The following is a 44,982-nucleotide window of genomic DNA, read 5'->3' as shown; positions in this document are numbered from 1 at the left end:
CCAGAGCGTAAGGTTTCTCGATAAACTCGAGGAATGCGACCTGACTCTCCAGGTCCTTGATTCGGTGCTATGCCACAACGGGGAGGTGACGGACTGCTGTATTACTCCTGAACGGGATTTTTCCTGGAAGCATTTCGATAAAAAACTGGCGGGCGCCGAGGCAGGGTCCGATCCTTCGCCTGCGACATTCGAAGGCTGCCTCGTCAGGTTCGCCGATACGATCGCATATCTAGGGCGGGACCTGCAGGACGCAATTGAGGTTGGACTTATCGATGAAAGTCTCGACGATCTTCCGGGAGATCTCAGGAAGTTGATGAAAGAAAATGCCTCGTACAGGGATATCAACGGCCTCGTAATCGATTCTTTCTGCAGGGATATTATCGAGACGAGCATTGATTCGGACTGCATCGCGTTTTCGGATGATGTCTATTCTCTTGTATTGGAGCTGAAAGAGTACAATTACAGGAAGATTTACGAGAACCCCCGTCTTCACGAACAGGACTACAAGCTCAAACTGATGTTTGATACGGTGTTCGAATATTATCTCTCCGACCTGGAATCGGAGAACAGATCGTCTTTGATATATAGTGACCTAATAGATTCAGAAGCATTCCAGAGAAGCTATATCGAGAGCCTGAAGCCCCCGGAAATTGTCCGCGATTATATCGCCGGAATGACGAACAGCTACTTTGAGTCTGTCTTCAAGAAGATTGTCCTTCCCGAGAGGAAGTTCAGGGATTTCGGGTAGGTTTTTAGCAATATTCTAAAGGGAGAGGGGGAAGTTTCCCCCTCCCTTTAACCCTCCCCCTCGTCGCGATAGGTCGCCTCCGGGACGGACAAGCGTCCCTCCGGCTCCTGACTTTTTTTTCGATGCAATATTAAAAGATCAAATATTTGATATTGAATTTTGTTTCCTCCCGGCCGAGGCTACCCGGAGGGTAGCGTCCAGGCCGGGCTATCTCGATTAAGCAAATTTCGCAGAAATTTGCGTCCGGGTTGCCCCGTGAGGGGCTTATACCCTTTAGCTAGGATAAAAAAAAGGGTGGGTTTACCGCTCCAGTTTAAACGTAAAAGGCTCGGAAAGAACGAGATCGTGAGTCCTGTATGTCTCGTTGTTGATCGGGCCGTCTTTTAAGAAGAATTTGACAGTCATCGATCTGCCGGTTAGGTCCGTTACAACAGTCCACAGCAGGCGATCCGTTTCATTCTCTCCTGCCAGTATTTCTTCCGGACTGAGATCGGCATTTGCTTCGACCATCTCCATTGCATCCCATGCATCGTCCGTCGTAAATGCCTCTTCATGATCCGAGATATAATCGTGAAGCTTTGCACTTCTCAGGTAATCGTCGTGTGCATTATTAGGATTTTCAGGCGGATATTGACTGATATCGGGCTTGAGATAAACTGCATAATTGGTAAGCGGTACTGCAGTATCCTGGTAATCCGTAAAGATCAATTCATGGGATTCATTATCGTATTCTGCAATTGTTGCAGCTCCAGAATCGTCGCAGATAAGGAAGTGCACGCCCATGAATGGCATTATAACCTGGGATTCGGTCAGCATTTGTTTTGCTTCCTCCACATTGGCGCAATGCTCAAGGATCGATCCGAGCACCTGCATGTAATTCAGTCTTGTAGTGGTGAATCCGGCAAGGTCGGAGAAAGCATCGGTATATGTGTCGCCGTCCTGGAGCGAAGCTACATACAACCCCTTTTCGTTTAACCCGTCGACAACCCCTGTAAGAAGGTCCATGGTTCCTATTACCAGGGTGGCATAACCTTCATCGGGATAGATCTCTGCGACGTGGGCAAGTGTTCCTATCCTATCTGCCAGGAGTTCATCGAATTTTTCGTCATTGATATCCGTATCATTCGTGAACAGACTAAGATCTGTAACATCTGTAAATTCATCATGGTCAGAATTATAGTACCAGTCCATATTCCTGCCTGCAATTGCGTGACCGTCTTCCGTGCTAACAGGAGGGAAGTAAATCGCCGAACATAACGGGATACCTCCGACATATAACGGGAAACTGGCATCGTAACCGTAATCGTCTTCACCGAGCTGATATGCCTGCTTTACTCCCTGAACCCGCCCGTACAGGTCTTCATCATAGCCTTTGATATACTGCTCTTTTTCCTCCCCGTAGACAGGATCGTCGAAAGGCAGAAGAATCGAATTAAACTCTTCGATACCGACTTTCCCCAGCTCATATCCTATCTCCTCTTCTGTTCCTCCCCTGACGACAACATGGATGACTTTCATATATGTTCCGTTCTCCTGGTCCAGCAGAACTTCTGTTGTTGTCTTCGGACCCGTTTCGTATATGTTATATGTCTGAGCAAAACCTGCAATAAGAAGAATAACGACTAAAATAAGCGCCGCAACCAACACGAAACCAGTTCGCTTCATATTAAAAAATATACAGGTGTTTGATAATAATCCTGCTGAATTGAAATGCCTTTATAGATTCTTAATCCTGAAAAAAATGAATATGATTATTTAAAAACTCAAAGCATCCCGATAAAATTCTCAAGGATCTTCAAACCGGTCTCACCGCTTTTTTCCGGGTGAAACTGCGTTCCCCAGGCGTTTTTATTCCGTATTGACGATGAAAAGTTGCAGATATAATCCGTCGAGGTAAGAGTGTATTTCTCCTCTGTTTCGGCATAATACGAGTGGACGAAATAGACATAGCTGTTGTCCGGGATTCCCTCGAAGAGCGGATCGTCGTTCACGATCTTCAGAGTATTCCAGCCCATATGAGGGATTTTGTACCCCTTTCTCTCCGGAAACTGCTTCACCCTTCCGGGAACGAGCCCGAGGCCCTCGTGTATCCCGTACTCTTCGCCTACGTCGAGAAGCATCTGCATCCCGAGGCATATGCCGAGGACAGGGGAGGATTCGACGTAATTCATAAGGGCCTTCTTCATCTCGTTCAGCTTTTCCATTCCCTCGGAAAAGGCGCCGACTCCGGGAAGGACCACACCGTCTGCGGTCGCCATCTCTTCGACATCCGAAGTGATAAAGACCGAAGCTCCTGCTTTTTCGACGCCCTTCTTCACACTTCGCAGGTTGCCCAGACCGTAATCAAGAATAGCTACTTGTGTCATCAATCTCTCCTCTCTTTCTCCATTCGAAATTTACGGCCCATGATTCAGGAAGATCGTTCTTCTCCCTGTAGTCCTCAAGTTTGTTCTCCCATTCCTGCCAGAGATCAGGATAATCTCTCTTTATAGTCTCGAACGTAGCTATATCGCTCGACGGGCACATGAAACATCCGATCCTGTCGATCCTTCTTTCGTATAATTCATTGTATGGCGCTTTTTCCTGAAAAAGATAGAGGAATACGTGCAGGGCGGTCCAGTGCTGGATCGGGGATGCGGACAGCTGGACCTGGACCTTGAAGTTCCTCCAGACCCGCGGGCTCTTCATCCTCGCAAGCGACTCGTACTTCCTCTGGCCGATAAATGAGAGGCATTCGCCCCAGTTCTCTTTTATGAGATCCCTGACCGGGTTCAGTTTGCATACGCTGCAGCACCACCTTGCATCCACCGAAGGCGGCCCCTGGATCTCCATATTATTCCAGAAGGAATCCCCGGCTCCCGTTTTGATTATTTCGAGATCGTACTTCCGGACAACCTCCTCGATATTTTTGTATGTCTCGGGGAACTCCAGTCCCGTATCCGAGAATAATATCGGAACTTTCCCGATCGCCTTCTGAACTATCAGCAGTGTTGCGAGGCTGTCCTTTCCGCCCGAATACGATACCGAAGCGAAGAGATCAGGGTTCTTCGTTTTGACCGATTTGACGAAGTTCACCGCCTCGGTCTCCATATTTTTCAGGACGATTCCGTTCGATTCCACCGCCTTCTTCCACGTGGATTCCTTTGGAATGCAGACTCCCTGTCCGGCCTTTCTCGTCCTTACTACCTGTCCTCTCTCCATCTTCACGGCATCCGCTGCATTTTCACGTGCTCTTCCTGCACCGATGCAGTTTCCCGCCCGGTCGAGTATAAGGACCTCGTCGCCCTCCTTTACATCCGGGTGAATATCGACAAGCCCCGGCGCAAGAAGGCTCGAACCACTCTGAATAGATTCTATCGCACCGTCATCGGCGATGACAAATCCTTTCTCCGGCTTCGAATACAATGCGGCATGCGTCCTCGGAAGGATCTCCCATCTTTTCTCTTCCGGAAGGTACCGGAACGCACATACAACAGCACCGCCCATGACGACCTCCTCCATCCTGTCCTTGTCCGGGATCTTGTTCAGAACAGCGATGTGATTCTCCGGGATCAGATCCGCACCGAAGAAGGATCTGTATAAATTATTAATATGGTCTATATCCGCCTGAAACGCCGGCCTGATATCCCCCGGTGGAGTCACCTGGACCTGGCGTGTTTCGGCGCCGCAGGAGCACTTCTTTCCGAGTACCGGCGTTCCGCACTCGTCGCACCAGTACAGGGTCAGTTTTCCAAGAAACGATTTTGCCATCTGTGATTAATTTTTTCGATTCTAAAAGTAATAAACTGCCGCATCTGTCAATTTATTCCCCCGGAAAATGAGAGATCCGACACTTTCAAAACAGTTATGTCGGAATATATCATTATTAATCATAGCAAATTGCTGGTTCCGGGATCTTTTTTTCCTAATTCCGGGTATTTATGCTGGAAATCTGAAATTGTATCGATTACGGAGAGAGGAGTGATGGAGTTTTGATGCCTTTTATCGTAACTGCAATCCTGTGCTTCATTCTCTACCTGATTATAACATCGGGAAGCGGAGATGTGCTCGGGCTATGGAGTTATGAGGAGATCATCGCAGGGGTATTCGTTTCAGTTGTTGCAGGGGCAATCTCGGGCAGGTTCTTTTGCAGCAGCAAAAATTACAGGATGATAAATCCCCTGAGATGGGTATTGCTGGTAATCTATATCATCCCGTTCTTCATCGAGATGGCGAGGGCGAACCTCGACGTCGCAATGAGGGTGATTACGGGAAGAATAAACCCGGGGATCGTGAGGATCTCGCCCGGGCTGAAGACGGATCTCGGGGTGCTTCTTCTCGCAAACTCGATTACGCTGACTCCCGGCACCTTGTCCGTGGAGGTGGACGAGGAATCGGGAGACCTTTTCGTTCATGTAATAAACGTGAGCGAAGAGCTTGCTGCAAAAGAGATTGCGGATGAAAAAGACCTGTTCCCGATATTCAACCTCGTCGGGTGGATTAGGAGGATCGCCGAATGATCGAGTTCTGGTTCATCGTTGCAGGAATATTATGTCTACTTATCATCATCGCGATGGTGAGACTTGTTAAAGGACCGACCGCACCCGACAGGGTCGTCGCCTTCGACGTAATAAACACCCTGACTGTCGGGCTGTTTATCGTAATCGGAGTAGGTTACGAAGAACTCTTCTTCGTGGAGGTCGCGATCGTCTACGCACTTCTCTCGTTCGTCGGAACGCTCTTCATCGCGAAGTATATCGGGGGTGAACTTTGATGATAGCTGTTACTCTTGTCCTGGTCTTTGTAATAATCGGACTTGTGTTCAATACGCTTGGCGTCATAGGAATCCTGAGATTCCCCGATGTCTACACGAGGCTCCATGCGGAGACGAAGATGACCACATTCGGGACGATCTTCCTCGGGCTCGGGGCCATAGCATACTGTGCCGGCGGATATCTATCATCGAAAGACTCCCAATTCGTCGATCTTTCCGTAAACGTCATCGTAATACTCGTAGCACTCGCGTTCACCAACGCGACAGGATCTCACGCAATCGCGAGGGCGGCGTACAGGTCCGGCCAGAAACCGGTGAAGACTGTCGTCGACAAACTTTCGGAGGCGGAGAAATGATCGATCTTTACCTGATTATACAGATCATCGTGGCTCTCGGCCTTGTGATAAGCGCCGTGGTCATCTATGTCCTGAAAGACCTGCTCTCGGCGGCAATCGGGTTCGGCGTATTCAGCTTCCTGATGTCGCTCGAATTCTACCTGCTCCAGGCGCCGGACGTGGCAATCGCCGAGGCGGCTATCGGAGCGGGACTTACGACCGCGATATTCGTGATCGCAATAAAGGGAACCCGGAAACCGGGTGTCTCCTCCGAGGAGGATGAGTTATGAGCACGAAGGGTATGCTGACCGCTGCAATCATAATAATCCTCACGGCATCGCTGCTTTTCCCGGCGACCGTGATGAATTTCGGGTCCCCGTCGCATGACGAGATGGACAATTATATGATCGACAACGGGCAGGAGCTTTCGGCGGCGAACAACATCGTAACGGCGGTCGTCTTCGACTTCAGGGGATTCGATACACTCGGAGAAGCGACTGTCCTGTTCACAGCCGTTCTCGGTGTGACACTGATGTTCCGGAGAATGAAGGAGGATGAAGAGTATGAATATGAGTAGGATCGTCAGGTCGACGGCGAATATAATATTCCCGTTCATTCTCGTCTTCGGGTTCTATATAATAATTCACGGGCACTTAACACCGGGCGGCGGGTTCCAGGGCGGAGCGGTTGCTGCAACCGGATTCGTCCTGATGCTCGTTGCATTCTCCCCGGAGATCATCAAAAAGAAGTTCTCCGCGAATTCGATGAAGTACACCGAGGCACTCGGTCTCCTGCTGTTCATAGTCACGGCATTCGTCGCAATAGCACTCGGTGCGACATTCTTCTTCAACTGGCTCGCAAACGGCGGAATCATCTTCGGCGAATCGGTTGCATTCGGAGCGAACCCCGGAGTGCTTAACACGGCGGGAACAATCCCGCTGATGAATATTGCAGTCGGAATCGAGGTTATCGGTGCGATGGGGCTGATAATCCTGCACATGCTCTCTGGGATCGAAGAGGTGAAGGCGCAATGATCTACAATCTTCCGTATATCGCGGCAGGCCTGATCATCATTATCGGAATAGTGATGATGGTCACCAAGAGGAACCTCATAAGGATCGTGATGGGCCTTTCGCTCGTCGAAGCCGGCGTAAACCTGTTCCTCGTTGCAACAGGTTATATCAGCGGCGGAATCGCTCCGATCTTCACGAACTCCCCCGGCGGGGAGATGGTCTACCCGACCGTGCAGGCGATGACACTTACGAACATCGTTATCGGGATCGCGACGACCGCACTGCTCCTCTCCTTCGTGATGATAATCTACAAGAAATACGGTACAGTCGATGTCGAGAAGACAGGGAGGCTTAAGGGATGATTACCGGCTGGATAATGGAAAACCTGCCGGCACTTCTGCTGGCCGTCCCGATGCTCGGGGCGTTCCTGACACCGCTAATCGGAAAGTTGTCCGATAAAGCACGGAATGCATGGGTCCTACTCGTAAGCTTCGCGACACTTTGTATCGCAACACTGCTGATGAACGAAGTCCTGTCCTCCGGGACTGTGGTATATACCTTCGGTGCGGGAAGTCCGGCAGCGACTGTTCCGGCGGATTCGGGCGGGTTCCCGTTCAGGATCATATTCACAGTCGATGCGATGAGCGTCTTCATGGCGATCTCGGCGTCGATCGTCGGATTTGCGGTCACGCTCTTCTCGATCGTGAGCCAGTCGAAGATGTCGGGCAAAGACTCGTTCTATGCACTCCTCCTCCTGATGGAGGTAGGAATCCTCGGAATGGTCTGCACCGGCGATATGTTCAACTTCTTCGTCTTCTTAGAGATCAACTCGCTTGCAGGTGCGGCTCTCGTGGCTTCACGGGTCGACAAGGGATACGCGGTCGAGGCCGGTCTGAAGTATGCGGTGCTCTCGACACTCGGCGGACTTCTTGTTCTATTTGCAATCGGGCTCTTCTACGGGCAGTACGATGCACTGAATATGGCGGTCATCGCGGAGAACATGCAGTTCGGCGTTCTCGACAAGATTGCACTTGTTCTTCTGCTTGTAGCGCTCGCGATGAAGTCCGGTGCGGTTCCGATGCACTTCTGGACTCCCGACGCGTACTCTATGGCTCCGTCGTCCGTAACCGCATTCCTTGTAGTCGCAAGCCAGGCGAGCCTTTACGGTGTCTTCAGGGTCGTCTTTACATTATACAACGTAACGCTCGACTACGCGACGATTGGCTGGATTATCATAATAATCGGTGTCCTCTCGATGTTCATCGGCGTCTCGATGGCGATCCCACAGAAGGACGTCAAACGCCTGATGGCCTACCACGCCGTCTCGCAGACCGGCTACATGCTTCTCGGTGTGGGTGTCGGTCTCGCGGTGCTCGGCAACGCGGCGATGATGGAGTCGTTCGGAATGACCGCGATGGAGGGAGGTCTCTTCCATATAATCAACCACGCGATGTACAAGGGTCTGCTCTTCCTTACCGCCGGTGCGATATTCTACCAGGCGGGAACAAGGAACCTGAACAAACTCGGCGGACTCGGCCACGAGATGAAATGGACGATGGTCTTCTTCATGATCGGAGCCCTTGCGATCGCAGGAATTCCTCCCTTCAACGGTTTCGCTTCGAAGCTGATGATCTACGAGTCGGTCTTCATGTTCAGCCCGATCCTGTCGGTCATAGCGATGATCGTATCGATCCTGACCCTTGCGTCCTTCGTGAAGGTCTTCCATTCGATATTCATGGGGCCGAAACTGCCCGAGTATGAAGGGGTCCGCGAGGTTCCCCGCTTCATGCTTGCAGGAATGGGAATCCTTGCAGTGCTCGTGATCCTCTTCGGGGTCTTCCCCGAACAGGTCGTAAATTACCTGATAGAACCCGCGGCGAATGCACTTGTCGACCAGGGAAGTTATATCGCCGCAGTACTGGGAGGTGCCTGATATGGCTGCAATAGAGACGTTATATACGGGATTCGGTTCGTGGAATCCGCTCATCTGGCTTGCGGCATTCATAATCGCGATAATCATCGCGTGGCTCATCTGGAGCAGGGGCGAGTCGGATTACAAGAAGGGCACTGAGCAGACGAAGCCGTTTATCTCCGGAAACGCCGAGCCCGAAAAGAGCGAGGTGCATGTCCGCGGCGGAAACATGTACTGGGGATTTACGAAGGCGCTCGAGGGTTATTACGATAAGATCGTGCCCCTTCATTCCGGAATCCTTACGGATTACATCCTCTGGTTCCTCGGGGTCGTTGCCCTTGTGATGGTTATTGTTCTCGGGGGTGGCGGGCTATGAGACTTTCGAAATCACTGAACCGGTCGCTGTGGGTATTCCACTTCAACTCCGGTTCGTGCAACGGCTGCGATATCGAGATCGTGGCGACACTGATGCCGAGGCATGATCCCGAGAGGTTCGGGATAAAGCTGGTCGGCTCGCCCCGTCATGCGGACGTCCTGCTCGTCACGGGGCCGGTCGTCCACGCGATGAAGGAGAGGCTGATCCGCGTATACGAGCAGATGGCCGACCCGAAGGTCGTAATCTGTGTGGGTACATGCGGGCAGTCGGGCGGGGTTTTCTACGACTCTTACAACCTCGACGGTCCGGTCGGGGAAGTTATCCCGGTGGACGTATTTGTTCCCGGGTGTGCCCCGAGGCCCGAAGCGATAATCAACGGCGTGGTAAAGGCGATTGCAAAACTCGAAAGGCTGCAGGAGGGGAAAAATGACTGATACGGCCAAAAAAGTGATGACGGCCGAAGCGGTCGCGGAGAGGTTCGCCTCGAAGTTCGGGGACCGGATAATCAGCTCCGATGTGAGGCAATGGTGCGAGGGAACCGCGAAGACGCCGATAAACACCATCTGGATGAAGGTCGAGACAGAAATACTCCACGATGCTGTTGCGGAACTGATCTCGATCGACTTCCCGCATCTCGGCGTAATCTCCGCGGTGGATATGATCGAGGAGATCGATGTCCTCTATCATTTCACAATCTTCTTCGGGTCGAAGGGTTCGGAGATAACCGTTACCTTCACGGTATCTGTGCCGAAGGATAATCCGGTCGTCCCGACGATTTCGGATCTGATCCCCGGTGCGGTTTACTCCGAGAGGGAGAAGCAGGAGCTGATGGGCGTGATCGTGGACGGCATCCCCGACCAGAGGGGACTGTTCCTCCCTGACGATTTCCCGGAGGGCATATACCCGTGGAGAAAGGACGATGCCGGTATTCGTGACGATATGGTCAAAGACCTTTGGGCTGTCGGAAGACCCGGGGATCGTCCGAATCCCCCGGTGAAACCGAAGCCAGAGAAGAAAAAGAGCGACGAAGAGCCTGCGAAGAAGGTTGAGAAAAAACCGGAGGTTTCAGAGCTTGCCGGGGATGAACCTGCCAAAGACGAATCCAAAGAGGAGGTGAAGGGCGATGAGTGAGAACAAGTCCAAGAAGGCCCCGTATACGATTCCGATCGGGCCGACACACCCGGCACTGAAGGAGCCGATCCTCTTTACATTCAAGATCAACGGCGAGGCCATAGAAGAGGTGGACTTCGCACCCGGGAAGGCTCACAGGGGTATCGAATGGATGGGGATGAGAAGAAACCCCGTCCAGATCGTGCACCTCACCGACAGGATCTGCGGTATATGCGGGGTTTCGCATACTTTCGCCTTTGCAAAGGCCGTCGAGCAGATCGCCGGGATCGAGGTCCCCGACAGGGCTCATTATATCCGGACGATCCTTGCGGAGTTCGAGAGGATTCAGTCACACCTGCTCTGGGCAGGAGTCGCGGCTCACGAGCTCGGGTTTGACACTCTTTTCAACCTTGCATGGCGTGTCCGCGAGGAGTCGATGGATTTGATCGAGCTTCTCACCGGCAACAGGGTGAATTACGCGATCGTCCAGGTCGGCGGTGTCCGAAGAGACATCGAAGAGGAGAAGTTCGCAAGAATCGAAGAGGGGCTCCAATATTATGAAGGGCTTATCGACAAGCTCCTGAAACTCTTCCTCCATGACAAGACTATAACCATGCGTTGCAGGGATTGCGGTGTCCTGACAAGGGAGGCGTCGCTGAAGCTCTGCACGGTCGGCCCGACTTCCCGTGCCTCGGGTGTCAAGATGGACGTGAGACTCGACTCACCTTATGGTGCTTACGGCGATCTCGATTTCGATTACGTGATGCCCGACCAGTACACCGGCGAGACCCGCGGCGACGTATATGACAGGATTATCGTGAGGCTCCTCGAAGTCGCCCAGTCCGTAGACCTCATCCGCCAGTGCCTGAAACAGATCCCCGAAGGAGAGACTCTCTGGGAGACCAAGATGCCGAAGCTTCTTGCAACGTGCAAGAAGGCCGAAGGAGAGGCCGTCGGAAGAGTCGAGGCTCCCCGCGGCGAGTGCCTGCACTATGTGCGGATGAACAAGTCGGATTCGCCCTACATGTGGAAGGTCAAGGCGTCGACGTATTCGAACCAGCTTTCGTGGCTCGAGATCCTGAAGGGAGAACAGATCGCCGACATCCCGATTATCGTCGCTTCGATCGACCCGTGTATGTCCTGCACCGACAGGGTCGCGGTCGTTAGAGACGGGAAGCCGGATATTTACTCGAAGGAATACCTGCATCGTTTGTCGGTCGAGAGGACGAGGAGGCTGATGAACGATGAGTGACCTGGTTGATCTTATGGTGACCGTCGTCGGGGGAACAGTGGCCCTTGCCGTGATCGGAATAGTCTTCGGGTTGATCCTGCTCGGTATCGACCGGAAGTTCGCTGCCCATATGCAGGCAAGAGTAGGGCCGCCGCTGAGGCAGCCGTTCATCGATGTTGCGAAACTGATGTCCAAGGACAGCATCGTTCCCGAGAATGCGGTCGCTTCTGTCTTCAATGCAGCACCGGTAATCGCCCTTGCATCTGCGATAACTCTGCTCCTCTATATCCCTATTGCAGGACTCAGCCCTGTGCTGGGCGGATTCGGGGATGCGATCCTCGTCATGTATATCCTGACCGTTCCCGCTCTTGCGATGGTAGCGGGCGGTTTTGCATCCGGCTCTCCGTATGCAACGGTCGGCGCCCAGAGGGAGATGGTAACGATGATCGCCTACGAGTTCCCGCTCGCGGTTGCAATCGTCGCGGTGGCCTGGAGATTCGCGATGGCAGGATTTGCCGATCCGTTCTCGCTTGCGACGATGGGCGGTGTAGGAACCGGGATGGTAATCTGGGACGTCGTCGGGCCGGTCGGTATCATCGGCTGCCTGATCCTCCTCGTTGTTCTCGCATGGGTTACACCTGCGGAACTCTCCCGTGTTCCGTGCGACACGCCCGAAGCGGAGACGGAACTCTGCGGCGGAATAGTTGCGGAATATTCAGGAAGAAATCTCGGGTTGTTCTACCTCGCAGGCGGTGTGAAGACCTTCGCGATGATCGCTCTTGCGGTTGCAATATTCCTCCCGTGGAACATCTCGTGGTTTACGGGGATCACCGGGTGGACCGCTCTTGTTGCGGATGTCATCTTCTTCATCCTGAAGGTCATCGTCGTGATGTTCTTCTCGGTGAGCCTGATCCGGGTGTCGATGGCGAGGTTCAGGATAAATCATCTCGTCTCGATCTATTGGGGATACATCGCGGTTGCGGCACTTTTCGGCCTTGTCCTGGTGATCCTTGACGTGCTCATGAAGGGAGGTGTTGTGTTATGAGTTTCCTGCCTACTGTAACCGAGGTCTTAAGGCAGATCCTGAAGAAGCCGGCGACGAATCTTTTCCCGGCAAAGTATCTCCCGAAATCGATCACCGGATTCCTAGGTAAAGTTGCGGAAGGCAAGGCGGAGATCAACCCGCCCGTTCCGACACCCGAGAATTTCAGGGGCAAGATCACATATGACCGGGATATCTGCATCGGCTGCAAGATCTGCACCCGTGTATGCCCCGCGAATGCAATCGAGTTCATCAAGGAGACGAGGACCGTCAGGATCTACGTAACGCAGTGCATCTTCTGTTCGCAGTGCAACGACGCCTGTCCTGTTCACTGCCTGCACATGAGCAGCGATTTCCTGCTCGCGGACGAGGACAGGTATTCCGAGAATCTGATTGTTGAGTGAAGGATATTTTTTTCTTTTATTATACAAGGGAGGGGGAGGATTTCCCCCTCCCTAAACCCTCCCCCTCGTCGCGATAAGTCGCAGTCGGGATGGACGAGCATCCCTCCTGCTCCGTTTCTTTTTTTTAATTGTAACTATATTTTGTAATTCCCCGGCTGAGACAACCGAAAGGCTTTCGCCCTTTCGATACCCAGGGCGACCTTCGGTCACCAATTTGTATTTTAATTTCCCGGCCGAGACTACCCGGAGGGTAGTGTCCAGGCCGGGTTATCTTCATTGCGCAAATTTCAGAGCGACAGCGAAGAAATATTGCGCTTGGGCTGCCCCGTCAGGGGCTTATGCCCCACATAAATTGCAACTAACATACGCACCCCTCCGTGAAACTCTGAAATAAAAAATTCATTTTTTAGTATACAAACGATCGTAATGACCGATGTTCATCAGGATGATATTCCGGGATTCATAATCAACTCCGTAGAAGATAGCATAATGTCCCGCATGGATTCTTCGTGTCCCTTTTATAACACTCTTCATTGCTTTACCCGATTTCGGATTTTCCTGGATGAGGGCGATCTTATTCTCGATCTGGCTGCAGAATCTTTTGTCGTTCCTGCATATCTTACTAAGTTTTAGTTTAAAACCGGTTCCGTAGATAAGGGAAAAAATATTATTCATTTGAAGTTCCTGAAAAGAGATCTTTTGCCGTTTTGCATTTTGAAAAGTGACCAGCTTCGATCTCTCTCCTTATGGCCTCGGTCTCCTCGATGAATTCATCCCTGATGGAGTCCTCCGGCGGATAATAATTCTCATCTATTTTCGATTCTATACGTTCGAGCCTGTTTAAGATCTCACGAAGAGTGTTATCCAGAGTTCCCGTTGAAGCTGAAGATCCTGTCATATCTGATCGGTTCGATATATGCCTGTGAATTTATAAATTTTTTGGATAAAACATGCTTGTCCTGCGAATACGGTATGTTTCTTAAAATGGACGACGACGATCAGGTCTGTGCAACACAGTGCGTCTTTTCTTCGAAGTATAATGGCACCTGCCCTGCAAACCTTCGGTGCACGACCGGAGATTCCCGGGCTGCTCCCGTATTCGGATTAGGACGTGTATGCCGGAAACTGATCCACGGTGAAAACCGGTTAATTTAACCTGAATTACATTATCTGTGGGAAATATTTTCAGGAAATAAAGAACACTTTCAGTTTTTTCATTCCAACAGGAATATATCCGTGTTATTTCAATCTTATTATATGTATAAAAGGATTGGATTTGTGGCAATCGTTATTATGCTGGTATTTGTCTTCCTGGCGGGATGTACTACTACAGATTCCGCAGGGATTCCTATTATAGAGGAGAACGATACACTTTCAGCCGAACAGACGGCAAGTTCGCTGGTCACAGGCGACTGGAGCTCCGGTAATCTGACGAACGGGGCCTCCATAACCTATTCTATAGGTCCGGACGGGATATTAAAAGATACCTGGGTCTTTAACGGAACCTGGACCCTTGGTACATCGGAAAACGGAACCGTAAGTTACCCGGTTACGTATACCGACGGAACAGTATACACGTATTATCTTACGGAAAACGGTACGGTTTTCGATGACGGAACGGGGGATATAAACTATGAGAAACAGAACGGCACTTCCGTAGCAGGCGACGATCCGATTGTCGGTACGTGGGTCTATAAGGGTGGCGACTTTTCCGGTAGCCTTACATTCGATGCAGACGGAAATGTCGATGAATCCTGGACATATTATGGTGAAGTAAAATACGAAGGACTTTCCGAAAATGACGGTTATGTCTTCGATGTCAACTACCCGGATGAAGAATGGGATTTCACATTCGTTCTGTCATCAGACGGGGAGACTATTACCGATTCCGACAACACTACCTTATATAAGGTATAATTTTTATTTTTTTATCCGGGCGGTGAGCGGCACCTGATATGCCCGGAATGCATCCTTTCAGTATTACAGGAAATCTTTCTTCTTCAGGATATAACCGAGGAAGAAGCAGATTATCGCTGCAAACAGTATGATATATACATAAGCAAGCGGATTCTGTTCGAGCGGCAGACCTACGTTCATCCCGAAGAAGCTGGTGACGATGGTCGGTATCGAGAGGATGATAGTGATCGATGCCAGTATTTTGATTATCGCATTCATATTGTTGTTGATGATCGAGGCGAACGCGTCCATGGTTCCCGTGAGGATGGTCGTGTAGATGTTCGCCATCTCGATCGCCTGCTTGTTCTCGATGATGACATCATCAAGGAGTTCGACATCCTCCTCGTAGAACTGAATCGGGCTCGATTTCATGATCTTTTCAAGCACGATCTCGTTAGATTTCAGGGACGTCGAGAAGAATACGAGACTCTTCTGCAGGTTCATAAGGGTGAGCAGGGCCTCGTTGCGGATGGATTTTTTCAGCACCTCTTCGAATTCTGTGCTTTTTCTGTCTATTATCCTGAGATATTTCAGGTATTGTTTTGCGGTGTGGTACAGGATCAAAAATAGGAATCTCGTCTTTTTACTGGTGAAGAACGATTTGATCCTCCCGTCGATGAACTGCCTGATAATGGGGGACTCGGAGAGGCATATTGTGACGATATGGTCCTGCTTTATTATTATCCCGAGAGGGAGCGTGTCATACAGGTACGGCATGTCGCTTTCGGTTTCGCGGGGAATGTCTATCAAAATGAGTGAAACGCCGTCTTCGTATTCGAGGCGAGGTCTTTCCTCTTCATCAAGGGCCGCGGCGAGAAAGTCGGCCGGAATCTGCAGCTCAGAGGCGATCTTCCCTATTTCGTCTCCCGAAGGGTGGGTAAGATTGATCCAGCAGTTCTTTTCGGGCTGATCGATCTTTATGATGGCGGATTCTTCCGGGTTTGATTTGTATATCTCGATCATGCAGGCGCCTCTTTCAGTTTATTAGGAGATTCGGGAGATTTGTTTTGATTATTTTCAACCGGTCAAATGATGTTTAATTCCTGTTAGAAAGAAGAATCTTCCACGAAATATAACTTTCCTGGGTAAAATATGGAGTTATATTGTGAATACGGATTTTAATCCGCAGGATACATACATATTTTATGATTGCCAGGGGAAGGTTTCCGGCATTCCCTGTCCGGCCTTCGTCACTCGTTGATGTAATACCCGAATACGTTTGTCTGGTCGTTCTTCCTGCCGGAACTGCCTGCATCGTAGATATCCGGGACGGTCACGGAAGGAATGTACTCGCTTCTGTCGAATTCCAGCAGAGTCCCGTCTGCTGCCGTCAAATTTTCAGGCAGGACCATGAATACGTCGACATGTACCGATTCGGGCCCGCTCACCTCGAAAAGCGGGGCGAAGATCCTAATCTCCTTTGACGAGTTGTCCGGGAGATTTTCTATTGTGACGTTTTCCGGCCAAAGGCCGGGATCGTACCTGCTGTATGCACCGTATCCGCCGTCGGTGTTCTTCCTGATTGTTACATCGAATAACACGCTGAATGTAACATTCGAGAGGTCGTAGCCGATGTTGTTGTAGACGATGGCGTCGAAGAACACTTTGTCGTCTTTTATCTCCATGTCCGGAGTGTAAACGGGGATTGCGGCTCCCGGCGGAAACATGTAGTCTTCATCCGAAATCCGGTGTCCCCCGTTTATTTCGTTTGCATAGTCTTCCGGAAGAGTCCATTTCTCTCCGTCATATTCTATCTCAGGCTCGCCATAGTAAATGCTGCCGGGGATGTTTCCCGGGGATAGGATGTAAAAAGTGTCAGAGTAGTGAACTTCGACAGCCGGTCCGCAGACATCGGAGCACCCTTCCGGCAGCGTCATAGCGAGAAAAATCGATCCACCTGCGAAGAAGATCACGAGAATCGAAAGAACGATTAACGGGGAGATCGTCTTTCCCGTCATTCTTCCTCACCTCCTGACAGGTATGCAATAAGATATCCGCCGTCTGATGTCTGCATTGTTTTGACTCCTTTTAATTCTCCTTCGAGGAGTTTTATGGGATCCGAGCATGTTTCGTCGAAATCGCATGTTTCCATAACCAGTTCCCTTTCATCTGAGAGCCATTTGTCCCTGACCGAGAAGAGGGTATATCCGGAATTCCCGTCAACAAAAATCTCCGGGAATGAATTGCCGGTCATTACATCGTGATATGTGCCCGAATCCGGGTAATATATATGGAAATATTCCTTATAATCCGCGGGATTGTCCTCCGGGCGGTCGACGTCCCGGACGATTATGATATTGCCGTCACTGCCGCTGTCAATGGAGATGCAGGATGCATGAGAGGTTCCGATTGTCTCTTCTTTTACCGTGTTTAGGTTATCGTCGAGCCATATTGCCTTCAAATCCCCGGATTTATCGTCTTTTATACAGAGAATGTACCCGCCGTTATAGGCAGGAGTCACATCATTTATTGTCATCTTGTAAGGTCGTCCGGTATATCCTTCATATGCAAATGATCTGGTGCCGGAAATATTTCCACTGGAATCCATAAAGGCACAGTCTACCCCCCGGCTGATGAGTAACTTATTTCCATCGACAGGCACAATTTTAACGGAATTTTCGTTTTGTTTTAGAGATTCTGGAATTGAATATTGGCCGGTTATGCTCCCGTTGTAGTCCAGCGCGAGGATATTTTTGCCGTAGTAGGATATCAAAAAGCCGGAGCCGGGAATTTCGACAGGACTGCCTGTTTCTCCGTCGCTCCTGAGGAACGGGATGGGATCGGAGATTGTTCCGTCTTCACTGACATAGGTCAGGGTATTCAGGTTCCCGTGTGTCGAGAATTCATACCCGAAAAGAGCGTAACTCCCGTTTTCCATCTCCAGGACAATGCCGGGTTGAGTGTTTGTTGTTGTTATCGGATCTGTTTCCCAGGTCCTGTTGCCGTATGGATCGATCTTCAGTAAAACGAGATTGTTTGAATTGTATTCCCCGTAACTGATTACTTCAGGCTCCTGGAAGTGTGCGGTGGCAAGACCGAAAAAAAGCGGCACGAATACGATTAGGAGTGCAGTTAATGCAAAGCAGGCAAATTTTTCCTGCAATGCCCTGCCGGGATCTTCTCCGCCGGGGAATCCTTTCTTCAGGAGTGATCCGGCATAGTACGATCCTGCAACTCCTCCGATTAATCCGGATATAACAAAGGGGAAGAAGTTGTTGAAGATATTCGTGAGCGAATGCATCAAACCGGAACTGCTGAAAGATGCGAGGAGAATTATGACTGTCGGAAAGAGGAAGATGTAGACACCGGTAAATAGTCCTCCCAAAAGCCCGTAATAGCTGAATTTCACCTGAAGCGATCCCGGTTCTCCGTCTGCTTCCGGGCATTCTGCATGATCTCTCCTGTAGATGGCGATCTGGGCGAAGAAGCCTGCCGAGAACTGGACGAAGAGGACCATGATATATGTCTGGACAAGACCGATGGAATACAGAATATTCATCATCGAGGCGGCCCAGAAAACGTTCATGATGACGTACAGGACAATTATTGCCGCAAAACCCACGAATCCGTAGGCGAGTGTCGTTTTAATTATGCCTGATAAGGAAATTTCCCTGTTTTCAGTAGATATTTCTTTCATGTTATAATACCTCGTAGCTCCAGTTGCCATCGCGTTCATATGACGATGGAGACTGCCGTTCTTTTATCGAGAAGGAGCGGATTGTTATCGTGATATTTTCTACATCCGCCGGGACGGGGTCGGATTTGACTGAAAACCATATTGCATCGCCGTCCCATTTTCTCCCGTAGATCGATGTGACGTTTTCGGGATTTCTTCCGTTGACAAATATGTCACCATCCAGTGAAAGATCAAGGAGTGGCATTTCAATGTTTTCCGATTCCGACATGTTTTTGATGAACATCGAGTGAGCTATAAAGCAGTACAGTGAGCTTTCGTTTGTGAATTCGGCGTATTCGAGTTTTATGTTCAGGTCGCCGTCCCTTATTGAGGTATCAGGGTAAATTTTCCCGGCAAATGCTCCTTTCTCCGTGATATCTTCCGGGAGCGGGGAGGCATAGTCCTCAGGGTGCGGGGGGGTTTTGACCAATCCGCTGAATACATCGTGCCATATTACCGTCCCGTTTCCGCCGACTGCAACGGTAATAGATCTTCCCGTCCGCCCCGGATCTGGATCGGGATAGAAGACGAATTTGTAGATCGGATCCCCGTCTTCATCTGTTATTATTTTGGTATCGATGATCCCGGGTTCGTCTCCGTTCAACTCCTCTAACAGGAGGCTGTCGTTCAGTGCAACCAAGAGTGCCTCGTCTTCATCCAGGAGGTTACCTGAGTCTTCTGTAGATGTACAGCCTGAAAAAAAAGAAAATAACAGGATAATTACTGTTAAAGATGCAATCGCGTGTTTTAAGTGAATCAAATATTCTCTCCCCCGCTGTTTGATCTTCATTCCGCTCCCCCGGGGACGGAATAAAGGCGAAACAAGATATAATGAATATTATTTACAGGAAGATTTAATCTTCCGGTTATTGTGTTCTTTGGTGTTAATCCCGGAGCTCCGGGACTTTTCCGGGGTCGTCTTCGATGATCTCCAGTATTTTTTTACAGGCGTCTTCGATCTCCGGCGAGAGCTCCTCCCCGAAATCCGTCGTCTTCGGTTCGATTCCGATGATAATGATCCTTCCCGCATATTCTTTCAGGTATGCAGTAAGCTGGGAGAGAGGGAGCTGGTGGGTTCCGAACGAGACATCGGAGATCTTTTCTCCGGGGACCTGTCTGAATTCGCCGGGTGAAAGCCCCATCCTTGCGGCATCGACGACGAGAAGAATCTCCGGTTTTTCCCTCCTGACTACCGATGTGAAATTTTCCGGGGCGGTTCCGCAGTTGTACGAGATCCAGCCGTCCTTTAGAAATGATTCGGCGACAAAGATGCCGGCACCGTCGTCGGAGAGGAGAGTATTACCGACGCCCAGCAAAATATTCATTTATATTGGTTGGGCTCCGAAATATTAAACAGGTGATCCATGTCCAGGATAAAATATGGAATAATTCTCATACTGGTGTTGGTATTCGTTCTTTTGACATCTGGTTGTTCGAACAGTTTTTTTCACTTCAGCGATGCGGATTACCCGTCCATCAATCACGGGGATGCTGCACCGGAATACGTGACGATCGAGGATACGTTCAGTTTCCAGGACAGCGAGATCTCGATAAAATATTCGGTCGACAAGGTCCTGTATGAAGACGCGAAGAATACGGACAAATACGTCTACCTTTACGAAAATATCTCGGACGAAGAATGGACTTCGGAGTATTACAGGTCGTTTGTCTACAGCGAGTACATGGACGAGGTCTACGAGGCGATTCTCGGGTCGCTGAGGAAGGTGAAGGATCAGCTTTCTCTTGACGACGACGAGTACGCGGAGCTGATTTCGGTTTACGTGCAGTCTATCCCGTATCTGACAGACAGGAACGATACGGACCCCAAGTACCCGGTGGAGACCGTTTACGAGGATTCGGGAGACTGCGACGACAAGAGCATTCTTCTCGCCGGGCTTCTTTTAAAGGAGGGCTACGATGTCGCACTTCTCGAATACGATTCCGAGGAGCACATGAACGTGGGGATCAAATCGAACGGGTGCGAGTACAGGGATACAGGATATGCGACTATCGAATCTACGGATGTGAATCTTATCGGGTGGGAGAAGATCGAGATCGGCGAAGGAGAGATGCTGGATTCCGATCCGCTCGTGATTACCTTCGACAACGAAGGCGGACTGTATTATACGGCATGCAGCCAGGTGCAGAAGATCTATAATATTTTTGAAAGGAAAGCCCTGACCTGCGAAGAGCTCTCGTCGCAGATTGAACAGGAGGAGGCGGAGCTTGCAACTCTTAAGAGCGAGATCGATTCCATGTCGAATCAGCTCGACCAGATGAGAAGAAGCGGGGATATTTCAGGTTACAACAAGAATGTTCCTGTCTACAATTCGAAGGTTAATTCATATAACAGCAGATCGCAGAGTCTCCAGTCCGTTGTCGACCGATATAACGAATGCGTCGAAGTCCACAACTGGATCCTCGAGCACCAGTACGACCGGAAAGGGCTGTACCAGTATGTTCTTTATTTGTGATCTTTAGAATCCTATTTTTTTCAAACCGGTTCTTTTCATTCAATTTTGTCATGATATAATTCAATATACTCTAAATTTGGAGATCGATCCTGAACTCCTTTCCGGAAAAACACTTGAGAGAATAGATGAGGCCGTGAAAGAATTTCGCGAAGGCCGGTTTGTCAGCGAAGAGGAGATCGATAAGTTACTGGATCTTTAGATGAGTATGTTTTCTGGATGGGTTTATAATCAAAGCCGGTTTTAAGAGCATAATTTTGAAATTGATCCTATTTTGTCTTTATTGCCTGATTTCAAGTTAAATTTTGTAAATTTTGTCGTGATGATCAAAGTCTAGGAGTCTTACGGCATTTTCCGGCTCGATTATCTCATATATGAGTACAAATGATCTGTTTATGTGGACTCTTCTGATCCCTTTCAGGTCATGTCTTAATGGTTTGAAGTGATATGGATTTTTTTGAATTTCCTTTACTTTCTTTGATATGATTACGAGAGTTTCTTTATCTCCTTTCTTTAGTTTTTCCAGTTTTGCTTCAAGAGTTTCGGAGATGAAAAGGCTGTACAATGGAAACCTCCGAAATTCTTTCAGGAGATCTCAAACTCTTTGTCGAAATCGGAAACCGGTCTGAATCTTTCTTTCCGAAGTTTGTCTATTTTATAAATGTACTCCTCCCTTACTGCAAATTCTTCGTCGAGCTGGAACTTCATGAAATTTTCAATCTGTTTGCTCATATTGAGGCCGAGGCGTTTGCATTCGGACGAATATTTTTCGTATACGTCGTCGGAGATGCTGAAACTTTTTACACTCATGCAGGTGCACCTGTTATTTAATTTTTATTAAAATTATTTAATCATATTTATCGGGGTAGTTGCAGAATATTCTTCCGGGATCTGCCAAGTATTATGGATTCAGTCGTCGGTATCGCCTGAACTTTTTAAAACGAGAAGATTGCGGGCAGGCCGTAACCAGGACCGGCGGCAGCGAGATGGAAAGGTTGGGGGCATAAAACAAGATTATATTTTATTCTTATTTTTCCATTGTTTCCTCTATATTTCACTGGTCCGCCATCGCTGTCATCACAGACACTGCCCGGGGACTTTTTGCCTTTATATGATATATAGGTTACCCGCTGCCGGCAATGTCTAACATGTCGGATTGTGATCCTCTATACGGGATAAACCGGTGATCCGGGGATATGGTCTGTTCTTAATCCTGTTGAAAATACATTAAAATCCATATTGTTGTTCCATTGCCGCCTTAGAACTTCTGAAAGATCGGGTCAGCAAGTTTTTTCAGTTCTTCCCGGTCACGCGACGTTCCCCAGACACCGGCTGCGTTTTGCATAGGGGTGATGATCAGCTCTTCGTATTCCGGATCGAAGAAAAATATCGCCTCATCGATCGTGATCGTCTTGGGTGATCCGTCGACGATGTAGCTGGTCTCAAATGTGGTCGGGGCGGAGAAATTTATCGCGACATAAGTGCCGTTGTTTTTCATGGCATTCAACTCAGCACTGGAAAAACCGGTCTTTATCTGGGAAATGATGCAGCGGATCTGTTCGTAACACTCAGCTTCTATGGCAGGAAATTCAGGGTCTTCCGGGTAGAGTATGATTCTTCCGCCGTCTGCATGGTGGATGTCGATGAAGGTTGTGTTCTCCCTGGTGGTGTTGGGAGTCGGATTGTTTTGACTTTCCGTGCTTTCGGGGATTTTTTCAGCCTGACCCGGGGGAATTTTATCGTCTCCAATTCCAGATACTGTAAACGCAGCTATGACGATCAGCGCAGCCGCAAGGATGCAGGCGATTAATATATGCTTTGTCTTTTTTTTCATGTCTTGCTCAAATCAGTCTGCTAAACCTGAAGAAGTGACATTTAAGTCAAACCATAATGTCGTAATTCCCGAATCAAAAGATCTCTGGACCATGAAATGATAAACATCTTCAGGAGTTTCCTCAGTTGTCGCAAGGATCAGGCTCACATTATAACTTTCTCCGGGGTATGAAATAAATGCAGAAGGCGTACAGGAGATATTCATACCTTCAGGCAAAGGGAGTTTTTCGTCGGAATAAGCCTCATTCACACGGGAGACATTGATCGTTTCATTCATGATCAATTCTTTATTCTTTTCGATCATTAATCTGAAAGTCATATTTTCCCCTGCCTTAATTTCTCCGGATTCGGGGAACAGGTATTCCTCTGATGAACCGAAATGAGATTTTCCGGGAGTTACCAATGTGGGGGGAATTTCGTCTTCATTATTGTCATCGGAAACAGGTTCCACCAGATATACCAAAGTCATGCTAAGAACAATGATTACTGCAATTGCAGCTATTATCATGAGTATTGTTCGTTTATTCATTCAGACACCACTTTTCTGACCTGATCCCGGGGAATTTTATCGTCGCAATTCCGGATGTTGCAAACATGCAGATGATAATGGTATGCTGTGTCTTCGTTTTCATGTTTTATTCCGGGAAATTGATCTGGGGCCAGGGATGATTATCTTACCCTGGGATATTTAATTTACTACAACAGTAAGCCATCTCTCTCCTTCCTCGACACCCTCGAAGTGGTAACCTAAACGAAACAGATACTCGCCCTGTGATAGGTCTGGAGTCGCCGTAACGGTAAGGGTCGATATATAGGTCTCATTCGGGTATGCCATGAAGTCCGAAGGTTCGATACTGATATTCAAACCGTCCGGCCATGAAAGTTCTTCTTTTGGGTAGCCAGCCTTAACACGGGGAGAGACGGAATAGTGAACCATCCCCGGCCCTTCCCCCCTCGTTCCCAGGGTAATGTTCTCCTCTTCCGTCTCGCCTGCTTTCAGCTCGACTGTCGAAGGTTGGAAAAGTTGTGATGAGGGTAGGTGTACTAACCTCTGTGTGTATGAATCTGTTCCTGGGCCTTCGGGGGCTTGTGCAGGTTCGTAAAACCATAAAGCCGCTACCGCTATTAATATTATAACAGTCAGTCCAGTCAGGATCCAGATTAGATGATTCTTTTTCATGGCCTAACCCGAAAGAAAACCGCTAATCCCATACTGAATATTATAATCAATTCAGGCAGCGGCGATTGTTTTGTTTCCGTTGCAGGTGGTGTTTTCTCTTCTGTGTTTGTTGTTTGTAAGTTGTCTTCCGGGACAGCAACAGAATCCTTTAATTCTGCATCGGGATTGTCGAAATAATACAATTCATCAGATGTGATCGCCGCAATTTTCGAGCCGTCGGATGATATGGCCACGCCATAAATTTTTTCATCGAAGGAGAATGATCCTGTTTCGTTTCCTTCGCCGTCAAGGAGGAGCAGGGAATCGTTGGCTGCAACAATCGAATGCCGGCCGTCTTTTGAGAGTAAAAAGATCGGGGCCGATATCGGATGAGTTAGGGATTGCTGATATTCCGTAGTATAATTCCACTTGAGCAATCCCGATCGGTCGTATCCTAAAACGGCTCCGGTTGTTCGTACCACAATTTCATCGCCTTTGTAGGAGATCCCGCTTTTTGCAAACTTTGTTCCCGGCGGCAATGTCTTGTTCCAGAGAGGTGTTCCGGTACTTTCCATGAGGTACATCTTTCTCAGGTATGTTGTAAGACAAACGTAATTCCCGTCGGCGGAGATTTTTATGTCGTAGGGCGACCGGAATTTATTTTCCCATACTACCGATCCGCTTCTGTTCAAACAGAATGCCTTCTGGTTATCCGTTACAGCGACGATATATTCGCAGTTGTCCGGGATATCAAGTGAGAGCACAAGAGCGTCAACCGGGTAAATCCACAGGATCGATCCGTTCCTATCTACGCAAGTGATATTTTCATAATCCCCGAATACGCTGAATAACCCGTCCGACGATACTTTCGAATCGTATACGAATGTCCGGGTCGGATGATTCCACAGTTCCTCGCAGTTTCTGTCCATGAGAGTGATATTTTTCGGGAGATTCAATGGATTCAATGGCGGGCCGGAACTAACACTTGACAGGGCAAGAAAGTTACCGTCGGATGAAAGGCTAAATGAAAGGATTTCAGAGGATTTATTTCCTCCTGTTATATTCCGGAGTACCTCTCCGGTCTCATTCATGAGATATATGCTGCCGTCAAATGATGCCGCGGCAATTGTTTTGCCGTCATCTGAAATTGCCAGGAACAACAGGAAGTGCCGGCCACTTGTATCCTGGATGTCCTGGTCGATCTCTGTCAGGTTTGATACCCACAGGGGAGATAATGCCTGTGCGGGAATGATTATAAACGCTATTAATAATAAAAAAATTAAAAATTTTGGGGAATTAAGGAAATTAATAATCACACCTCCGGTTTTTTCTGTTCTCCCCGATCGTTTGATGTAGTTCATAAACCTAAATGTCATCTCCTGAATAAAACTGCTAATCCCATACTGAATATTATAATCAATACAGGCAACGGCGATTGTTTCGTCTGCGTTGATGAGTCTGTTTTATCATTCGAATTTAAACTTGAATCGGATTTGAAAGTCTCATTATAAGATGTTGAATTATCTACAATAACAAAATGAAAAACCTCTTTGCAGAACGGCCCGATGATAAGAGAATAGTTCCCGGCAACTGCACCTGATTGTAAACCTGTGTCAGTTTTGAATTTTGTTGTATCTACTTCCGCCGACCACGAGTTAATTTCTCCTTCCCCCGCAATAACAGCTGTTGTACCGGTGTACGAGGGGGGTCGAAGTTCAGGGCTTCCCGGCCCAATGTCTGAAACCTGTATCATATAGTTGATTTCCTGGCCGGCCGGGAGGTTGGTTGTCCTGGAAATTATGAAATTTCCACCTGTGTACTGTGTTCCGACAGGGTTCACTTTATACCAGTATGATCCTACGCCGCACTCCACCGCTCTGTCCGGCAAATTTGTTTTTGTGAGATTATCCGAGTCATCTTGGATATAACCATTTACCGGAATTACAAGAGCCGTAACAATTATGATAATTACTACTAATTTTTCTTGAGACTTCATTCGGTTTTCTCTGGAAGCAGCACCGGATTTTTTTTAAAAGGGTTTGATCTGATGATCAGATCCTCCCGGCAACCTTCAGTTGAAAATAGCTCATGTCAATATATATTTTTTCTTGAACGATCGTCTACATATCTGTCAAATCGATCATTTATTTTTCTGCTTAAATTGGTGAAAATCGAAATTATCCCTTTGATCCCTGAGTTAAATAAATACTATCAGAATTCTTTCCATGCGCTTTGAATTTTGTTTTTAAGGTATTTTACTGAAATCCCGGATATCATCACCTTACCATACTTTTTCATGATTCGGCCAGCTCAAAAAAACGGCAATTTAGGCTTATTTTCACGATTTATGCCGTGTTTTGAAACCTGTTTTTAAATATCGCCAATACGCAGTTTTTATGGGGATTAAAGCCCAAATCGCATCGATATGGCGGCACGAGAATGCCCTCTTTTTTCCGGACGATGGTTATATCGAAGGAAGAGGAGATCGTGGATTCTGGGGCTTCTGTGTGGATTGTAAAAATGGCAATTTGGCCGTATTTTCGCACTATTTAAGTTTTACTTAACAATTTACAGGATTTCTGTACAATCATCCTGAAAAAATAGTAATGTCGGGTCATGACAGAATCAAAAAGTGAGAATAAAAAATCAGATCAGATCCGCCAGGAACATGACAATCGCACATATCGTGACGATGTGTAGGGCGAGGAAGATGAGGATGTTTTGCATTTGCGGGATCATTCTTTTTTTATCTATGCAACAATTCAATAGCGTCTTATCGATTGCAAAGACTATATAAGGAACCTAGTCAGGGCCGTTTATCTGGCGTTGTGGAAATGCTGGATACAACCGGATAAAGTCTGATTTAGAGAATTATCAGCATCAGTGATATCCCGGAATGCGGGAGCTTTGCCAGCGCAGGAGAAAAAATTAGCGCCAAAAATCAACATTTTTCTAAAAAAACTTCAAAGCTTTGGTTTTACAAAATCTTAAAAAAATATTATCTTTCAATAAAATAATTCTCTCAACTTTTTAGATGATTGTTCAAGAGCATGGTGAAAAACATTATTATATGACTATACCATATTTTCAACCGGGGGCGGATGAGGAGTACACCTCCACTAAACCCCTTTTAAAAAAATCCAATGAAAAGGTAAGTAAAAGGACCGGATTACAGGCCCTAAAGTTACACACAGACCCGCAGTCTGATCCTTCATTTGCCGACTAACAAGACCGGCATCTCCTATGTCAGCATTATAGCAGATTAAGGTTTGCATGCCGGTAAAAAACTTAACAGAGGTGAAAAGATGAAAATAAAACTCGGTATGCAGGTCCTGGGCCTGCTATTTGTAGTGGCACTCGCCGGTGCGATCTTCGTTCCGGCTGTTAGTGCGGATAATGACAAAAATGCAAACATCATTGGAATTGATGTACCGGCACCAGAAGCAGTTGATTTTTCAATTAGTGAAAGCACTTCAATCAGCAAGGAAAATGACTGTGAAATAATTATTAAAGATCCCATGACTTACCTGAGTTACTGGAATGAGAGGATGGAATGGGGATTATCTGAAGAAGAGTTGGTACAATATTCTCAGATTCTTGAAAAAAAAGTCTTGGATAATTACTATGATAAAGAACATAATTACTATCCTATAACGGACCTCAATGTATTTAGTGAAGAAGTAAGCGAGATCCTTGGATTAAACACTCTTCAAACTGCGAAGTTTATTCAATCACAAAAAGAACAATTAGTTGAGGACTATCAAAATTACCTTTTAGAGAGGTTTGAGGATCCGGCAGAAAGCAAGGATTACATCTCTCCAAGTTCCCGATCCGCGCCGTATGCATGTGGAAAAATGTATTATCTATACATTATCACCGACTTCCAAAATCCAAGCAGTGAAGGTGCATGGACTACAGCGGATAGAACTGACGCAATGAACGATGCATCTATAGGAACGAATTCCATCAGACTACAGGCACCATCGTCTGCCAATGCAGTAAATGACGGCGGATTTTATACAGTAACGGTATCGGGTGCAAATACCGGAGATAATAGTGATGCCTGGGATCCAAATGGCTGGATGGAAGAAGCAGCAGAAAACATAGGGTACACAGATGTTAATAACGATGGGCGTACAACCGATGACCTTGCACGCTCAGTTAAAAGCTGGTCTGGTGCAGATTCGGTTATTTTACTTTATTTTACTCATGATGACTGGGGTGCATACGCCGTCGGACCAGATAAGGGCTATGCAGACAAAACTGCAATTTCATATTGGGGAAGAACAGGTTCCGGAAGTGTACCCTCTGTCCCCGGAAGCTATGAACATGAATCTTTGCATCTCTATGGAGCCCTTGATGAATATGCAGAATCTAGTTATTGCGGACAATCCAGTATACTGGCAGTAAGTCCGATGCATGATATGTATACTAATACTAATCACGTAACATGTCTTTCGTCAACTCCTAGCGTAATGAGAGATCACACGGCAACATCAGTAATAAGTACATCCACCAGATGCTTCATCGGATGGGGAGATTATGACAATGATGGAACAATTGATCCATTTGATTCAACACCTTCGGGCTGAATGAGAGTTCAATTATATGAGGAGAGTAAAATGAAATCAAAACTTCTTTTTTTAGTAATATTATTATTAATCTTTGCAAACCATCCGGTTTCGGCGTTTTCTTCCCCAAGTGAAGATCATCCCATATCGATCATCATCGCCTCTCCGGCTAATGGTTCTAAGTTCCATAGCGACGTCGTTCCCCACCAGGTCAGGGTACTTGCGAACATCTCTTCGACATATAAAATAACGAGAGTCACCCTTGACAGCGGATGGGAAACCGTCGAAGTAGAGGAGCCTTTCAATGAAATCGACGAAGAGATCAGAATCGACAGCAGCGGTGAAAGATCGATAGTAGTTACGGCATGGGACGAAAAAGGCAATTCAGTATCTGAAACTACCGAATTCACTATAATAATCGGGCCTCCGGTAAATCCACGATATTCGATGCAGTTTACAGTCTACGGACAGGTCACGGATTCGAACGGGGAACCTGTAGATAATTGTCAGGTTCAGATAAATTCTTCGTTCTACAAATATCTCGATGTGTATATGGGATCGAGCAACGTTACGGATATTAACGGTAACTACCTGATTGAGGATGTTTACGGTCCTGAACTTATGATTACGGCAGAAAAAGAAGGTTATCAGAAGTATAAAAGTATGGAAAGCTTCGAGAGCACCGATGTGGAGTTCAACATAATCATGACGCCCGAAGAAAAAGAGTCTCCTTTATCATATTTTATTATAATTATAAGTATAGGACTGGCGATACTTTTCAGGATTAAAAGGAATTAAGCCGCCGGAGAATATTTTTACAGTGGTTTTGGAGAGATGGTAAATTATTATAAAATTGCAATATCTGCAATTGTATTCCTTGTAATCTTTGCTATAGCTTGTGTACTGATTATGGGCTTCATAGGATCGAGCGGGTCATGAGATTACACTTAATGAGAGTACTAAAAGCCTGAACATTTCGAAGACGGCTCTTGTTTCTCTCTACCCGGAAAACGTCAATTAGGGCTTATTTTCTCCATTTTCACCCGGTTCTAAAACGCCGTTTCAAAGAACGCCAATACATCGTTTTTACGCCGATCAAAGCCCAAATAGCATCGATATAAAGGCACGAGAATGCCCTCTTTTTTCCGGACGATGATTATATCGAATGAAGAGGAGATCGTGGATTCTGGGGCTTCTGTGTGGATTGGAAAAATGGCAATTTGGCCGTATTTTCGCACTATTTAAGTTTTACTTAACAATTTGCAGGATTTCTATACGATCATTCTGAAAAAAATAGTAATGTCCAGTCATGAGAGAACCAAAAAATGAGAATAAAAAAGTCAGATCAGATCCGCCAGGGACATCACAATGGCACATATCGCGACGATGTGCAGGGCGAGGAAGAGATAGACCAGCTTGAACTTCAGCTTCATCGTCTTGTGCCGGAACATCTTCATCCCGAAGGCCGCCCCGAAAGGCCCGAGGAAAGAGAGAAGCAGAAGTTTCTTTTCAGGCGTCCGCCACTTTCCTTTCGCGGCCTTTCTTTTGTCGAGGGCGAAGGCAAAGAGCGAGATGATATTGAGGAGGATGTAGATTGCGAGAAGGATGAGGATGTTTTGCATTTGGATATTTTTGGATTGGGGAGGGATATGGGTTTGGGTTTTTTTTTGTGGGTGAGCTTTTTGGAGTATATGGATAGGAAATGATTTCTTACTAACTCTTTAAAGATATGGTTCAATATTATATTCTTTTAATTTCTCATTTTTCCAATTCTCTAATAATATCATAATAAATGATTTGGCTTCAGAAATTGTCATTGGATTTTTAGGAGAATAAGCACTTTTATTTGCATGTCTTGATTCTACGCCCAATGCCTCAAAACTACAAGCAGTTCGTTTAAATCTCGCTAAATCCTTTTTTGAACACCAGCCTTTATTTGGAATATTTCCAACAGATTCCTGTATAATTTCGGGGATTTTATATAATGCTCCCCATGACTCAAAGTCATAATTAATTTGATCAAATGCTTGTTTGATTAATGGATCTTTCATCCCTAATTTTAACCAGTCAATAGCAGGGTTGTATGAATTATAGTAATCTGTGGTTCCATTGAGACGAGTTACAATTATTTCGAAAGAATCATTTATTGCGATTTCTTCAGAAGATTCTTCGATATAATGGTTTTTCTTTTTATTTTCATTATCAGAACAAATATTTGCAACAATCTTATTAGAATTGCTCATAGTATTTATCTTACAAGCAGCATTCATTATCTCTAAAAACTCATCAACCGACTTTTTAATCTCATTATATGATGATGATTTTTTAATTTTATCTGATTTTAAAATAAAAGTTTGCTCGTTTTTAGAAATAATAAAATCTCCGAAATCCTCGACTTCGGATAATATATTTAAATAATCATTATTACCTGATAATTCAATAACCCATTCCATTCTTTGATATTTTAATTTAATTCTATATATTTAAGATCTGAAAATTTATTAAATAATTTTCACTCTTTATCGTTACTATAATGATCATTATTGATGATTGAAAGTTGTGGTTTTATTATAATTGTCTACAGGTTGTCTGGATAGTGAAATGCGAAAGAGAAATTATTTAATGCTGTTCAACAGAATGCACTTATTAATATGACGCAAATAAAGCTTATTCCTTATTATATTCGTGTAAAAAAACAAAATTCAAGAGATAATTATCTTTTAGACAGTATTCCTGTAGAATCTATGCCTAAAGATAAAATCCATTCTTTAGGATTAAAAGAGAAAGAAAACCCAGAGACCAAATCTTTAGAAGTTGATTTTTTTGACATTTTAAAGAGTTATATCAAGAAGTATGAATCTATTGAATTTTCTGATAATAAAGGATTTAATTTCGAAAATAGAATTTTCCGAGATGAGGGGAAAAGATATTTTCTTGGAAGATTGTGGTATGGTGAATTCGGTTATTCTGCCGACTTTGTGAATATTGATACAAAAGAAAGGATTTTAGGAGCCAGAACTGAAAAGGATACTGAACAGTATCCTATGTTTTTTCATATTTATTTACCAAAAGGAAAAGCAGAGGGCTATATTATTTTTCAATCCTTTGGAATACATAGTGCTAAAACTTCTTTTGAAAAGACACTGAAAGAGTTCATTAAGGATCTTGAATTGACAGTTGATATAAATGCTATGATTTCTAAGGATCTTTTTAAGGAACTAGAAAACTCAAGGATTTTAGAAGTTTCTCTAATAAAAAAAGTAGTTCCAAAAGATAAAGCAGAAAAAATACATAAAGGAAGTGTAACCGATATTTTTGAAGCAAGAACATTTAGATGTCATAGAAATAAGAGCATCAGATTGCCTGAAGAATTGGTGGATATTTTAAAAAATACAGAATCTGATTACTTTGAATTATTCGATGAACAATATGACGAAATAAAAACAGTTGTAAAGATTAAGGGAAGTAATGTAACTTTGAATCTTGAACCAAGGAATAAAAGGTGCTACGAATCATTAGTTTTGGATAGTATAAGATTGGAACAGGGGCATCCTGTAATTTCTGAATTAAAGGAAAAATCACAAGATTATATGGATTATATAAAGGAAAAACATGGTGAGAAAATAGAGACTTAGATATGATCCCATTAATTAGTATAAAGGAAATTGTTGATGAACATTATACAGCTGTTAGAAAGAATTCTAATTTATTTTGGATTATAGTTTTATTTTTTTTAATACCGTTTATATTTTCGGCAATTTGTATTTTTTTCAATAAATTATTATCAACAACTATAGCTACAGCTTTTATAACCACTTTTGCAATATTTACGGGATTTTTATTAAATATCATTCTCCTTTTATTTTCAATAACAGGCAAATATGAAAAAAATGATCTCAGCATTAAAGAAAAAATCCGGAAAGACCTATTAAGTGAGTTATTTGATCACTCTGTTTATTTATTGGTGGTTTCTTCAATTATTTTAATACTTTTAGTCATTATGATGATTTTCTCATCTTTTCAAGATAGTATAGGAAACAGGTTTTTTTCTTTTATAATATATTTTGGCTTTGCTCATTTTTGTGTCACTTTACTAATGGTTTTTAGGAGATTATTTGCATTACTTCATGAAAGTGCAGATGGAAATAATAAACTCTAACCTAAATCAAAATATTGGAGATTTAAGACTCTATGCAAATGTTGGATCAGATAATTAACATCATCTTTCTGGTCTAATTAAGAGTTTAATAGGGAAGACAAAAAAATACACTAACTCTTTCTTGTAACCTGAAGTTAAGTTTGGTCTGATAATCTATATGAGGAGATGAAAGGACTATTATATATATTACCACATTTTTTAAAGGATCACAATTTTATTATAAAATATGGTAGATCCTGAAAAACAAAGAGCGAGAGGAAGAGCAAAAAAAGGATATCAAAATACCCAGAAAGATTTTGAATTTCATTTAAATGAACAACTACAATGCTTAATAAATTCAGCTAAACTTTTTGATCAAGGATATTTATGTGAAGCAAAAAAGATGGCTACAATTCTTAGATTATTACTGCATGATTCAAAATCGTCAATTTCACTATTCACTCATTTGGGAAAGAAAAATTCATCATTTTACGATTCATCGGAAGGATATGATCCTGAAAATCTTTTACCCACTCTTGGATTATTACAAATTTCCCTGGCTTCTGGAGGAGATTTCCAAGCAAAACTTGGAAAAAAAGAAAGTTTTAAAAAAATTTCTTTTACTGATTGGTGGGAAGAGCCTGTAATGACTGTTTATCGTTCTGATTATCTCTTACCAATAGGAAAAGATGCAATTAATAATGAAAATGCAATGCACAAAATCAGTCGATTCAATTTAGTGTATGATATGTCTAATAAAGATGGGGGAGCTCATGTTGATACGGGTTTAACAGAAGCTTATGCTGATTTGACAAAATATCATGATAAAGGATCAATAGGAACTATTGATGCTCATGGTAAGTCAAAGAAGTTTCCTACACCCATTGAATATTGTGCTATTCGGCAAATCGCTCATGAAGTAATTTTGACCATCAACGATATCTTCCCAGATGCTCCCAATTTACCCAAAGTTCCAAGAACTGAAGGACTAGCCTTTGTCAATATATCAATAACTGATTCTTCTTGAATATGAAGCACGCTATAATATATCAATAATTTATAGAAATTCTTACAAAATCGAAGTGCAACAACCAGCAATTATACTTTAGCTAATTCCCCTGGTGAACCTATTCCTTTTCTCCAAACAAAAAAAAAAGAAATCGTTATGATATCCTACGTAATTTGATATTACATGAAAAAAAGAGTTTGCTTCAAGATACTGTCCCGCCTTTCACTGGTAATTATTGCTATTATTCTGTCAATTGTCCTCCTGTCAGGATCGACGCTGGCGGGAAGCTATGAAATAGATAATAAAGCGCCTGCAAAAGCCGGTGATCAGGTCAGCGTATATTATTCCCTCTCTTTTCCCGGGGGGAGCGTATTCGAATCGAATTATAATGGAACGCCGCTGAATTTCACACTCGGGAGCGGGGCCATGATCCCCGGGTTCGACAAGGCGATCCAGGGAATGGTTCCAGGGGAGACGAAAACAGTCGTTTTAACCCCGGACGAGGGATACGGGGAGAAAAATGAGAGCCTGGTACAGAATATTCCGTTGACCGAGGCAATAGATCTGGTAAACGGCATGGACAAGGAGAATATCACGATATCTTTTATCCCCGGTTATTCCTGCCCGATGATCGAGTACAGGCTCCCGGAAGGAAAATACATGAGATATGTCTTTACTAATGTAACGGAAGATTCGGTAACCGTCGATACGAACAAGCCGCTCGTAGGAAAAGATCTCCAGTTTACAATAATCCTTGATTCCGTTATTAAAAGGGCATAATATTTTCTTCTCAGGTTTATTTTTCCGGACAGAGTTCAATGAATCAGGCAACCCCGGCACCGGCGGCGCCAGACCGCCGGACGGCCCCTGCCCAGGGGCCTTGCCTTAAGATAGCCATCTCATGGCACGCTCAGGGGACCGGCAAGGGTCCCCTAAGCTGTTGAATTTGTTTTTTAATATATCCCATTCCGTAAACGCCATGAATTTACCGCGTTTCGCAGCGACCGCAAATTAAAAGCAACCTTGAAATTAAAATGATATATGGAAAACAATCCAGTTTTTAAGATTTTTGAATCGTTTCCCAGGCAGGGACCGGGAGACGACGAGCACACCGAAAAGGCATTTTCAATCATCGGAGAACCCCCGGAAGGAGGTGGTGAAATCCTTGATGTCGGCTGCGGGAAGGGCGTGCAGACTATGGCCCTTGCCCGCCTGTGCCCGTCATGCAGGATAACGGCGACGGATCTATACCAGCCTTTCCTCGATGCGGTGGATGAAAAAATTGCAACCGGAGGTCTATCCGGGAGAGTCAAAACAGTCCGTGCATCAATGGACGATCTTCCCTTTGAAGAGGAGTCTTTCGACATCATATGGGCCGAAGGATGTTCATTCATTATTGGCTTTGGAAATGCCGTCAATTACTGGAAGAAATTCATGAAACCGGGCGGATACATGATGATATCCGATCTGTTCTGGTTCACCGAAACTCCGTCGGCAGAGACACGGGAGTTCTTCGCAGAGATCGATCCCAACCTGATGATCGACGAGAAGGGATTTGAGATCATCCGGAATGCCGGGCTTGAACTTGTCGGGTCCTTCAGGCTTCCTTCACGAGTCTGGGAAGAGAGCTACTATAGTAAAGTCAGAGAGAATTTAGGAAACCTTAGGGAGAAATTCAAAGACGATGAAACCGCCCTCATGGTTATCGAAGGGCTGAAAAAAGAGATTGAAACATTTGAAAAATACTCGGACGAGTACGGCTACACATATAATGTGATGAGAAAGCCGTTGTGAAGAGTATCAGATTAAGGCACTTCTCTTTTTTTCATTCTAATAAGCATAAAGAGACCGGGACTGGATCTCCTGTGGCGATGCAGTCTCAAAAAAGAGTTCTAAGGCTTCCTGAAGATTTTTGTGAGCTTCTTCTACCGTATTGCTTACATACCTTACTTTACCTTATTCAGGCAACCCCGGCACCGGCGGCCAGGCGCGCCGGACGGCCCCTACCTAGGGGCCTTGCCCTAAGATAGCCCTCCAACGGCACGCTCAGGGGACCGGCAAGGGTCCCCTAAGCTGTTGAATTTTTTTGGCATATCCCCTTCTGTACAACGCCATGAGTTTACCGCGTCTCGCCGCCCAGGGATACTCGTCTATCCCGTGGGCGGCTTATCGCCATTGAGAGGCCCCGAGGTCGGGGCCGATCCGCGAGTCTGCTTTGCGGCTCGCGGCGAGGGGTTGCCAAAATAAGTAAAACTTGATTATACCCACATAGATTAACGAAGAGCCGATTTTTTCAGGCCATTGTTAAATGGCGTATAGCAAAAACCATATTATTCGCATCCCAAATACTTCATCTTCAGCCGGATTATTCTTTCATATGATTCGTTAATCCTCTCCTCCGGGATATCACCATCAAGTACAAGCTCCTTTATGAGCCCTGTCGCGTTCTCTGCGATCCTTTCATCATAGACGATATTGTTTGCGAAGAGAATAATATCGCAGCCGGCATTTATTGAAAGATTCAAGGCTTCCTTCATACCGTAATTGTCGGCAATCGCACCCATATCCATCGCATCGGTAATTACGACACCGTCATAATCCAGCCTGTCCCTGAGAATACCTGTAATTGTTTTTTCCGAGAGAGTCGCGGGATAATCGGGATCGAGGTTCTGGTTATAGATATGTGCGGTCATCACCATATCCGGAACACCCTCGTCTATCAGGATTTCATAGGGTATAAGCTCCTCTTCGCTCCACGTATCCGTCACATCGGTAAAACCCGCATGTGAATCCGCCATCGCACTCCCGTGGCCGGGGAAATGCTTTATCGCCGTAATTATGCCGGCTTTCTGGTGCTCATCGATAATCCAGCCGGCATTGCGGGCTACAACAACCGGATCATCTGAAAAGCTTCTGTTAAGCTTTCCTATTGCCGGAGAATCCGGATTAACCATCAGATCGACAACAGGAGCAAAATTCATATTGAATCCGGCATTTTTCACTGTATCTGCAAGAATGCTTCCCGCTTCACGTGTTATCGTCTCATTATCCATGCTGCCGAGGTACTCGGCGGAGGGAACCGCTGGAAAGCCGTAACTTTCCTTGAGACGGCAGATCTTGCCGCCTTCCTGGTCGACTGAAATGAAGAGAGGGATCTTTTCTGCATAGCCCTGGAGCTGGCTATTTAGTAAAGAAACCTGTTCAGGGGATTTGATATTTCTCTCACTGCTGTTCAGGGCTACATCACGATCGAAAAGTATAACCCCCCCGACTCTTCCGTTTCTGATATCATCCGCAATCTGTGAGTCGTTATCCGCTGTAAACCCACGGAAGCCCACCATAATCATCTGGCCGATCTTTTCATCCAGTGTCGCATCCGGAACAATGCACTCGTCTGCCGGTTCGTAAGTCACAGGATCGTCAGGCTCCCCTATCTGTTCGTTATACTCCGAGTTCCCGGTACAGCCGGCTGCCAGGAAAAATGCAAGCAGACATAGCAAAACGAATATGAAAAAAAGATCTCCCTTCATCTCATCACCAGTATTTGATATAGATTGTATTGCAGGAGACGGGATAAAGCTTGTAATTCTGATTTTGTGATGTTAAGAATGACAGAAAGAAAAATGATGCTAAAAATATTAAAAAACCAAGTGCGTCGACCGGGAATCGAACCCGAGTTTAGGCGTTGGCAACGCCTAGTGATAACCGCTACACTATCGACGCATTACAGACAGAAGACATCTTCAGACATCCCTTCTGTGGTGCTCTACAATATTACTGCTGAATCAATATAAACATATCGAAATCCTTCAGCCTTTCAGCCCTTTTTTTAAATCGGGTCGATATTTGATATTAATTTTGAAATTATTTTTGATATTAATTCTTTTCCCCGTTCAGGTCCGCGGGCGTTGTGCAGTGAAAGCGATACGAAGGCTGAGTGTTACTAAAGCAACTGGTTTTTCTGATAAAGTTTTATAAAACTACGACCTACTTTTTATCCAATGATTCCTCTTATCCATGATCTTTCGGGAAAGAGTGTCACAATATTCGGCGGCGGACGCGTTGCGTTCAGGAAAGCCTCTTTTTTCCACCCTGAAGCGGCAGTGACCGTGATCGGCCGGAGTATCGACGAAGAGATCATAAAGCTCGGCGTAACCTGCATCACCAAAGAAGTCTGCGCCGGGAGGGAATCGATCGCGGATTTCATTAAAGGCTCGGCGCTGGTAGTCGCGGCGACCTCCGATAAAAAACTGAACAACACCATCGGGGAAGTCTGCAGGGAGAAGGGAATCCCGTTCAACAACGCAGACGGTGATCCGGGCGACATCATGATCCCGTCCGTCGTCAGGGGGAAGAACTACATGATCGCGATCTCCACCGAAGGAAAGAGCCCCGCGATCCCACGCTACGTCCGCCATCTCCTTGAGAGGGAATGCCGCGGCCTCGACGACATGATCGAGCTCCAGTCGGAGTTCAGGGAGACGCTCAAAAACGAAATCCCCGATCAGGACGAGAGGAACCGGATACTCAGGGAGATAGTCGAGGACGAGGCCGTCTGGGACCATCTCGATAAAAACAAAAGAGCTGCGGTTGAATATATAACCAGGAAATATCTCAGATGAAAAACAGCCTTTTTATTCCCGTTGCATGCGCCGGCATCTCGCACAGGGAGGCGGACATCCCGGCACTCGAGGATTTCCGTTTCCCCGACGAGAAGGAGTTCATGGACGAGGCCGGAGAGCTCTTCAAAGGAATCGTTTTACTCCAGACATGCAACAGGATCGAGATATTCGTACACGGCGACGGTGCAACACTCGATCGCTTCCTCAAAGACAAGGGACGATCCGGCTACCGGATGCTCGAAGGAGAAGACGTCCTCGACCATCTTTTGAGACTCGCATCAGGTATGGAGTCGATGATAATCGGCGAGGACCAGATCCTCGGCCAGCTCAAGACGGCCCTGATCCTCTCCCAGGAGACCGGGCACTGCGACCGCGTCCTCGATATGTGCATCAACAGGGCGATCCACACCGGAATAGAAGTCCGGAACAGGACGAAAATCAACAGCGGCGCAGTCTCCATCGGGTCCGCGGCAGTAACCCTCGCCGAGGATCTTCTCGGGACGCTCGAAGACCGGCACATCCTTGTCGTCGGCGTCGGTGAGATGGGAAAGCTCGTCGCACAGGCCATTGCGGCAAAGAACCTCAGGGCCATCTATGTCACGAACAGGACATACGAGACGGCCGTCGACCTTGCAGACAAGATCGGCGGAAAGGCGGTCAAGATGGACGATCTCTACCGCTATATCTCCTTATCCGACGTCGTGATCTCGTGCACCGGGGCCCCCCATGCCGTAATCCATGCAAATGAGCTCAGGGAGGCGCTTGAAAGCCGCCGCTGGCCGCTCGACGAAAAGGAGCGCCCGCTGATACTCATCGACATCGCCCAGCCCCGCGACGTAGAGGAAGAGATCGCGAACATCGACAGGGTGAAGGTTTTCACCATCGACGATCTCAGGAGCGTCAGCGAGAAGAACATGGGCATCCGCAAAAAACAGGCGGAAGCCGCAGAAAAAATGATCTCGCTGGATCTCATCTCTTTTGTCTCGATGCTCAACCGCACCTCCGCCGACGATATCCTCGTCGACCTCTATACATGGGCCGAGTCCATACGCATACGCGAGAGGGACAAGGCCCTATCGAGGCTCAAAGATGCCGATGAAAAGACCAGGGGCGTAATCGAAGACTTATCTAAGGTGCTGGTAAAGAAGATGTTTTCAGACGCCACTATAGCAATAAGAGGCTGTGCCGAATCCGGTGACCTGGAGGGTGCAGAGAAGTATGTCCATGCAATAACCAGAGGAAATAATCCATGTATCCGCAAAGACGACTCAGAAGACTGAGAAAAAGAAATATACAGCCTCTCTTCAGGGAGACCACGGTCCTGAAAGAGGACCTGATTATGCCGGTATTCTTCGACGAGAATATCACCGAGAAAAAGCCGATCGAATCCATGCCCGGCCAGTACAGGTACCCGCTCTACGAAGCCGGCGACGTTGCGCAGAGGATCCTTGATAAGGGAATCCAGGCTATGCTCGTCTTCGGAATCCCGAAAGCCAAGGACGAGAACGCGACCGAAGCCTGGAACGAAAACGGCGTAGTCCAGGAGGCTGTCCGCATGATAAAGTCCGAAGTCCCGGACATGGTCGTCATAACCGACGTCTGCGCATGCGAATACACCTCCCACGGCCACTGCGGGATCGTCGGGGACACCCCCTGCGGACCCGATCTCTTAAACGATCCGTCACTGGAGCTGATGATGCGGATCGCCGTATCCCATGCAGAGGCCGGTGCCGATATGGTCGCACCCTCGTGCATGCTCGACGGGCAGGTGACCGCCATCAGGGATGCTCTCGACGACGAAGGCTTCGAGGACATCCCGATAATGTCGTACTCGACCAAGTTCGCAAGCGCACTCTACGGACCGTTCAGGGAGGCAGCAGATTCGGGCATGGCGTTCGGAGACCGGACGACATACCAGATGGAGTGCGGAAACGCGAGGGAGGCGTTCCTCGAATCCGAACTCGATCTCTCCGAGGGAGCGGACATTCTGATGGTAAAGCCCGCCGGGTTCTATCACGATATTATCGCATCCGTAACATCACTCGGCGTTCCAGTTGCTGCCTACCAGGTCAGCGGAGAATATTCGATGATAAAGGCCGCATCCGAAAAGGGCTGGCTCGACGAAAAACGCGTCGTAATGGAGAGCGTGAAATCGATAAAACGTGCTGGCGCCGACCTGATTATCACCTATTTTGCAGAGGACATCGCAGGGTGGATCGATGAAGAGCAGTGAACTATTCGATATCGCAAAGACACTAATCCCCGGCGGGGTCAGCAGCCCCGTGCGGGCGATCAAGCCCTACCCGTTCTATACTAAAAGAGCGAACGGGTCGAAGATCTACACCGAAGACGGCGACGAGCTGATCGACTGCTGTATGGGTTACGGCCCCCTGCTTCTCGGGCATTGCCACCCGGTCGTAAAGGCGGCGATCGAAGAGCAGGCTGCAGACGGCTGGCTCTACGGGACACCGACGGAAAAAGAGATCGAGCTTGCGAAGATAATCGCCGGCGATCACCCGTCGATAGATATGTGCAGGTTCGTATCCAGCGGGTCCGAGGCCACGATGGCGGCGATAAGGCTTGCAAGGGGCTACACGAACAAGAAGGACATCATCAAGGTCGAAGGCGGATTTCACGGCGCCCACGATGGAGTATTGATCCAGGCCGGCTCCGGTGCGCTGACGATGGGCGTCCCCGACTCCGCCGGAGTGATCCCCGAGGTCGTATCCCACACGATGCAGGTTCCGTACAACGACATCGAATCGCTCGAAGAGCTCCTATCGAAGAACAAAGATATCGCCGCGTTCATCCTCGAACCGGTCATGGGCAATGTCGGCCCGGTACTCCCTGAAAAGGATTACCTCAAAGAGGTGCGGAAGATCACGGCCGAAAACGACGTGCTCCTCATAATGGACGAGGTAATCTGCGGATACAGGGTCGGAATAGGAGGAGCGCAGGTAATGTACGATATTAAGCCGGACATAACGACGCTCGGAAAGATCGCGGGCGGCGGTCTTCCGATGGGAATCTTCGCCGGACGAAAGGAGATCATGGAGCTCGTCGCACCGGCAGGACCCGTATACCAGGCGGGAACATTCAGCGGCAATCCGCTTTCGGTCTCCGCCGGGATCGCGGCGCTGAGATATATTCATGAAAACAGCGGTCTCTACGGTAAGCTCGACGGGTTCACGAAGGAGATCATGGAGTCCCTTCCGGAAAATTACAGGAACTCTTTCGTCCGTCTCGGCTCCATGTTCAAGCTCTACTTCAGGGACTCTCCGCCTTCGAACTATGTAGAGGCGAAGCAGAGCGACACCGAAAAGTTCGGAAAGTTCTGGAAGGGGATGCTTAAGGAGGGGATATTCCTTCCGCCGTCCCAGTTCGAGACGAACTTCGTCTCCGCTGCGCATACCACAGAGGATATAGAAAAGATATCAGAGGCATACAACAGATGTCTCTGATCGCCGGAACAAGGGCCTCCAAGCTCGCCCTCGCCCAGACTAAGCGTGTATGCCGGATGCTCTACGACCTGGATATAGAAACCCAGGTCAAAAAGATCAGCACGAGCGGCGATAACGTAACAAACGTTCCGCTCCACAAAGTCGGCGGGCAGGGAATATTCGTCAAGGCTCTCGACGATGCGATACTCGAAGGCGAGATCGATTTCGCGGTCCACAGCATGAAGGACATCCCTGCAAAAAGGCCGGACGGCGTCGTGACCTGTGCCATCCTGAAGAGAGACTCCCCCGCTGACTTTCTCGTGCACTACTGCCCCTTAAAGGAAGTAAAGATCGTCGGAACCTCCAGCACCCGGAGGCGTGCACAGTTCCTCCGCGGCGGACTTGATGTCGAGGTGAAGGAGCTTCGCGGAAACGTCGATACGAGGATCAGAAAGCTGAAGGAAGGCGAGTACGACGCAATCGTTCTCGCCGAAGCCGGGATGGAGAGACTCGGGCTCGATCTTCCGGGAACAAGACTCCTTCCCCAATGGCACGTCCCGTCTCCGAACCAGGGGATAATCGCGGTCGTATGCAGGGACGATCCCGAACTCATAAAGACCTTCGAACCCTTAAACCACGAACAGACGAGGAGGGACGCGTCAGTCGAGAGGGCAGTCATGGAGGAGATCGGCGGCGGATGCTATACTCCGCAGGGGGTCTTCTGCGAGAACGGCTTCCTTATCGCCGAGGTTCTCTCGCTCGACGGAAAGAGATGGGAGAGGATCGAGGACGACGGCAGCAGCGTGGAGGAGGCCCGCCTGATCGGGCAGAAGCTCCGTTCGATCGGCTACGATCTCATCGAAGAGGCGAGACTTAGCCTCGGGCTGTAAAGGATTAAGCATAAGGTGTAAAAATGACAGGAAAAGTGTATCTGGTTGGATCCGGCCCCGGCGGCCTGGGCCTCATGACATTTCGGGCGAGGGAGGTCATAGACCTCGCGGACGTTATCCTCTATGACCAGCTCCCCGGCGACGAGATCATCGCCTCCCTCCCGGATGTCGAAAAGATCGACGTCGGGAAGTACGGCGGAAGCCACACGAAGGAGCAGAACGAGATAGAAAACCTCATGGTGAAATTCGCCAAAGAGGGAAAGACAGTCGTCCGGCTCAAGGGCGGAGACCCGTTCCTCTTTGGCCGTGGCGGGGAAGAGATGGAGATCATGAGGGACAACGGTATAGAGGTAGTAATGGTTCCGGGCATCACGTCCGGAATTGCAGTCCCCGAGTGCGTTGGAATACCCGTAACCCACAGGGACTTCGCATCCCAGGTTACGTTTCTCACAGGGCATGAGGACCCTACGAAAGAGAAGTCAGCGATCGACTGGAAGTGGCTTGCGGGAACGAAGGGAACCCTCGTCATTCTCATGGGCGTAAAGAACCTCCCGAAGATAAGCAGTTTCCTCGTTGAAAACGGAATGAACGCCGACCGGCCGGTCGCGATAATCGAGAGGGGGCTTCGGCCCGACCAGCGTGTTACGACCGGGACGTTGGAAGATATTTCAGAAATAGCTCAGTTGCGGGGTGTTAAGCCCCCGGCTATTATCGTCATCGGGGATGTAGTCTCTCTTTACAGGGAGTAATCGGGAATATTTTAAAAATTTTTTTTTGATTTTCGGATTTTTTTCTATTAATTATTTTTTAGATTTTTCAGGTACGAATCATTCGTACCCTATGGAGTTCTCAGTCCCGGGTTCCTCTTCGGCTACGAATATCGCGTCCACAAAACCGAGATCGAGGCCGCCGAATATTCCCGCCGCTATATTGTAGATGAACGCCGCGATCCCGCCGGTGATGAAACCCAGAATCGCGAGTGCGATTGTCGTTACGATCACCTGCAGGACGCCCGACAGGAGATCAGCTCCCGCTTCAATGGTACTCACGGGTATCACCAGTGAGGCCAGGACCGAGAAAAGTCCGAGAAATACTATTATTACTCCCGCAATAAATCCGAGCACTACCGATATGGCGGCCGCGATCTTTGCCGCGGACAACGGGTTTATGTATACAAGTTCAGGCATGCAACACAATCCTTGTCATATAAATAATAAAATCCTTCCTGAAAAGGGCTCACAGGGCCCTTTCGATCTCTTCCCTGATCTGGGGAAGCGAGATCCTTCCTATGGGCGTTACCCTGCCGTTGACGATTACAATCGGGATCGGCGGGTGTATCTCTTCGATTATCCTGACGATATGATCCGGGATTCCGTCGTCGATAAGCGTGAGCTTCAGCGCAACATTGCTGCCGAAGATATATTTGATGCGTTCGGATAGCGCTTCGAATGCCTTGACGAGGTTTTCGGAAGGTGCGCACTTCTCGAGTTCGCACGTCCGGTCGCCGTCGCACGGGAACGGTCCGCATGACGAATCCGAGAATCCTACGATCTCTATCTCTACAATATCGGTCATCAATATTGTTTTATTCTACAGTATATTTGAATTTATGACTTCGTCCTGTAATGATGACCTATATTGCAGGTTCAGGATGTCACCCGGGTAAATGTCCCGACGGTCTGGTCGTCCGCCCTGGCGGTGACGGTCACCAGCCCTGGGCCGGTCGGTGTAAAGATCGAATTGTTCACGCCGCCGGCGATCTCTCCCCCGGTAACCGACAGGTTTCCGGAACCGGCTGCGAGATCGAATATCACCGGAATCCCGTCGGGGAGAAGGCCGCTGCCCGAGGTGTCGATTCCGTTTACATCATGTGTCATGTTCGCCCGGATGATCGAGACCTCGCCGGCCGATACGTTGACGGAGCCGGGAACGACCCCGAGGACGAGCCACGGGTCAGACCTTACGGACCCTTCAGTAAACACGGACGGGTCCGTATTCGTGCCCCACCAGTTCTCCGAAGCATCGAAACTGTTGTGGGAGTATACCGCGGGTGCCTCAGAACTGCAATTATAGATCCGGGAAAAATGCATGCTGCCGCCTTTGTACGAACAGATCGCACCGCCGTGGTAGGGAGCCGAGCAGCCGGTGAATGTTGATGATGTGATCGTGACGGTGCTGACGGAGCTGGAATAGATTGCGCCGCCTGAGTAGGATGATGCGGAGCAGCCGGAGAAGGCCGTTGATGTGGTGTTGAGTGTGCCGGAGAATATATAGATCGCTCCTCCGCTGTTGA

The 44,982-nt window shown here is 47.4% G+C and carries 53 protein-coding genes, 1 tRNA gene and 2 pseudogenes; 31 read left to right on the top strand and 25 right to left on the bottom strand.

Annotated elements, in window-relative coordinates:
- Nucleotides 1-748 (top strand): annotated as a pseudogene (locus METPAY_RS14450) (phosphohydrolase); the annotation flags it as partial.
- A 300-nt stretch (nt 749-1,048) separates the two neighbouring features.
- Here METPAY_RS14450 and METPAY_RS12550 read toward each other — a convergent pair.
- From METPAY_RS12550 to METPAY_RS12540, 3 genes are all read right to left on the bottom strand, one after another.
- Nucleotides 1,049-2,413 (bottom strand): linear amide C-N hydrolase, encoded by a 1,365-nt coding sequence (locus METPAY_RS12550; RefSeq protein ID WP_084600886.1) that lies wholly within the window; start codon nt 2,411-2,413, stop codon nt 1,049-1,051.
- A 98-nt stretch (nt 2,414-2,511) separates the two neighbouring features.
- Nucleotides 2,512-3,114, bottom strand: a complete 603-nt coding sequence (gene hisH, locus METPAY_RS12545; RefSeq protein ID WP_048152913.1) for an imidazole glycerol phosphate synthase subunit HisH — start codon at nt 3,112-3,114, stop codon at nt 2,512-2,514.
- Nucleotides 3,092-4,498: a phosphoadenosine phosphosulfate reductase domain-containing protein gene (locus tag METPAY_RS12540; RefSeq protein WP_048152912.1), complete on the bottom strand. Its 1,407-nt coding sequence runs from the start codon at nt 4,496-4,498 to the stop codon at nt 3,092-3,094. The genes hisH and METPAY_RS12540 overlap by 23 nt, the downstream gene beginning before the upstream one ends.
- A gap of 224 nt (nt 4,499-4,722) precedes the next feature.
- Here METPAY_RS12540 and METPAY_RS12535 point away from each other — a divergent pair, with 224 nt between their 5' ends.
- The 14 genes from METPAY_RS12535 to METPAY_RS12470 are packed head-to-tail and all read left to right on the top strand — an operon-like array spanning nt 4,723 to nt 12,924.
- On the top strand, nt 4,723-5,247 hold the full coding sequence (locus METPAY_RS12535) for a Na+/H+ antiporter subunit E (protein WP_084600884.1): 525 nt from the start codon (nt 4,723-4,725) through the stop codon (nt 5,245-5,247).
- Nucleotides 5,244-5,501, top strand: coding sequence for a monovalent cation/H+ antiporter complex subunit F (locus tag METPAY_RS12530; protein WP_048152910.1), 258 nt, complete (start codon nt 5,244-5,246; stop codon nt 5,499-5,501). Before METPAY_RS12535 ends, METPAY_RS12530 begins: the two co-directional genes overlap by 4 nt.
- Nucleotides 5,501-5,857, top strand: coding sequence for a monovalent cation/H(+) antiporter subunit G (gene mnhG / locus METPAY_RS12525; protein ID WP_048152909.1), 357 nt, complete (start codon nt 5,501-5,503; stop codon nt 5,855-5,857). Before METPAY_RS12530 ends, mnhG begins: the two co-directional genes overlap by 1 nt.
- A complete protein-coding gene (locus tag METPAY_RS12520; RefSeq protein WP_048152908.1) occupies nt 5,854-6,126 on the top strand; it encodes a hydrogenase subunit MbhD domain-containing protein in 273 nt (90 codons plus the stop codon). The genes mnhG and METPAY_RS12520 overlap by 4 nt, the downstream gene beginning before the upstream one ends.
- Entirely contained in the window at nt 6,123-6,413 is a 291-nt protein-coding gene (gene mbhE / locus METPAY_RS12515; protein WP_048152907.1) for a hydrogen gas-evolving membrane-bound hydrogenase subunit E, read from the top strand. Before METPAY_RS12520 ends, mbhE begins: the two co-directional genes overlap by 4 nt.
- A complete protein-coding gene (locus METPAY_RS12510; protein ID WP_048152906.1) occupies nt 6,400-6,870 on the top strand; it encodes an MnhB domain-containing protein in 471 nt (156 codons plus the stop codon). The genes mbhE and METPAY_RS12510 overlap by 14 nt, the downstream gene beginning before the upstream one ends.
- Nucleotides 6,867-7,211, top strand: coding sequence for a sodium:proton antiporter (locus METPAY_RS12505; protein WP_013329512.1), 345 nt, complete (start codon nt 6,867-6,869; stop codon nt 7,209-7,211). The genes METPAY_RS12510 and METPAY_RS12505 overlap by 4 nt, the downstream gene beginning before the upstream one ends.
- Nucleotides 7,208-8,782 carry a proton-conducting transporter transmembrane domain-containing protein gene (locus METPAY_RS12500; protein WP_048152905.1) on the top strand — a complete coding sequence of 525 codons (1,575 nt, stop codon included), beginning with the start codon at nt 7,208-7,210 and terminating at the stop codon, nt 8,780-8,782. The genes METPAY_RS12505 and METPAY_RS12500 overlap by 4 nt, the downstream gene beginning before the upstream one ends.
- Nucleotide 8,783: 1 nt before the next feature.
- Nucleotides 8,784-9,137, top strand: coding sequence for a hypothetical protein (locus tag METPAY_RS12495; RefSeq protein ID WP_048152904.1), 354 nt, complete (start codon nt 8,784-8,786; stop codon nt 9,135-9,137).
- Complete coding sequence (locus METPAY_RS12490; RefSeq protein WP_048152903.1) at nt 9,134-9,571, top strand: NADH-quinone oxidoreductase subunit B family protein; 438 nt, start codon at nt 9,134-9,136, stop codon at nt 9,569-9,571. Before METPAY_RS12495 ends, METPAY_RS12490 begins: the two co-directional genes overlap by 4 nt.
- On the top strand, nt 9,564-10,268 hold the full coding sequence (locus tag METPAY_RS12485) for an NADH-quinone oxidoreductase subunit C (RefSeq protein WP_048152902.1): 705 nt from the start codon (nt 9,564-9,566) through the stop codon (nt 10,266-10,268). Before METPAY_RS12490 ends, METPAY_RS12485 begins: the two co-directional genes overlap by 8 nt.
- On the top strand, nt 10,261-11,499 hold the full coding sequence (locus METPAY_RS12480; protein WP_048152901.1) for a hydrogenase large subunit: 1,239 nt from the start codon (nt 10,261-10,263) through the stop codon (nt 11,497-11,499). The genes METPAY_RS12485 and METPAY_RS12480 overlap by 8 nt, the downstream gene beginning before the upstream one ends.
- Nucleotides 11,492-12,523, top strand: coding sequence for a respiratory chain complex I subunit 1 family protein (locus METPAY_RS12475; protein ID WP_048152900.1), 1,032 nt, complete (start codon nt 11,492-11,494; stop codon nt 12,521-12,523). The genes METPAY_RS12480 and METPAY_RS12475 overlap by 8 nt, the downstream gene beginning before the upstream one ends.
- Nucleotides 12,520-12,924: a 4Fe-4S dicluster domain-containing protein gene (locus tag METPAY_RS12470; RefSeq protein WP_048152899.1), complete on the top strand. Its 405-nt coding sequence runs from the start codon at nt 12,520-12,522 to the stop codon at nt 12,922-12,924. Before METPAY_RS12475 ends, METPAY_RS12470 begins: the two co-directional genes overlap by 4 nt.
- A 399-nt stretch (nt 12,925-13,323) precedes the next feature.
- On the opposite strand, the gene METPAY_RS12465 is transcribed toward METPAY_RS12470, so the two are convergent.
- Together METPAY_RS12465 and METPAY_RS12460 are read right to left on the bottom strand one after the other, a co-directional pair.
- Complete coding sequence (locus tag METPAY_RS12465) at nt 13,324-13,599, bottom strand: type II toxin-antitoxin system RelE family toxin (protein WP_052418827.1); 276 nt, start codon at nt 13,597-13,599, stop codon at nt 13,324-13,326.
- Nucleotides 13,592-13,822, bottom strand: coding sequence for a hypothetical protein (locus tag METPAY_RS12460; protein WP_048152898.1), 231 nt, complete (start codon nt 13,820-13,822; stop codon nt 13,592-13,594). Before METPAY_RS12460 ends, METPAY_RS12465 begins: the two co-directional genes overlap by 8 nt.
- Before the next feature lie 41 nt (nt 13,823-13,863).
- On the opposite strand from METPAY_RS12460, the gene METPAY_RS15375 reads away from it, so the two are divergent.
- Together METPAY_RS15375 and METPAY_RS12450 are read left to right on the top strand one after the other, a co-directional pair.
- Nucleotides 13,864-14,079, top strand: coding sequence for a hypothetical protein (locus METPAY_RS15375; RefSeq protein ID WP_211251541.1), 216 nt, complete (start codon nt 13,864-13,866; stop codon nt 14,077-14,079).
- A 123-nt stretch (nt 14,080-14,202) separates the two neighbouring features.
- Nucleotides 14,203-14,841 (top strand): hypothetical protein, encoded by a 639-nt coding sequence (locus METPAY_RS12450; RefSeq protein WP_211251540.1) that lies wholly within the window; start codon nt 14,203-14,205, stop codon nt 14,839-14,841.
- Between the two features lie 63 nt (nt 14,842-14,904).
- Here the strand turns inward: METPAY_RS12450 and METPAY_RS12445 are convergent, their stop codons facing one another.
- The 5 genes from METPAY_RS12445 to hycI form a co-directional block, all read right to left on the bottom strand.
- Complete coding sequence (locus tag METPAY_RS12445; protein ID WP_048152895.1) at nt 14,905-15,843, bottom strand: magnesium transporter CorA family protein; 939 nt, start codon at nt 15,841-15,843, stop codon at nt 14,905-14,907.
- A 227-nt stretch (nt 15,844-16,070) separates the two neighbouring features.
- The gene (locus METPAY_RS12440) at nt 16,071-16,838 is read right to left on the bottom strand and encodes a hypothetical protein (RefSeq protein ID WP_048152894.1); all 768 of its coding nucleotides are present in this window, start codon (nt 16,836-16,838) and stop codon (nt 16,071-16,073) included.
- The gene (locus METPAY_RS12435; RefSeq protein WP_048152893.1) at nt 16,835-18,517 is read right to left on the bottom strand and encodes a hypothetical protein; all 1,683 of its coding nucleotides are present in this window, start codon (nt 18,515-18,517) and stop codon (nt 16,835-16,837) included. The genes METPAY_RS12440 and METPAY_RS12435 overlap by 4 nt, the downstream gene beginning before the upstream one ends.
- Before the next feature lies 1 nt (nt 18,518).
- Nucleotides 18,519-19,346 (bottom strand): hypothetical protein, encoded by an 828-nt coding sequence (locus tag METPAY_RS12430; RefSeq protein WP_048152892.1) that lies wholly within the window; start codon nt 19,344-19,346, stop codon nt 18,519-18,521.
- 94 nt (nt 19,347-19,440) lie between these two features.
- Nucleotides 19,441-19,881, bottom strand: a complete 441-nt coding sequence (hycI, locus tag METPAY_RS12425) for a hydrogenase maturation peptidase HycI (RefSeq protein WP_048152891.1) — start codon at nt 19,879-19,881, stop codon at nt 19,441-19,443.
- 39 nt (nt 19,882-19,920) lie between these two features.
- Here hycI and METPAY_RS12420 point away from each other — a divergent pair, with 39 nt between their 5' ends.
- On the top strand, nt 19,921-21,030 hold the full coding sequence (locus METPAY_RS12420) for a bZIP transcription factor (protein ID WP_048152890.1): 1,110 nt from the start codon (nt 19,921-19,923) through the stop codon (nt 21,028-21,030).
- Between the two features lie 76 nt (nt 21,031-21,106).
- A complete protein-coding gene (locus METPAY_RS15655) occupies nt 21,107-21,229 on the top strand; it encodes a hypothetical protein (RefSeq protein WP_281174108.1) in 123 nt (40 codons plus the stop codon).
- A gap of 96 nt (nt 21,230-21,325) precedes the next feature.
- Here METPAY_RS15655 and METPAY_RS12415 read toward each other — a convergent pair whose 3' ends face one another.
- The 7 genes from METPAY_RS12415 to METPAY_RS12385 all read right to left on the bottom strand — a co-directional run bounded on the left by METPAY_RS12415 (nt 21,326) and on the right by METPAY_RS12385 (nt 26,015).
- A complete protein-coding gene (locus METPAY_RS12415) occupies nt 21,326-21,592 on the bottom strand; it encodes a type II toxin-antitoxin system RelE family toxin (protein ID WP_048152889.1) in 267 nt (88 codons plus the stop codon).
- 20 nt (nt 21,593-21,612) lie between these two features.
- On the bottom strand, nt 21,613-21,837 hold the full coding sequence (locus METPAY_RS12410; protein WP_013329493.1) for a hypothetical protein: 225 nt from the start codon (nt 21,835-21,837) through the stop codon (nt 21,613-21,615).
- A gap of 448 nt (nt 21,838-22,285) precedes the next feature.
- Nucleotides 22,286-22,861: a hypothetical protein gene (locus tag METPAY_RS12405; protein WP_048152888.1), complete on the bottom strand. Its 576-nt coding sequence runs from the start codon at nt 22,859-22,861 to the stop codon at nt 22,286-22,288.
- Between the two features lie 12 nt (nt 22,862-22,873).
- On the bottom strand, nt 22,874-23,389 hold the full coding sequence (locus METPAY_RS12400; RefSeq protein ID WP_048152887.1) for a hypothetical protein: 516 nt from the start codon (nt 23,387-23,389) through the stop codon (nt 22,874-22,876).
- Nucleotides 23,390-23,548: 159 nt separating this feature from the next.
- Nucleotides 23,549-24,040 carry a hypothetical protein gene (locus METPAY_RS12395; RefSeq protein WP_052418826.1) on the bottom strand — a complete coding sequence of 164 codons (492 nt, stop codon included), beginning with the start codon at nt 24,038-24,040 and terminating at the stop codon, nt 23,549-23,551.
- Nucleotides 24,037-25,395, bottom strand: coding sequence for an outer membrane protein assembly factor BamB family protein (locus tag METPAY_RS12390; RefSeq protein WP_084600882.1), 1,359 nt, complete (start codon nt 25,393-25,395; stop codon nt 24,037-24,039). Before METPAY_RS12390 ends, METPAY_RS12395 begins: the two co-directional genes overlap by 4 nt.
- Nucleotides 25,392-26,015 carry a hypothetical protein gene (locus METPAY_RS12385; protein ID WP_048152885.1) on the bottom strand — a complete coding sequence of 208 codons (624 nt, stop codon included), beginning with the start codon at nt 26,013-26,015 and terminating at the stop codon, nt 25,392-25,394. The genes METPAY_RS12390 and METPAY_RS12385 overlap by 4 nt, the downstream gene beginning before the upstream one ends.
- A 1,309-nt stretch (nt 26,016-27,324) precedes the next feature.
- Between METPAY_RS12385 and METPAY_RS12380 the strand changes: the two genes are divergently transcribed.
- Both METPAY_RS12380 and METPAY_RS12375 read left to right on the top strand, forming a co-directional pair.
- Nucleotides 27,325-28,611 carry a hypothetical protein gene (locus METPAY_RS12380; RefSeq protein ID WP_157199084.1) on the top strand — a complete coding sequence of 429 codons (1,287 nt, stop codon included), beginning with the start codon at nt 27,325-27,327 and terminating at the stop codon, nt 28,609-28,611.
- Between the two features lie 30 nt (nt 28,612-28,641).
- On the top strand, nt 28,642-29,388 hold the full coding sequence (locus tag METPAY_RS12375; RefSeq protein ID WP_048152883.1) for a carboxypeptidase-like regulatory domain-containing protein: 747 nt from the start codon (nt 28,642-28,644) through the stop codon (nt 29,386-29,388).
- Between the two features lie 542 nt (nt 29,389-29,930).
- Here METPAY_RS12375 and METPAY_RS12370 read toward each other — a convergent pair.
- Both METPAY_RS12370 and METPAY_RS12365 read right to left on the bottom strand, forming a co-directional pair.
- Nucleotides 29,931-30,212, bottom strand: a complete 282-nt coding sequence (locus METPAY_RS12370) for a DUF1294 domain-containing protein (protein WP_048152882.1) — start codon at nt 30,210-30,212, stop codon at nt 29,931-29,933.
- 99 nt (nt 30,213-30,311) lie between these two features.
- Nucleotides 30,312-31,043 carry a hypothetical protein gene (locus METPAY_RS12365; RefSeq protein ID WP_048152881.1) on the bottom strand — a complete coding sequence of 244 codons (732 nt, stop codon included), beginning with the start codon at nt 31,041-31,043 and terminating at the stop codon, nt 30,312-30,314.
- 198 nt (nt 31,044-31,241) lie between these two features.
- On the opposite strand from METPAY_RS12365, the gene METPAY_RS12360 reads away from it, so the two are divergent.
- Complete coding sequence (locus tag METPAY_RS12360) at nt 31,242-32,225, top strand: hypothetical protein (RefSeq protein WP_048152880.1); 984 nt, start codon at nt 31,242-31,244, stop codon at nt 32,223-32,225.
- A gap of 43 nt (nt 32,226-32,268) precedes the next feature.
- Here METPAY_RS12360 and METPAY_RS15035 read toward each other — a convergent pair whose 3' ends face one another.
- A complete protein-coding gene (locus METPAY_RS15035) occupies nt 32,269-32,469 on the bottom strand; it encodes a hypothetical protein (protein WP_211251539.1) in 201 nt (66 codons plus the stop codon).
- 506 nt (nt 32,470-32,975) lie between these two features.
- Between METPAY_RS15035 and METPAY_RS12350 the strand changes: the two genes are divergently transcribed.
- The 3 genes from METPAY_RS12350 to METPAY_RS12340 all read left to right on the top strand — a co-directional run bounded on the left by METPAY_RS12350 (nt 32,976) and on the right by METPAY_RS12340 (nt 35,531).
- Nucleotides 32,976-33,755 (top strand): hypothetical protein, encoded by a 780-nt coding sequence (locus METPAY_RS12350; RefSeq protein WP_048152878.1) that lies wholly within the window; start codon nt 32,976-32,978, stop codon nt 33,753-33,755.
- 165 nt (nt 33,756-33,920) lie between these two features.
- Nucleotides 33,921-34,517, top strand: coding sequence for an FKBP-type peptidyl-prolyl cis-trans isomerase (locus tag METPAY_RS12345; protein WP_048152877.1), 597 nt, complete (start codon nt 33,921-33,923; stop codon nt 34,515-34,517).
- A 261-nt stretch (nt 34,518-34,778) separates the two neighbouring features.
- Nucleotides 34,779-35,531, top strand: a complete 753-nt coding sequence (locus METPAY_RS12340; protein ID WP_048152876.1) for a class I SAM-dependent methyltransferase — start codon at nt 34,779-34,781, stop codon at nt 35,529-35,531.
- Between the two features lie 536 nt (nt 35,532-36,067).
- On the opposite strand, the gene METPAY_RS12335 is transcribed toward METPAY_RS12340, so the two are convergent.
- Together METPAY_RS12335 and METPAY_RS12330 are read right to left on the bottom strand one after the other, a co-directional pair.
- Nucleotides 36,068-37,267 carry a glycoside hydrolase family 3 protein gene (locus tag METPAY_RS12335; RefSeq protein ID WP_048152875.1) on the bottom strand — a complete coding sequence of 400 codons (1,200 nt, stop codon included), beginning with the start codon at nt 37,265-37,267 and terminating at the stop codon, nt 36,068-36,070.
- A 121-nt stretch (nt 37,268-37,388) separates the two neighbouring features.
- A tRNA-Gly gene (locus tag METPAY_RS12330) sits at nt 37,389-37,460 on the bottom strand.
- A 278-nt stretch (nt 37,461-37,738) separates the two neighbouring features.
- Here METPAY_RS12330 and METPAY_RS12325 point away from each other — a divergent pair.
- The 6 genes from METPAY_RS12325 to cobA are packed head-to-tail and all read left to right on the top strand — an operon-like array spanning nt 37,739 to nt 43,438.
- On the top strand, nt 37,739-38,359 hold the full coding sequence (locus METPAY_RS12325) for a precorrin-2 dehydrogenase/sirohydrochlorin ferrochelatase family protein (RefSeq protein ID WP_048152874.1): 621 nt from the start codon (nt 37,739-37,741) through the stop codon (nt 38,357-38,359).
- Nucleotides 38,356-39,639, top strand: coding sequence for a glutamyl-tRNA reductase (gene hemA, locus METPAY_RS12320; RefSeq protein WP_048152873.1), 1,284 nt, complete (start codon nt 38,356-38,358; stop codon nt 39,637-39,639). Before METPAY_RS12325 ends, hemA begins: the two co-directional genes overlap by 4 nt.
- Nucleotides 39,609-40,592 carry a porphobilinogen synthase gene (hemB, locus tag METPAY_RS12315; protein WP_048152872.1) on the top strand — a complete coding sequence of 328 codons (984 nt, stop codon included), beginning with the start codon at nt 39,609-39,611 and terminating at the stop codon, nt 40,590-40,592. The genes hemA and hemB overlap by 31 nt, the downstream gene beginning before the upstream one ends.
- Complete coding sequence (gene hemL, locus METPAY_RS12310; protein WP_048152871.1) at nt 40,579-41,820, top strand: glutamate-1-semialdehyde 2,1-aminomutase; 1,242 nt, start codon at nt 40,579-40,581, stop codon at nt 41,818-41,820. The genes hemB and hemL overlap by 14 nt, the downstream gene beginning before the upstream one ends.
- Nucleotides 41,811-42,689 (top strand): hydroxymethylbilane synthase, encoded by an 879-nt coding sequence (gene hemC, locus METPAY_RS12305; protein WP_048152870.1) that lies wholly within the window; start codon nt 41,811-41,813, stop codon nt 42,687-42,689. Before hemL ends, hemC begins: the two co-directional genes overlap by 10 nt.
- A 23-nt stretch (nt 42,690-42,712) precedes the next feature.
- Entirely contained in the window at nt 42,713-43,438 is a 726-nt protein-coding gene (cobA, locus tag METPAY_RS12300) for a uroporphyrinogen-III C-methyltransferase (RefSeq protein WP_048152869.1), read from the top strand.
- Nucleotides 43,439-43,516: 78 nt separating this feature from the next.
- On the opposite strand, the gene METPAY_RS12295 is transcribed toward cobA, so the two are convergent.
- The 3 genes and pseudogenes from METPAY_RS12295 to METPAY_RS15195 all read right to left on the bottom strand — a co-directional run.
- The gene (locus METPAY_RS12295) at nt 43,517-43,876 is read right to left on the bottom strand and encodes a DUF3566 domain-containing protein (RefSeq protein WP_052418825.1); all 360 of its coding nucleotides are present in this window, start codon (nt 43,874-43,876) and stop codon (nt 43,517-43,519) included.
- Nucleotides 43,877-43,925: 49 nt separating this feature from the next.
- The gene (locus tag METPAY_RS12290) at nt 43,926-44,264 is read right to left on the bottom strand and encodes a hypothetical protein (RefSeq protein WP_048152868.1); all 339 of its coding nucleotides are present in this window, start codon (nt 44,262-44,264) and stop codon (nt 43,926-43,928) included.
- A 71-nt stretch (nt 44,265-44,335) separates the two neighbouring features.
- Nucleotides 44,336-44,982, bottom strand: a pseudogene (locus tag METPAY_RS15195) (hypothetical protein); the annotation flags it as partial.

It is taken from the genome of Methanolacinia paynteri (assembly GCF_000784355.1).
Lineage (GTDB): Archaea > Halobacteriota > Methanomicrobia > Methanomicrobiales > Methanomicrobiaceae > Methanolacinia > Methanolacinia paynteri.
The sequence above is the reverse complement of the archived record's forward strand: the minus strand, read 5'-3'. Positions and strand labels throughout refer to the sequence as shown.

Excerpts from the sequence above, each read along its gene's own strand:
- METPAY_RS12550 (WP_084600886.1), bottom strand. The coding sequence starts at position 2,413 with ATGAAGCGAACTGGTTTCGTGTTGGTTGCGGCGCTTATTTTAGTCGTT.
- hisH (WP_048152913.1), bottom strand. The coding sequence starts at position 3,114 with ATGACACAAGTAGCTATTCTTGATTACGGTCTGGGCAACCTGCGAAGT.
- METPAY_RS12540 (WP_048152912.1), bottom strand. The coding sequence starts at position 4,498 with ATGGCAAAATCGTTTCTTGGAAAACTGACCCTGTACTGGTGCGACGAG.
- METPAY_RS12535 (WP_084600884.1), top strand. The coding sequence starts at position 4,723 with ATGCCTTTTATCGTAACTGCAATCCTGTGCTTCATTCTCTACCTGATT.
- METPAY_RS12530 (WP_048152910.1), top strand. The coding sequence starts at position 5,244 with ATGATCGAGTTCTGGTTCATCGTTGCAGGAATATTATGTCTACTTATC.
- mnhG (WP_048152909.1), top strand. The coding sequence starts at position 5,501 with ATGATAGCTGTTACTCTTGTCCTGGTCTTTGTAATAATCGGACTTGTG.
- METPAY_RS12520 (WP_048152908.1), top strand. The coding sequence starts at position 5,854 with ATGATCGATCTTTACCTGATTATACAGATCATCGTGGCTCTCGGCCTT.
- mbhE (WP_048152907.1), top strand. The coding sequence starts at position 6,123 with ATGAGCACGAAGGGTATGCTGACCGCTGCAATCATAATAATCCTCACG.
- METPAY_RS12510 (WP_048152906.1), top strand. The coding sequence starts at position 6,400 with ATGAATATGAGTAGGATCGTCAGGTCGACGGCGAATATAATATTCCCG.
- METPAY_RS12505 (WP_013329512.1), top strand. The coding sequence starts at position 6,867 with ATGATCTACAATCTTCCGTATATCGCGGCAGGCCTGATCATCATTATC.
- METPAY_RS12500 (WP_048152905.1), top strand. The coding sequence starts at position 7,208 with ATGATTACCGGCTGGATAATGGAAAACCTGCCGGCACTTCTGCTGGCC.
- METPAY_RS12495 (WP_048152904.1), top strand. The coding sequence starts at position 8,784 with ATGGCTGCAATAGAGACGTTATATACGGGATTCGGTTCGTGGAATCCG.
- METPAY_RS12490 (WP_048152903.1), top strand. The coding sequence starts at position 9,134 with ATGAGACTTTCGAAATCACTGAACCGGTCGCTGTGGGTATTCCACTTC.
- METPAY_RS12485 (WP_048152902.1), top strand. The coding sequence starts at position 9,564 with ATGACTGATACGGCCAAAAAAGTGATGACGGCCGAAGCGGTCGCGGAG.
- METPAY_RS12480 (WP_048152901.1), top strand. The coding sequence starts at position 10,261 with ATGAGTGAGAACAAGTCCAAGAAGGCCCCGTATACGATTCCGATCGGG.
- METPAY_RS12475 (WP_048152900.1), top strand. The coding sequence starts at position 11,492 with ATGAGTGACCTGGTTGATCTTATGGTGACCGTCGTCGGGGGAACAGTG.
- METPAY_RS12470 (WP_048152899.1), top strand. The coding sequence starts at position 12,520 with ATGAGTTTCCTGCCTACTGTAACCGAGGTCTTAAGGCAGATCCTGAAG.
- METPAY_RS12465 (WP_052418827.1), bottom strand. The coding sequence starts at position 13,599 with ATGAATAATATTTTTTCCCTTATCTACGGAACCGGTTTTAAACTAAAA.
- METPAY_RS12460 (WP_048152898.1), bottom strand. The coding sequence starts at position 13,822 with ATGACAGGATCTTCAGCTTCAACGGGAACTCTGGATAACACTCTTCGT.
- METPAY_RS12445 (WP_048152895.1), bottom strand. The coding sequence starts at position 15,843 with ATGATCGAGATATACAAATCAAACCCGGAAGAATCCGCCATCATAAAG.
- METPAY_RS12440 (WP_048152894.1), bottom strand. The coding sequence starts at position 16,838 with ATGACGGGAAAGACGATCTCCCCGTTAATCGTTCTTTCGATTCTCGTG.
- METPAY_RS12435 (WP_048152893.1), bottom strand. The coding sequence starts at position 18,517 with ATGAAAGAAATATCTACTGAAAACAGGGAAATTTCCTTATCAGGCATA.
- METPAY_RS12430 (WP_048152892.1), bottom strand. The coding sequence starts at position 19,346 with ATGAAGATCAAACAGCGGGGGAGAGAATATTTGATTCACTTAAAACAC.
- hycI (WP_048152891.1), bottom strand. The coding sequence starts at position 19,881 with ATGAATATTTTGCTGGGCGTCGGTAATACTCTCCTCTCCGACGACGGT.
- METPAY_RS12420 (WP_048152890.1), top strand. The coding sequence starts at position 19,921 with ATGTCCAGGATAAAATATGGAATAATTCTCATACTGGTGTTGGTATTC.
- METPAY_RS12410 (WP_013329493.1), bottom strand. The coding sequence starts at position 21,837 with ATGAGTGTAAAAAGTTTCAGCATCTCCGACGACGTATACGAAAAATAT.
- METPAY_RS12405 (WP_048152888.1), bottom strand. The coding sequence starts at position 22,861 with ATGAAAAAAAAGACAAAGCATATATTAATCGCCTGCATCCTTGCGGCT.
- METPAY_RS12400 (WP_048152887.1), bottom strand. The coding sequence starts at position 23,389 with ATGAATAAACGAACAATACTCATGATAATAGCTGCAATTGCAGTAATC.
- METPAY_RS12395 (WP_052418826.1), bottom strand. The coding sequence starts at position 24,040 with ATGAAAAAGAATCATCTAATCTGGATCCTGACTGGACTGACTGTTATA.
- METPAY_RS12390 (WP_084600882.1), bottom strand. The coding sequence starts at position 25,395 with ATGACATTTAGGTTTATGAACTACATCAAACGATCGGGGAGAACAGAA.
- METPAY_RS12385 (WP_048152885.1), bottom strand. The coding sequence starts at position 26,015 with ATGAAGTCTCAAGAAAAATTAGTAGTAATTATCATAATTGTTACGGCT.
- METPAY_RS12380 (WP_157199084.1), top strand. The coding sequence starts at position 27,325 with ATGAAAATAAAACTCGGTATGCAGGTCCTGGGCCTGCTATTTGTAGTG.
- METPAY_RS12375 (WP_048152883.1), top strand. The coding sequence starts at position 28,642 with ATGAAATCAAAACTTCTTTTTTTAGTAATATTATTATTAATCTTTGCA.
- METPAY_RS12370 (WP_048152882.1), bottom strand. The coding sequence starts at position 30,212 with ATGCAAAACATCCTCATCCTTCTCGCAATCTACATCCTCCTCAATATC.
- METPAY_RS12365 (WP_048152881.1), bottom strand. The coding sequence starts at position 31,043 with ATGGAATGGGTTATTGAATTATCAGGTAATAATGATTATTTAAATATA.
- METPAY_RS12360 (WP_048152880.1), top strand. The coding sequence starts at position 31,242 with ATGACGCAAATAAAGCTTATTCCTTATTATATTCGTGTAAAAAAACAA.
- METPAY_RS12350 (WP_048152878.1), top strand. The coding sequence starts at position 32,976 with ATGGTAGATCCTGAAAAACAAAGAGCGAGAGGAAGAGCAAAAAAAGGA.
- METPAY_RS12345 (WP_048152877.1), top strand. The coding sequence starts at position 33,921 with ATGAAAAAAAGAGTTTGCTTCAAGATACTGTCCCGCCTTTCACTGGTA.
- METPAY_RS12340 (WP_048152876.1), top strand. The coding sequence starts at position 34,779 with ATGGAAAACAATCCAGTTTTTAAGATTTTTGAATCGTTTCCCAGGCAG.
- METPAY_RS12335 (WP_048152875.1), bottom strand. The coding sequence starts at position 37,267 with ATGAAGGGAGATCTTTTTTTCATATTCGTTTTGCTATGTCTGCTTGCA.
- METPAY_RS12325 (WP_048152874.1), top strand. The coding sequence starts at position 37,739 with ATGATTCCTCTTATCCATGATCTTTCGGGAAAGAGTGTCACAATATTC.
- hemA (WP_048152873.1), top strand. The coding sequence starts at position 38,356 with ATGAAAAACAGCCTTTTTATTCCCGTTGCATGCGCCGGCATCTCGCAC.
- hemB (WP_048152872.1), top strand. The coding sequence starts at position 39,609 with ATGTATCCGCAAAGACGACTCAGAAGACTGAGAAAAAGAAATATACAG.
- hemL (WP_048152871.1), top strand. The coding sequence starts at position 40,579 with ATGAAGAGCAGTGAACTATTCGATATCGCAAAGACACTAATCCCCGGC.
- hemC (WP_048152870.1), top strand. The coding sequence starts at position 41,811 with ATGTCTCTGATCGCCGGAACAAGGGCCTCCAAGCTCGCCCTCGCCCAG.
- cobA (WP_048152869.1), top strand. The coding sequence starts at position 42,713 with ATGACAGGAAAAGTGTATCTGGTTGGATCCGGCCCCGGCGGCCTGGGC.
- METPAY_RS12295 (WP_052418825.1), bottom strand. The coding sequence starts at position 43,876 with ATGCCTGAACTTGTATACATAAACCCGTTGTCCGCGGCAAAGATCGCG.
- METPAY_RS12290 (WP_048152868.1), bottom strand. The coding sequence starts at position 44,264 with ATGACCGATATTGTAGAGATAGAGATCGTAGGATTCTCGGATTCGTCA.